The sequence below is a fragment of the Arsukibacterium sp. genome, assembly GCF_018402695.1.
In the GTDB taxonomy this organism is placed as follows: domain Bacteria; phylum Pseudomonadota; class Gammaproteobacteria; order Enterobacterales; family Alteromonadaceae; genus Alishewanella.
The window spans coordinates 173,015-229,360 of sequence record NZ_JAGYIM010000008.1; the positions used below are offsets into that span (position 1 = coordinate 173,015).

At 48.7% G+C, this 56,346-nt stretch carries 57 protein-coding genes; 28 read left to right on the top strand and 29 right to left on the bottom strand.

What is annotated here, in order from left to right; translation table 11 throughout:
- Positions 1-142 precede the first annotated feature (142 nt).
- From KG631_RS01735 to KG631_RS01755, 5 genes are all read left to right on the top strand, one after another.
- Positions 143-808, top strand: a complete 666-nt coding sequence (locus KG631_RS01735; protein ID WP_213994948.1) for a hypothetical protein — start codon at positions 143-145, stop codon at positions 806-808.
- A 41-nt stretch (positions 809-849) separates the two neighbouring features.
- The gene (locus KG631_RS01740; protein WP_213994949.1) at positions 850-1,836 is read left to right on the top strand and encodes a serine hydrolase domain-containing protein; all 987 of its coding nucleotides are present in this window, start codon (positions 850-852) and stop codon (positions 1,834-1,836) included.
- The gene (locus tag KG631_RS01745) at positions 1,833-2,900 is read left to right on the top strand and encodes a histidine kinase (RefSeq protein ID WP_213994950.1); all 1,068 of its coding nucleotides are present in this window, start codon (positions 1,833-1,835) and stop codon (positions 2,898-2,900) included. Before KG631_RS01740 ends, KG631_RS01745 begins: the two co-directional genes overlap by 4 nt.
- 1 nt (position 2,901) lies before the next feature.
- A complete protein-coding gene (locus tag KG631_RS01750; RefSeq protein ID WP_213994951.1) occupies positions 2,902-3,600 on the top strand; it encodes a LytTR family DNA-binding domain-containing protein in 699 nt (232 codons plus the stop codon).
- Positions 3,601-3,703: 103 nt separating this feature from the next.
- Positions 3,704-4,222, top strand: a complete 519-nt coding sequence (locus tag KG631_RS01755) for a YaeQ family protein (RefSeq protein WP_213994952.1) — start codon at positions 3,704-3,706, stop codon at positions 4,220-4,222.
- Positions 4,223-4,287: 65 nt separating this feature from the next.
- Here KG631_RS01755 and KG631_RS01760 read toward each other — a convergent pair whose 3' ends face one another.
- From KG631_RS01760 to KG631_RS01775, 4 genes are all read right to left on the bottom strand, one after another.
- The gene (locus tag KG631_RS01760; protein WP_213994953.1) at positions 4,288-4,965 is read right to left on the bottom strand and encodes a hypothetical protein; all 678 of its coding nucleotides are present in this window, start codon (positions 4,963-4,965) and stop codon (positions 4,288-4,290) included.
- A 113-nt stretch (positions 4,966-5,078) separates the two neighbouring features.
- Entirely contained in the window at positions 5,079-5,603 is a 525-nt protein-coding gene (locus tag KG631_RS01765; protein ID WP_213994954.1) for a hypothetical protein, read from the bottom strand.
- A 162-nt stretch (positions 5,604-5,765) separates the two neighbouring features.
- Complete coding sequence (locus tag KG631_RS01770; RefSeq protein WP_213994955.1) at positions 5,766-6,548, bottom strand: Crp/Fnr family transcriptional regulator; 783 nt, start codon at positions 6,546-6,548, stop codon at positions 5,766-5,768.
- 351 nt (positions 6,549-6,899) lie between these two features.
- The gene (locus tag KG631_RS01775; RefSeq protein ID WP_213994956.1) at positions 6,900-7,199 is read right to left on the bottom strand and encodes a hypothetical protein; all 300 of its coding nucleotides are present in this window, start codon (positions 7,197-7,199) and stop codon (positions 6,900-6,902) included.
- A 248-nt stretch (positions 7,200-7,447) separates the two neighbouring features.
- Between KG631_RS01775 and KG631_RS01780 the strand changes: the two genes are divergently transcribed.
- Complete coding sequence (locus tag KG631_RS01780; protein WP_213994957.1) at positions 7,448-7,867, top strand: hypothetical protein; 420 nt, start codon at positions 7,448-7,450, stop codon at positions 7,865-7,867.
- A gap of 26 nt (positions 7,868-7,893) precedes the next feature.
- On the opposite strand, the gene KG631_RS01785 is transcribed toward KG631_RS01780, so the two are convergent.
- Positions 7,894-8,490 (bottom strand): DUF1287 domain-containing protein, encoded by a 597-nt coding sequence (locus KG631_RS01785; protein ID WP_213994958.1) that lies wholly within the window; start codon positions 8,488-8,490, stop codon positions 7,894-7,896.
- Between the two features lie 197 nt (positions 8,491-8,687).
- Here KG631_RS01785 and KG631_RS01790 point away from each other — a divergent pair, with 197 nt between their 5' ends.
- Positions 8,688-9,965: an acetyl-CoA hydrolase/transferase C-terminal domain-containing protein gene (locus tag KG631_RS01790; RefSeq protein ID WP_213994959.1), complete on the top strand. Its 1,278-nt coding sequence runs from the start codon at positions 8,688-8,690 to the stop codon at positions 9,963-9,965.
- Between the two features lie 215 nt (positions 9,966-10,180).
- On the opposite strand, the gene KG631_RS01795 is transcribed toward KG631_RS01790, so the two are convergent.
- The 5 genes from KG631_RS01795 to KG631_RS01815 all read right to left on the bottom strand — a co-directional run bounded on the left by KG631_RS01795 (position 10,181) and on the right by KG631_RS01815 (position 13,207).
- Complete coding sequence (locus tag KG631_RS01795; RefSeq protein ID WP_213994960.1) at positions 10,181-10,738, bottom strand: GNAT family N-acetyltransferase; 558 nt, start codon at positions 10,736-10,738, stop codon at positions 10,181-10,183.
- Between the two features lie 57 nt (positions 10,739-10,795).
- Positions 10,796-11,095, bottom strand: coding sequence for a hypothetical protein (locus KG631_RS01800; protein ID WP_213994961.1), 300 nt, complete (start codon positions 11,093-11,095; stop codon positions 10,796-10,798).
- Between the two features lie 48 nt (positions 11,096-11,143).
- Positions 11,144-11,812 carry a LiaF domain-containing protein gene (locus KG631_RS01805; protein ID WP_213994962.1) on the bottom strand — a complete coding sequence of 223 codons (669 nt, stop codon included), beginning with the start codon at positions 11,810-11,812 and terminating at the stop codon, positions 11,144-11,146.
- Positions 11,813-11,939: 127 nt separating this feature from the next.
- Positions 11,940-12,377: a hypothetical protein gene (locus KG631_RS01810; protein ID WP_301003532.1), complete on the bottom strand. Its 438-nt coding sequence runs from the start codon at positions 12,375-12,377 to the stop codon at positions 11,940-11,942.
- Positions 12,378-12,388: 11 nt separating this feature from the next.
- Entirely contained in the window at positions 12,389-13,207 is an 819-nt protein-coding gene (locus tag KG631_RS01815; protein WP_213994963.1) for an alpha/beta hydrolase, read from the bottom strand.
- A gap of 274 nt (positions 13,208-13,481) precedes the next feature.
- Between KG631_RS01815 and KG631_RS01820 the strand changes: the two genes are divergently transcribed.
- Both KG631_RS01820 and KG631_RS01825 read left to right on the top strand, forming a co-directional pair.
- A complete protein-coding gene (locus KG631_RS01820; protein ID WP_213994964.1) occupies positions 13,482-13,700 on the top strand; it encodes a hypothetical protein in 219 nt (72 codons plus the stop codon).
- Positions 13,691-14,278, top strand: coding sequence for a glycerophosphodiester phosphodiesterase (locus KG631_RS01825; protein ID WP_213994965.1), 588 nt, complete (start codon positions 13,691-13,693; stop codon positions 14,276-14,278). Before KG631_RS01820 ends, KG631_RS01825 begins: the two co-directional genes overlap by 10 nt.
- 60 nt (positions 14,279-14,338) lie before the next feature.
- On the opposite strand, the gene purT is transcribed toward KG631_RS01825, so the two are convergent.
- The 5 genes from purT to malQ form a co-directional block, all read right to left on the bottom strand.
- A complete protein-coding gene (gene purT / locus KG631_RS01830) occupies positions 14,339-15,541 on the bottom strand; it encodes a formate-dependent phosphoribosylglycinamide formyltransferase (protein WP_213994966.1) in 1,203 nt (400 codons plus the stop codon).
- Entirely contained in the window at positions 15,538-17,067 is a 1,530-nt protein-coding gene (gene gndA, locus KG631_RS01835; protein WP_213994967.1) for an NADP-dependent phosphogluconate dehydrogenase, read from the bottom strand. The genes purT and gndA overlap by 4 nt, the downstream gene beginning before the upstream one ends.
- 94 nt (positions 17,068-17,161) lie before the next feature.
- Positions 17,162-19,282: a glycogen debranching protein GlgX gene (gene glgX, locus KG631_RS01840; RefSeq protein ID WP_301003533.1), complete on the bottom strand. Its 2,121-nt coding sequence runs from the start codon at positions 19,280-19,282 to the stop codon at positions 17,162-17,164.
- The gene (gene glgB / locus KG631_RS01845) at positions 19,282-21,474 is read right to left on the bottom strand and encodes a 1,4-alpha-glucan branching protein GlgB (protein ID WP_213994968.1); all 2,193 of its coding nucleotides are present in this window, start codon (positions 21,472-21,474) and stop codon (positions 19,282-19,284) included. Before glgB ends, glgX begins: the two co-directional genes overlap by 1 nt.
- A 43-nt stretch (positions 21,475-21,517) precedes the next feature.
- Complete coding sequence (malQ, locus tag KG631_RS01850) at positions 21,518-23,707, bottom strand: 4-alpha-glucanotransferase (protein ID WP_213994969.1); 2,190 nt, start codon at positions 23,705-23,707, stop codon at positions 21,518-21,520.
- Between the two features lie 211 nt (positions 23,708-23,918).
- Between malQ and gap the strand changes: the two genes are divergently transcribed.
- Positions 23,919-24,923, top strand: coding sequence for a type I glyceraldehyde-3-phosphate dehydrogenase (gap, locus tag KG631_RS01855; protein WP_213994970.1), 1,005 nt, complete (start codon positions 23,919-23,921; stop codon positions 24,921-24,923).
- A gap of 210 nt (positions 24,924-25,133) precedes the next feature.
- The gene (locus KG631_RS01860) at positions 25,134-26,003 is read left to right on the top strand and encodes a D-hexose-6-phosphate mutarotase (protein WP_213994971.1); all 870 of its coding nucleotides are present in this window, start codon (positions 25,134-25,136) and stop codon (positions 26,001-26,003) included.
- A 27-nt stretch (positions 26,004-26,030) separates the two neighbouring features.
- Here the strand turns inward: KG631_RS01860 and KG631_RS01865 are convergent, their stop codons facing one another.
- On the bottom strand, positions 26,031-26,222 hold the full coding sequence (locus KG631_RS01865) for a hypothetical protein (protein WP_213994972.1): 192 nt from the start codon (positions 26,220-26,222) through the stop codon (positions 26,031-26,033).
- 100 nt (positions 26,223-26,322) lie between these two features.
- Entirely contained in the window at positions 26,323-26,730 is a 408-nt protein-coding gene (locus KG631_RS01870) for a hypothetical protein (RefSeq protein WP_213994973.1), read from the bottom strand.
- Between the two features lie 278 nt (positions 26,731-27,008).
- On the opposite strand from KG631_RS01870, the gene ccoN reads away from it, so the two are divergent.
- From ccoN to ttcA, 11 genes are all read left to right on the top strand, one after another.
- Complete coding sequence (gene ccoN / locus KG631_RS01875) at positions 27,009-28,436, top strand: cytochrome-c oxidase, cbb3-type subunit I (RefSeq protein ID WP_213994974.1); 1,428 nt, start codon at positions 27,009-27,011, stop codon at positions 28,434-28,436.
- Between the two features lie 10 nt (positions 28,437-28,446).
- Positions 28,447-29,055, top strand: coding sequence for a cytochrome-c oxidase, cbb3-type subunit II (gene ccoO / locus KG631_RS01880; protein ID WP_213994975.1), 609 nt, complete (start codon positions 28,447-28,449; stop codon positions 29,053-29,055).
- Positions 29,056-29,060: 5 nt separating this feature from the next.
- Entirely contained in the window at positions 29,061-29,243 is a 183-nt protein-coding gene (locus KG631_RS01885) for a cbb3-type cytochrome c oxidase subunit 3 (protein WP_019674433.1), read from the top strand.
- Positions 29,236-30,210 carry a cytochrome-c oxidase, cbb3-type subunit III gene (ccoP, locus tag KG631_RS01890; RefSeq protein WP_213994976.1) on the top strand — a complete coding sequence of 325 codons (975 nt, stop codon included), beginning with the start codon at positions 29,236-29,238 and terminating at the stop codon, positions 30,208-30,210. The genes KG631_RS01885 and ccoP overlap by 8 nt, the downstream gene beginning before the upstream one ends.
- A gap of 89 nt (positions 30,211-30,299) precedes the next feature.
- Entirely contained in the window at positions 30,300-30,785 is a 486-nt protein-coding gene (locus tag KG631_RS01895; RefSeq protein WP_213994977.1) for a FixH family protein, read from the top strand.
- A gap of 22 nt (positions 30,786-30,807) precedes the next feature.
- Positions 30,808-33,216, top strand: coding sequence for a heavy metal translocating P-type ATPase (locus KG631_RS01900; RefSeq protein WP_213994978.1), 2,409 nt, complete (start codon positions 30,808-30,810; stop codon positions 33,214-33,216).
- A 28-nt stretch (positions 33,217-33,244) separates the two neighbouring features.
- Positions 33,245-33,481, top strand: coding sequence for a cbb3-type cytochrome oxidase assembly protein CcoS (gene ccoS / locus KG631_RS18685; protein WP_301003534.1), 237 nt, complete (start codon positions 33,245-33,247; stop codon positions 33,479-33,481).
- The gene (locus KG631_RS01910; protein WP_213994979.1) at positions 33,478-34,152 is read left to right on the top strand and encodes a sulfite exporter TauE/SafE family protein; all 675 of its coding nucleotides are present in this window, start codon (positions 33,478-33,480) and stop codon (positions 34,150-34,152) included. Before ccoS ends, KG631_RS01910 begins: the two co-directional genes overlap by 4 nt.
- Positions 34,153-34,192: 40 nt before the next feature.
- Positions 34,193-34,897, top strand: a complete 705-nt coding sequence (gene fnr / locus KG631_RS01915; protein WP_213994980.1) for a fumarate/nitrate reduction transcriptional regulator Fnr — start codon at positions 34,193-34,195, stop codon at positions 34,895-34,897.
- 115 nt (positions 34,898-35,012) lie between these two features.
- Entirely contained in the window at positions 35,013-35,945 is a 933-nt protein-coding gene (uspE, locus tag KG631_RS01920) for a universal stress protein UspE (protein WP_213994981.1), read from the top strand.
- 69 nt (positions 35,946-36,014) lie between these two features.
- On the top strand, positions 36,015-36,968 hold the full coding sequence (gene ttcA / locus KG631_RS01925) for a tRNA 2-thiocytidine(32) synthetase TtcA (RefSeq protein WP_213994982.1): 954 nt from the start codon (positions 36,015-36,017) through the stop codon (positions 36,966-36,968).
- A 77-nt stretch (positions 36,969-37,045) separates the two neighbouring features.
- Here ttcA and KG631_RS01930 read toward each other — a convergent pair whose 3' ends face one another.
- Positions 37,046-37,906 (bottom strand): glucosaminidase domain-containing protein, encoded by an 861-nt coding sequence (locus tag KG631_RS01930; RefSeq protein ID WP_213994983.1) that lies wholly within the window; start codon positions 37,904-37,906, stop codon positions 37,046-37,048.
- A gap of 258 nt (positions 37,907-38,164) precedes the next feature.
- On the opposite strand from KG631_RS01930, the gene KG631_RS01935 reads away from it, so the two are divergent.
- The gene (locus KG631_RS01935; RefSeq protein ID WP_213994984.1) at positions 38,165-39,379 is read left to right on the top strand and encodes a pyridoxal phosphate-dependent aminotransferase; all 1,215 of its coding nucleotides are present in this window, start codon (positions 38,165-38,167) and stop codon (positions 39,377-39,379) included.
- Positions 39,380-39,561: 182 nt separating this feature from the next.
- Positions 39,562-40,953: an alanine/glycine:cation symporter family protein gene (locus tag KG631_RS01940; protein WP_213994985.1), complete on the top strand. Its 1,392-nt coding sequence runs from the start codon at positions 39,562-39,564 to the stop codon at positions 40,951-40,953.
- 51 nt (positions 40,954-41,004) lie between these two features.
- Here KG631_RS01940 and KG631_RS01945 read toward each other — a convergent pair whose 3' ends face one another.
- Positions 41,005-41,331 (bottom strand): YebG family protein, encoded by a 327-nt coding sequence (locus KG631_RS01945; protein WP_213994986.1) that lies wholly within the window; start codon positions 41,329-41,331, stop codon positions 41,005-41,007.
- A gap of 135 nt (positions 41,332-41,466) precedes the next feature.
- Between KG631_RS01945 and KG631_RS01950 the strand changes: the two genes are divergently transcribed.
- Both KG631_RS01950 and KG631_RS01955 read left to right on the top strand, forming a co-directional pair.
- Entirely contained in the window at positions 41,467-42,717 is a 1,251-nt protein-coding gene (locus KG631_RS01950; protein ID WP_213994987.1) for an anti-phage deoxyguanosine triphosphatase, read from the top strand.
- Positions 42,718-42,764: 47 nt separating this feature from the next.
- Entirely contained in the window at positions 42,765-43,802 is a 1,038-nt protein-coding gene (locus KG631_RS01955) for a patatin-like phospholipase family protein (RefSeq protein ID WP_301003535.1), read from the top strand.
- Positions 43,803-43,828: 26 nt separating this feature from the next.
- Here KG631_RS01955 and KG631_RS01960 read toward each other — a convergent pair whose 3' ends face one another.
- Positions 43,829-45,202, bottom strand: coding sequence for a cyanophycinase (locus KG631_RS01960; RefSeq protein WP_365868039.1), 1,374 nt, complete (start codon positions 45,200-45,202; stop codon positions 43,829-43,831).
- A gap of 191 nt (positions 45,203-45,393) precedes the next feature.
- Between KG631_RS01960 and KG631_RS01965 the strand changes: the two genes are divergently transcribed.
- Entirely contained in the window at positions 45,394-45,792 is a 399-nt protein-coding gene (locus KG631_RS01965; RefSeq protein ID WP_213994988.1) for an MAPEG family protein, read from the top strand.
- A 4-nt stretch (positions 45,793-45,796) separates the two neighbouring features.
- Here KG631_RS01965 and KG631_RS01970 read toward each other — a convergent pair whose 3' ends face one another.
- Complete coding sequence (locus KG631_RS01970) at positions 45,797-46,105, bottom strand: hypothetical protein (RefSeq protein WP_213994989.1); 309 nt, start codon at positions 46,103-46,105, stop codon at positions 45,797-45,799.
- A gap of 384 nt (positions 46,106-46,489) precedes the next feature.
- Here KG631_RS01970 and KG631_RS01975 point away from each other — a divergent pair, with 384 nt between their 5' ends.
- A complete protein-coding gene (locus KG631_RS01975) occupies positions 46,490-47,455 on the top strand; it encodes a transposase (protein ID WP_213994990.1) in 966 nt (321 codons plus the stop codon).
- Positions 47,456-47,936: 481 nt separating this feature from the next.
- On the opposite strand, the gene KG631_RS01980 is transcribed toward KG631_RS01975, so the two are convergent.
- The 8 genes from KG631_RS01980 to tssI all read right to left on the bottom strand — a co-directional run.
- Positions 47,937-48,332, bottom strand: a complete 396-nt coding sequence (locus KG631_RS01980) for a hypothetical protein (protein WP_213994991.1) — start codon at positions 48,330-48,332, stop codon at positions 47,937-47,939.
- On the bottom strand, positions 48,317-49,270 hold the full coding sequence (locus KG631_RS01985) for an RHS repeat-associated core domain-containing protein (protein ID WP_213994992.1): 954 nt from the start codon (positions 49,268-49,270) through the stop codon (positions 48,317-48,319). Before KG631_RS01985 ends, KG631_RS01980 begins: the two co-directional genes overlap by 16 nt.
- Positions 49,248-50,243: a hypothetical protein gene (locus tag KG631_RS01990; RefSeq protein WP_213994993.1), complete on the bottom strand. Its 996-nt coding sequence runs from the start codon at positions 50,241-50,243 to the stop codon at positions 49,248-49,250. The genes KG631_RS01985 and KG631_RS01990 overlap by 23 nt, the downstream gene beginning before the upstream one ends.
- A gap of 37 nt (positions 50,244-50,280) precedes the next feature.
- A complete protein-coding gene (locus tag KG631_RS01995) occupies positions 50,281-52,353 on the bottom strand; it encodes a DUF6531 domain-containing protein (RefSeq protein ID WP_213994994.1) in 2,073 nt (690 codons plus the stop codon).
- A 14-nt stretch (positions 52,354-52,367) separates the two neighbouring features.
- The gene (locus tag KG631_RS02000; RefSeq protein ID WP_213994995.1) at positions 52,368-53,348 is read right to left on the bottom strand and encodes a hypothetical protein; all 981 of its coding nucleotides are present in this window, start codon (positions 53,346-53,348) and stop codon (positions 52,368-52,370) included.
- Positions 53,349-53,363: 15 nt separating this feature from the next.
- Entirely contained in the window at positions 53,364-54,380 is a 1,017-nt protein-coding gene (locus KG631_RS02005; RefSeq protein WP_213994996.1) for a hypothetical protein, read from the bottom strand.
- Positions 54,381-54,383: 3 nt separating this feature from the next.
- Positions 54,384-54,674 carry a PAAR domain-containing protein gene (locus tag KG631_RS02010; protein ID WP_213994997.1) on the bottom strand — a complete coding sequence of 97 codons (291 nt, stop codon included), beginning with the start codon at positions 54,672-54,674 and terminating at the stop codon, positions 54,384-54,386.
- Positions 54,675-54,726: 52 nt separating this feature from the next.
- Positions 54,727-56,346: type VI secretion system tip protein TssI/VgrG (tssI, locus tag KG631_RS02015; RefSeq protein WP_213994998.1), on the bottom strand; the 1,620-nt coding region annotated here is incomplete at its 5' end.

Here is a 56,346-nt window from a genome sequence, read left to right on the forward strand (position 1 = left end):
GCTCGAAATCACTAACAGCTTAGCTTTATTTTGATATTTTACCTTTAATATCTGAAAAGCGCCGTTAGACATAAATCTCACCGTACTAATCTTAACGTCATTACACTTAGCAGGCATCTACAACACTTCAAAGGAGATGAGTATGCAAAAGCCACTTTTATGCTTCATTTTATTACTTATTATCGTGTTGCCCACATCACTGCAAGCCAAACAGTTAACAGGTAAATGGCGCGGAAAGCTGCAAATGACCCCACAAGCTGCCCTGACTATTGGCATTAACATTGACAATACAGCAGAGGGATATCGTTTATCCTTGGACAGCCCCAACCAGGGAATGTTTGATTATAGCCCTAGCCAATTTAAAATCGAAGGTGATAGCGTGCAGTTTCAGGACGATAAGCTAAATGCCAGTTTCCAGGGTACTTTACAGCAAGGGCAGCTTCGCGGCGAATTCCACCAGGGAAAAACCCTGGCTCTGAATCTGCGAAAGCTGGATGATGCTCAGCTTAAATTGCTGGAAAATGAGGGTAGCTGGTATGGAGACCTTATCATTAATAACAGTGCCCGCCTGCCGCTGGTCCTGAATATAGCAGTCGCTGACCAGGGCTATCATGTTACGCTCGACAGCCCCAAACAGCAGAGCTTCGGTATTCCGATAGATAAATTCAGTTTAACGCCAGAAACAATGGAATTTAACTCGGCCATGATTAACGCCAGCTACAGCGCTACCTGGCAGGATGACAGCTGGCAAGGCACCTTTGTCCAGGGCTCAGCCATGCCACTGGTGCTAAAAAAAAAGCCGAACTGAATAAGCAGGTAAAACCGACACTTGCCCGGCTGAACCATTGGTTGCAAACCGAGTTTGGTGATGCCGGGGCAGCCGTAGCGATAGTCAGCAATGGCGAAACCCGCTTCTATCTGCATGGCTTTGCAGACCACCTGAAACAACAGCCGGTCAGCAAGCTGACTTTATTTGAAATCGGCTCAGTAACCAAACCTCTGGTGGGTCTGCTTACTGCGCTCGCTGTGACTAATCAACAGCTCAACCTCGACACAACTGTGGCGTCCTTGCTGCAACATCCGGACTATCAGCAGCACAATTATAACCTTGCCCAGTTGTTAAGCCACTCTAGCGGTCTGCCACGTTTGCCTGCAAATCTGCCATTACATGATCTGAGCGATCCTTATGCAAATTATAGCCGCGCCGATTTAATGATGGCCTTGCAGCAGCTCCAGCCCGGTGAACCGCAGTTTGAATATTCAAATTTAGGTTTTGGTTTACTGGCAGAATTGCTGAGCCAGCAACAAAACCAAAGCTTTTCTGCCCTGATTCAACAACAGTTATTCGTGCCAACAGGGATGTCAGCCAGCACACTGGCATTGACTCATGGTAAGTATAAAAACCGGGCCCAGGGCTATCAGATTGATGGTAGCGAAACAACCAACTGGCACTTTCAGGCGTTGGCGGGCGCAGGAGCAATACTGTCATCAATTGAAGATATGGCATTGTTGGTGCAGTATTATTTACAGGCTACTGCCACAGATACGGCAGTAGCCGCTGAGAATTCGGCTTTAGCAGATGCTATGCGTTTATCTGTGACACCGCCAACCTCAGACCCAACAATCGGTTTTGGCTGGATGCTGCAACCGCAGGGTCTGGTCTGGCATAATGGCCAGACCGGGGGCTTTAATTCTTTTGTTGGTTTTGCGCCCGCGGAGCAGGTTGGCATCGTTATTCTGAGCAATACCACTATTCCGGTCACCCCGGGCGGCATGACACTGTTACAACAACTTCGCCAGCAAGCTTTTGCCACAACGAATGAGTATCCAGAATGATAAAAAGTAATTCGGCCCTGATTACGCCTACCCCAAGTCATGCCTATCTGCTATGCCAGTTAAGCGGTTGGCTGGCGTTATATGCGGTAATTGGTATCGCAGCATGGACTCGAGTGACTTTTACCCCGGTAGAATTACTCTATGCTTTGGTATTGGTGGGGAGTAGCGCCACAGGTTCCCATTTTATCCGGCTTGGCTATAAAAAAGGCCTGCGTAGTAAGGTTATCTGGCAACAGGTACTCTATCTGGTCGTTTGCAGTCTGCTGATTGCTGCTATTGCTGCACTGTTACTGGTCGCGACTGCCCTTACCCTGGCCCATGTCGGCGTAACTAACCCGATACCCGCTGCGCAACGCTGGTTTGTAGCCAGGGTGGTGTTTACCGGTAATTTTTTCAATATGCTGATGGCGTTGCTGTTCTGGTCTGCGCTCTATTTCAGTATCAGCAAAGTCAGACAACTGCGCCAGACAAGTGAATTGTTAAAATCAAGCCAGCTTGATGCATTAAAAAACCAGCTCAACCCCCACTTTTTGTTTAATGCTATCAATAATATCAGAGCATTAATTCTGGAAGATCCTGACCGGGCCCGGGCAATGCTTGCGCGACTGGCGGATATGCTGCGCTATACTCTCAGTAGAAATAATAAAGCCAAAGTTACGCTCAGTGTTGAACTTGCCATAGTTAACGAATATATCGAACTGTGTTCAATTCAGTTTGAAGAGCGGCTGCGTTTTGTGTTAAAGGCTGATAACAGCTGCCAGCAAGCACTGGTGCCAAAGTTGTTACTGCAGCTTTGTGTAGAGAATGCAATTAAGCATGGAATTAGTACCGCAATCAACGGTGGCAATATCGATGTGACGATACGCCAAAACAATAGTATGTTGGATATCAGCATTATTAATGATGGCACCCTTGATAACGTTACTCCTTATCAAGGAGTTGGATTGCAGAACATCCGACAACGACTGGCGTTGCTTTATCCGGACTGTCCTCAGGCCGGTTTAACTCTGTATACTGAAAACAACAGAGTAAAAACTCATATTCGTTTGCCACTGGAGTTCTGAAATGAAGGTAATTGTTGTTGATGACAGCCGGTTGGCCCGGCTGGAACTGGCCGAACAATTAAACCACATTAGCGGCGCAAATCTGGTTGCTGAGGCTGCCAATATTCGCCAGGCAAAACATCAAATTGAAACACTGAAACCTGACGTTGTACTGCTGGATATTAATATGCCCGGTGGCGATGGCTTTAAATTACTCGAACAACTCGACTACCTGCCGCAGGTCATTTTTGTCACTGCCTATGATAACTATGCCGTTAAATCTTTTGAATTTAATGCACTGGATTACTTGCTTAAGCCCGTCAGATTAAACCGCTTGCAGGCCGCATTTGATAAGTTACAACCGGTTAGTCAGAATGAGCAAAAATTAGCATTACACCAACAGTTTTTTATTAAAGATGGTGACAACTGCTATTTTGTAAAACTAGCTGATGTAATTTGCTTTGAGGCTATGGGCAACTACACCCGGGTGCACCTGGCAGATGCTACCCCGGCAACTTACCGTAGTATTAGCGCAATCGCTCAGCGATTACCGGCCGAAAGCTTTTTTCGTGCTAATCGTAGCTGGATCATAAACACTAACTATATTAAGGAGATAACACCCTCTGTCGCCGGTGGATTCGACGTCATGCTACAGCGTAATAAGCAGGTTGAAATATCCCGTCGTCAGGCCAGCGCCTTCCGGCAACACTGGAGCTTGTAATACTGGGTCTTCGCCAGCTAGTGTCATGTACCAGCCCCTCTTGCTGCCGGCACAAAAATTGCTTTAAACTTTCAGGCGACAAACATGGGTGATAATAATGCTGATGAGTACTAAGGTGGTCAGGCTGGATTTGAATTATAACTGCGAAATACATAATTTATTTCGGCAGCAACGCCATTATATTGCCCCTTATAATGCCGAATCGGCGGAGCATTTTGCCAGAAGGCTGTTGGCCTACTTTACGTTATACGAATTAAACCCAACCCTGAATCAACATCCTAATGCAGGGAAATTCCCCGACTTGTTCCTGCAAGACGCCCAGCAACATTTTACCCTCTGGGCCGCAGTTGACCCACTAAGCGATAAAAGTATGCGCCGTGCGTTGCATCAGGCAGACCAGGTTATTATATTTCTGTCAGAGCAGCAGGCTATTAAAAACAATGATCTGCAAGGATACACAAACACTGACTGTTATCACTTTACCGATTCAGATCTCAAACAGCTGATCTTAATGCTCAAACCCCATATGCAACTCAGTGTCTGGCGCGAGCAGGATAAACTCAGCCTGACCGATGGCAAGATGTCACTGGATATTCAGTTGCAGCACTGTAGACGGCACTAAACCGCATTACCCGCTTCACCGGGAAACGTCAGCACAATCAACTTCATTAATAATGAAACATTGCCCTAAAAACTGAGTAAATCACGTCGAATAGCCTGCATCAGCAAATTGGATTGTGTTTGCAATTCCCTGCCCACCTGTTGCAGTTCCTCACCGATAAATTTAACCGCTTCGTAATCTTTGCTCAGAGTAATGGCAACGAGTTTATTCATCTGCTCGCTGGAGACCACCAACAGCTTATTATAAAGCGTCTGAATGTCATCAAGTATCTCAACAACGTCGTCAGCAGCACTGAGCTTCAGTTGCGCAGTTTGCTTATCGAGTGTGCGCATTTCAGTTAAATTAGCATTGCTGACTTTTTGAATTTCACCAGAAAACCATAACGTCGCCATAGATGCAGCAGCAGTATCCTCTGCAGCCTCTGCTGCTTGATAGCGGTTATTAAATTCGGTAAATAATGGTAGAAATATTGTTTGATAGTCGTTCTGGTGCCGAAGGTAAAACGCATCCAGTTCGTTGCAGTAATCTTCATACTGGCACACTTTCAGTTCATAAACTTTGCGGCGCCGCTCAAGGTCGAGGTTCAGTGAATGTTTAAGCTTTTGATAACGATTGCCGGCGGCATGTTTACTAAAACAAAATAACGCAAACCAAAGCAAGTTTATGACGATAAACAACCAGATGTAATACTCTGATACGGCCTGTGCCGGAAGTTGAGCGAACAAAGCAGTGATGGTATCCATTCCTCTCCCATTCCAGCCTGGACCTGTGTCAGCGGCTGCAACACGTTATCAAAACCAGATTGTCACCCTACCGCTGGCCGGATGAACTAACACTGAATTTCCAAACGCCAGAGTTAATTTTGAAAAAGCTGTTCTATATTCCGCCGATACCGCGTTGACTGGTTATCAGTTTTCTGTAGATCTGCTATCAGTTGCTTAATTTGGCCTTCATTATCCGCCAGCAAGTAACTGTAACCACCGCTGGCAGAGGTTAAAATACCCATATTAAGCTGCACAGCGCCATCATCAGAGCGAATAAACACCAGGTTATTGCGTATTCTAAACCGCTCTGCACTGTACTGGAAAAATTGTAGTGAATACTCCAACTGCTGAAATGATGTGGGGTAACCATTACGTCTGGCGGGATAATCGCTAACCGAATTGCTCAGTGAGGTTTGATCAGCATAAATGGTTTCAGGTTTGTCACCGACAAACTGAAAATACAGCCGGCAAAATCCGGGCTTTCTTTGTTCAATAATCTGCCAGCATGACGCATTACGGTCTGCAATGAATTGCACAGTGACAGAAGCAGCAGCTTTAAACGACAGCAACATCACGCCAACAACTAACCACACGTATGGCTTTTTAACTACATTCACACCGCGTCCTCCATTACACCACATTACTGCACGTACAGGTAATACTCTGTACGCACCTTAAGTTATAGATGGATTAGTCGAGGTATGCAATTGATAAATCTTCTTTATCTAAATTAGACCGCATGTACAACTGTCAAAATCTTGCGGCTATTTAGTTGAAACTTATTGACGGCTGCATTGAGAAGGTAACTCAACTACTGGTATTGCTGCCACATTAGTGATCACCTGGCGTTGCCGCAGATAAGGCAGTAATATATCTGTCTCTTTTTTCACGACACTGTAACATTCACAACTAAGCTGTTCGAGTTTAGTGCGATCCAGCACCTTTATTAAGCCACGTGAATACGAAATAGCGCCCAGTTGTTGCAATTTGGCCGCAGCCAGATTAACCCCTTCACGACGTACCCCAAGCATGGTGCCAATAAACTCCTGCGTCATCGTCAGCCGATTATCAGACAACCGATCCATCGACAGCAACAACCAGCGACACAACTGCTGATCAATAGAATGATGACGGTTACATACGGCGGTTTGTGCAACCTGGGTTATTAATGACTGGGTGTAGCGCAGCATAAGCATCAATAACTGTCCATGGCGATTAAATTCTTCTTTTACCCGTGGCCTTGGTAACCGGTATGCGTGGCCGGCACTTTGGACCAGTGAGCGGTTTGGCGAACTCTCGCCTCCCATAAACAGGGTTATTCCTAACAAACCTTCATTACCGACGACCAAAATTGCTGTTGATTCGCCGTTTTCCATCAAATATTGCAATGACACTATCGAGTCAGTAGGAAAATATACATGATCCATCGGCCGGCCAGATTCATACATCAGTGCCCGCAGCGGCAATGGCACCAATTCCAAATGGGGAAACAAACGCGCCTGAACCTCTGGCGACAAAGCGGCCAGCAGATGATTCTGCTGCGGGTGGGGTTTTGCAGACATATAAGCCCTCGATGAAATCGACTATTGATAATGACCCGACTAATATCTCTGGAGAGTACCCAATATCAGGTGTTAATTCTGTGCGGTAGCACGCGCTGACATAGCGGCTTAAGGGGCTTAGCTTTGGAGGATGCTGCAGAACAGTCGTTAACATAGCACATTAACTGCATCTGCATTTATTTATTATCAGTTAGTCCGTTAAATCAGCAACAGACACCGGTTTATTACTCAGTAATCGCCAGGGCGGCAACCAGGCAGCAGATTGCTGCCCCAATAAGATATCGGTTTTTGCGCAAAACACGTTCCGTCTGTTAGTTAACGACGTCCTGGTTCTAACTAACTCTCGAAAAATTAAAATGAAAAGGCCAACACAATTATTATCAGAACAATCAACCAGGGTATCGGCGATGCCCACCAGGCTAAAGGCTTATTACTGGCTTCGATCACTCTTGCACGCATTTGCTGTTGCTGCTGCCGGGAGCGCTTAGTGCGGCTATGTAACTGCGGACCGGGAAATATAAAAAAGGTTATGGCAAAAATAATCAGATACCAGCCTGAGCGGCTGTAATTGGCAAAATTGACAACAATGAGCGCCCCTACTACTGCCAAAATAGCCGCAATGATCACTTGGGTTTTACTGGGTAACTTCATAAACGTTTCTTTTTGTTTAATGGTTAATCAACCGCCCTCGGTTAGGTTGGTTTTTTGGCAAGTCCAATGCTAATAGATATTTGCAAATCATGGTACAACTTATTTACAAGCTTTGAGGGTTAATCCACTGAGTAAACAGTTACAACAGCGCTATCAGTCATTATTTTGTAGTTGATTTAGAGAAAAATGTTGTATAGGTTAACAAATATACATTTCGTTTGATGACGAAACGATTCAGGGATCTTTAAATGAAGTTAATCAGGGCAACACTTATAACACTATTTCTGGCCGTCACTGCGGGGACTTATGCAGAAGAGTCGGCCAGCCTCACTGACGGCGGCATTAGTGTCAGTGATAAAAACTTCCCCTGGCAACTGGTCGTCGACCGGGGCAAGATTTTAGGCTGTGTTTATGATAATAAATTTTACTCGCTGGGCGCCATTTTAATTCTGGAGTCGTTGCCACGAAAATGTGAGCTGGCATCGGATCGAAATGGGGTGTGGGAGCAATTGACAGAAGCTGAGTTACTGCTATGGCAGGAAAGTATTGAAGAGCAACAAGCCACCAAACCAGAAGCGACCTATATTGGCAACGATCCGATAAACGACGAAGAAGCAAGATTGATCCGCTATTTACGCAGTGCCAGAAAGCGGGCTGAAACACAGTGATTTAACATCCGGCCAGCCAACATCTGCTAATAAAAGTGGTAATGCCCGGTTATCGGGTAGGAAAATAATCTATCTTCCAGTTTAGGACCGGCACCAATATTATGCACTACCATTGGCCGGCCAGAGCCCGGCGCCAGCTGATTGGTAACAATACCAATATGCGGTAAATTTCCTGGCAACATCCAGCTGACAATCGCTCCGGGCCGATAATCCTCAGCATTATGCGTTACCGGCAACGCTGTGCCATGGCGGCGAAAAAACGCTTGCAGGTTAGGCACACGGCGGTGATCTATGTTGCTATCCGGCCGACTTAGCCCCCAAATTCGTTTTGACGGATAACTGCTGAAATTATCACGCATATCTTCATGTACCAGCTGCTGCAAATCAATGCCCAGAGCACGATAACTGCGGATGACAACATCAGTACACACTCCAGTATCGGCAGGTACATCACCACCTGGGTAACTAATTCTGCGATAAGCACCGTCATACCTTACGCTGTGGCGGGTGCGTTCAAGCGCAGCGTCAACCAATTCAAGCTGAGATGGGGTTGGCTCTGCCAGCGTAACGCCGCATATTACGCTTAACGGTAGTAACAGCAGCAAAAATATTCTGGTTCGCATATATTCTCCTTGTTAATGCTCACAGTAAAACCAAACCTGCCAATATGCAACATTTTGCTAACTTAAGCTGGGCATTTTCTCTGCGCTCAAATTTCAGGCTATAGTTGGCAACTATTGATCGCCGTCATAGTTTTTACGCCCAGTGCTGCTAGGCTAAGCACACTTTAGGCCTGAGCGTCTTTACCCGGAGTAGCAATATGCAAGTCAGTAGCCCAGAACAGGCGCTTAGTATCATTAACAATAACGACATCATTTGGTGTCACTCGATGGCAGCAACCCCTTATTACCTGCTGCAAGCCTTAGCAAAAGTTGCCCTTGAGCGTCAAAACCTGACGCTGTTGCAGCTACATACCGAGCATAGCGAGATATTATGCGACCCGGCGCTGCAAGGCCATTTGCGCCAGCGCTGTTTTTTTGTTGGCAGCAGTACGCGCGCAGCAGTGAACTGCGGTAGTGCCGACTATGTGCCCATATTTTTATCAGAAATTCCCAAACTATTCCGAAGTGGCGAACAACTACTTGATGTTGCATTAATTCAGGTATCCAAACCGGATAATCATGGCTTTTGCAGCTTAGGCGTGTCGGTAGAAGCCACTCGCGCAGCTCTGCAAATGGCTAAAAAAGTGATTGCCTGGGTAAACCCACTGTTACCACGCACCCACGGTGACTCCTTTATTCACTTAAGCCAGATAGACCGTTATGTCGAGCATGCCGCACCGCTTCCCCTGCACAAAGCCGCGGTGCAGGATGCGGTTTCAATGCAAATTGGCCGCAATGTGGCCAGCCTGATCCGCGACGGCGACTGTCTGCAAATGGGCATCGGCGCGATACCTGATGCAACCCTTGGCTATCTTGGCGATAGAAAACATCTGGGAATTCATACCGAGATGTTCTCTGATGGCGTGCTGCCATTAATTGAACAAGGGGTGATTACCAACCAGAATAAACGCAAACATCGCGGTAAAATTGTCACGACCTTTGCCATGGGCAGCCAGAAACTATATGACTTTATCGATGACAACCCGCAAGTAGTATTTCTGGATGTTGAATACACCAACGACACCGCAGTTATCCGCCAGAATCCACAGGTAGTATCAATTAACAGTGCGCTGCAGGTCGATTTAAGCGGCCAGGTTTGTGCTGACTCGCTCGGCACTAAAATTTATTCAGGAGTGGGCGGTCAAATGGATTTTGTCCGTGGAGCTGCACTATCAGAAGGCGGACGCGCTATTATCGCCCTGCCCGCAACTGCAGCAGCAGGCAGCATCTCACGTATTAGCTCACTGTTGAGCCCAGGTGCCGGGGTGGTCACTACCCGCGCCCATGTCCATTACATTGTCACCGAGTATGGCATCGCTAATTTACGGGCTAAAAGCTTACAAGAGCGGGCCCGCGCCTTGATAGAGATAGCCGCTCCACAGTTTCGCGCTAACCTTGTCGAGCAAGCCTGGCAAGATTGGGGGCTTAAAGTGTAAATTTTTTGGTTGTGCTAAGCTCACAGCCAAACCAAACCCGAATAAGGCATGGGAATAATCTGCGCCTGGCGCGACGTTATCACGCGATAAACAAACTCAGACACCACCAAGGCTCAGGTAAGCACCACCGTCCCAACGAACGTGTGCTGTCATACCAAGCAGTTCAGTTTAACTTACAAACTAAGGCGACTTTAATCATTGCTGGATAATTAGGATCAGACCGAAATAAATTCAGATTTCAGCAACCCAAAGCACTTAAGATCATGAAACTTATTCTTCCAGTATCCGCATTCGCGCCTTAGCCCTTCTTCTTTAAAACCAAGCCTGCGTAGCAGTGCTTCTGAGGCGTTATTACCTGGTATTGTATCCGCCTGAATTCTGTGTAATTTCCCACAGGCCAGATTACCTGCAAATGCGATATCGATAATCGCCCGCACGGCTTCTGAGGAGTAACCCTTCCCCCAAAAAGCCGGCAGAAGATCATAGCCAACAACGGCATTCTGCATTTTGCTGTTCCATGAATTAAAACCACAGGTGCCAATTAACCTGCCAGTTGCTTTTAATCGGATAGCCCAACGAATACCCGCTCGCTCAGCGTAGCGTGATTTAAAAAGATTAATTAGATTGCCAGCCTGGCCGGGCTCGGTGAACGCTGCCAAATCATAGTATTCGACTACAGAAGGATTGGAGAACAACGTGAATATCTCTGCTTCATCATCATCTCGTAGTTCTGTGAGCAATAGCCGCTCAGTTTCTAATGTTGGAAAAGTCACTAAAGATCTGCCTTGAAACAAAAACCTGTGCGCTGATGTTTATTCATTATGCGTTCTTTAGCGTGTTTGCCTCTGCTGAGACAAAGGCAGGCGTTTCGTTGAGCTGAATACAAAATTGCGGTTTCCATCTTCTTTAAGGTAAACATCAATCTCAACTGTAATAAAAGCTCTGGGTTCAACTTCCAGCACACCCACCTCAGGAATGCGCGCGGAGAGGCGAACCTCATTCCCCAATGCAAGAAAACCACGATCTTCATCCCTTACATCACCATCAATGTACAACTTCATGCCGAAAAACCAACTGTTGGTGATTCTTACTGTGTGGCCACTAAGATTAAAATTCCATTCCTTTCTCATCGATTACTTCCTGATATCAGTAACAGGCTTTAGAGCCATAGATTAGTATTACGGTTTATTAAAACCAAACATTGCCCGGCATTGATCGGCAAAGGCAGTGAATTTTTCTTTCATCGTTTTTTTAAGTTTTACATCCAATGAACCAAGAATAGAGTAACCTTCCACCACAATTTGCGGCGCCTGCCGATCGCCCATACAGGGCGCTCTGTTATCTGTGCTGCCAATGATATTAAACATGTTCGACACCACATTCACCTGCTCCGGTACCAGAATGGTTAAACTACCAATCCAGTTATTAACCCGAATTACAATGTTCTGATGCTGAAAAATAGCTTCCGAAAAATCCAGCTCTACTGAGCCTAGTACACTAACGATGCGTATTTCCGCAGGCACCAACCACTGGCCGCTATGCTGATTTGATGACAGGACACAAATAATATTCTCATTGCGGGTGTCATTCCCAGCCTGATAGCGCGGCGAAAAACTACGTTCGCGCTGCTGTTGATACTGGTTATCTGGCTGCAATGACAAGTCAGCGACCACATCAATCAATTGCTGAACACTTGTGGCATCAGAGGCAACATCGAGGCGCCGCTCAAAGGCTTCAGCCGATATAATACCGTGGCTGTAATTCATAATTAACTGATCAATTGCTTCCTGGCGCACCTGATCAAAGGGCCGGTCTTCTATTTTTACGCCAGTGGTATCAATTGCCATTAGTGAACTCCTGTTCAGCAAATTTTCTTGCTAAAACGTTAGCATAGTTTGCGTTGAACCATTTTAGTTTTTGGTATCAAAATGTAAATAGAACATGATATTTACCCGCCCTGTTTCTGTTTCCGCATCATTGACCAGACCGCAGTTGGCGCCAGCTTTGAGCGATACCAATAGCATAGAGCACGCCAATAGTCAGACAAATAGCGGAGCTGAGCAGCCAAAACGTCAGGCTGTTACCCGGAAACAGCGGCATAATGATGACAAACCCAAGACCACGTAACAGAAAAATGACGGAGACTACACACAGCGCGGTACGCAGCAGCGGTAAGCGGCGGATAACCCCGGCGCCAGATAAGGTAAATAGTGCCCAGATCAGCAGCACAGTGACAATACCGGAAGTAACAATAGCCGGACGGGGATCGCCCTGCTCTGCCAGCACCGCCATTTGCTCGCCGGCACCAAAAAAACGATACCAGTCACCGCCAAACACAATACAGCCCAAATGCGCCACCGCAGCGGCGATACAGCATAGTGCTGCAGCAATAAGATAACGATTTTTTGGCAAGATACTATCCTTCAAATCTTTTGTGGCTGGTCTAACTGCCCGACCAATCGTGTTAGCTCCTGCAGAACCAGTTGCGGCTCATCAAACTGCACAAAGTGGCCACTATTTTCAGTTAACACAGCCCGCCCTTGCGGAAACGCTGTGGCCCAGCTTTGCCAATGCTCACCCCAAAGCTTGCGGCCTTGCTCGGTAAAAAACAAATTACTTGGGTTTTCTACTTTTTTAACTGAAACAATCACCGTAACCGGCATCGCATTAATCTGCGGATAGTCTGGCAAAGGCCGTTTGCTCCAAAAATCTAGATACTGATTCGACATGCCTTCTTTCATATCGTCCAATTTAATCTGAGCTATCTCATGGTTGCCCTGCTCAAGATCAATTGCGCGTATTATATCAACGTCATGTTCAGAAGACGGATCCAGCAAGAGTAAGGCTTTAACTTTAGCTGGGTAAGCAGCGGCGAAATCCCGTGCCACACTGCCACCATAAGAATGCGCGACCAGAATAACCGGCTCTGATATTTTTAGTTTTTCCAGCAACTCACTGGCGTAGTCTGCATAATCACGCGAGGTAAAATGGCGTTTAATCTGGGTTGAATTGCCATTGCCGACACGGGAATAGCGGATAACTGTTGCTTGCTCTGCAATCTGTGAGAATACTGGATCCCAGTCCGTCATCGCCGAGCTGCCGCCGGCTTCAAGCAAAACGATGTGCTTACCACTACCGGCAATCTGATACTCCAGCGCAAATTCATTCACTTTAATATATTGACTTTGGGCAGCGCAAAGGCTGAAAGATAGTGTCATCCAGACGAGTGCTAACAATTTCAAAATAGTTCCTTAAGTTAACTAACCAGAAGTTGCTTTAAGCGCCGTTGGTACTGAGTTTTTAACCATCTGGAATACTTCACTAGGTCAACCTTTTTTATATTTTCTATTTTTCAGTCTGAATTATGGGCAGTTTATATTGGTCACCCAATCGGGAAACGAATCACTGCCTAAACCGCGCTTGATGCTAGTGGATTTTATTCGTAAAGTGAACAATTTGTTTCGCCGTAGCAATGCAAACGCAGCTACTTTGCATTTAAATAACAGGATAAATGCAGTGCCCGACTGGACACACCATCTGAATAATCTGGCAAACCAGTTATGGCGGTTAAGCCCAGCCTGCCGAAAACAGGCCAATCCGGCCAGTTTAAAGCTGGTGGCGCACCGCGGTGCCTACATTGTGGGCAACAACAGCCCGGCGCCCGAGAATACTCTGGCGGCATTTGATCGCTGTCTTCAGCACAATATCTGGGGATTGAACTGGATGTGCGGCTGACAAGTGACGGCGAGCCGGTGGTGCATCATGATCCGGCCTGTGGCCGGCTGTTTCAGCGACCCGACCTGGACATTGCCAACACGTCTTTTGCTAAATTACGGCAGGAACTGCCGCAAATACCGCACTTACAGGAAGTCATCGCGCGTTATGGCAGGCAGCTGCATCTGATGATTGAACTGAAAGAGTCGTGGCGGCAGCGCCGGCCTCTGCAACCGCAGCTGCAAGGTCTGCTCAGTTCCCTGGAGCCAGCCACGGATTATCATCTGCTAAGCCTTGAGCCGGATCATCTGGAGGGGTTTCGGCAGTTGCCACCCGCAACGCTTATTGATGTAGCGTTAACCAATACCAAAGAGATAATCCGCCAGAATCATACACTGGGGCATGGCGCTGTGGCAGGGTCTTTTGCGCTGCTCAGCCAGACATGGATAAACCAGTTAAAAGCAAGCGGTAAAAACATTGGCACTGGTCAGGTTAACCATCCGGACATTGTGAATCGCGAGGCGGCTCGCGGTATTGATTGGGTGTTTACTGATCAGCCATTGCGCCTGCAACAGAGCATTGTTGCTACCCGTGGATAATGTTAATGAAAAAACCACCCGCAGGTGGTTTTTTTGAAGTAAGACTTGCAACGCTTCGCGTTATTTAAGCGTTACATTTAACTGACTAATTACCTTAAGTGCTTTTTCAGTTGCCGCTTCTACCGTATCGCTCAGCGCTAAGGCTACGCCCATCCGTCGCTCGCCCTGTACTTCGGGTTTGCCGAAAATACGCAGTTCGGTATCAAGCTCACTCAGCGCAGCGGCCAGGCCTTGATACTGAATATCAGCGCTGTTGCCAGGCACTAACAGCACCGCCGAAGCGGCCGGGCCGTATTGTTTAATATAAGGAATTGGCAGGCCTAATATAGCCCTGGCATGTAGCGCGAACTCACTTAACTGCTGTGATATTAGCGTAACCATACCAGTGTCGTGCGGCCGGGGTGAGACTTCTGAGAAATACACCTTATCGCCTTTGATAAACAGCTCCACCCCGAATAAGCCCCGGCCACCTAAGGCCTCAACCACGGCTTTGGCATAACGTTTGGCTTCTGCCAGTGCGCTGTCGCTCATCACTTGTGGCTGCCAGCTTTCGCGGTAATCACCTTTTTCCTGACGATGGCCAATTGGTGCACAGTATTGGATCCCGCTCAGCGAATTAATGGTTAGTAAGGTTATTTCATAGTCAAAGTCGACAAAACCTTCCACTATTACCCTGCCTTTACCGGCCCGGCCACCTTCCTGGGCATACAACCAGGCGGCATCGATATCCGCCTCGCTGCGCAGCACGCTTTGGCCTTTGCCGCTGGAGGACATTATCGGTTTCACCACACAAGGGTAACCAATGGCATTAACCGCGGCGATAAAGCTGGCTTTATCGCTGGCAAACTGAAACGGTGAGGTAGCTAATTTCAGCTCCTCTGCCGCTAAGCGGCGTATACCTTCGCGGTTCATCGTCAGGTTAACGGCTTTAGCGCTTGGTACCACATTAAAGCCGCAGTCTTCCAGCTCAATCAATACTGATGTAGCAATGGCTTCGAGCTCAGGCACGATTAACGCGGGCTTTTCGCTGATCACCAGCTGGCGCAGCGCAGCGTTATCCAGCATCGACATCACGACGGCTTTGTCGGCAACCTGCATCGCCGGGGCATTGGGGTAACGGTCTACCGCGATAACTTCGCAGCCGTAGCGTTTTAGTTCAATGCACAGCTCTTTGCCCAGCTCACCGGCCCCCAATAACAACACCTTAGTGCTGCTCTCCGCCCCCGGGGTACCAATTTGCTCAATTCTGTCTGACTTTATCATTTTACTTTCACCATAGGCCGGGCCGGATTGCTCCAGTCAACATGGAACATTTTGCCTTTAGCCTTATCAGTGCGTTCAAAGGTATGGGCGCCAAAGTAATCACGCTGGCCCTGCAATAAATTAGCTGGCAGTACGGCGGTGCGATACGAGTCGTAGTAGCTGAGCGCTGAGCTTAATGCCGCTACCGGAATACCGGCCAATGTGGCATTCGCCACGGCTTTGCGCCAGTTTTGCTGATAAACCGAAATTTGTTTGGCGAAAAACGGGTCTAGCAGCAGGTTTTCCAGCTCGTCATTGCGCTCATAAGCATCAGTAATCGATTGCAAAAATACCGCCCGGATAATGCAGCCCGCCCGCCAAATTTTTGCAATTTCGGCAAAATTAAGTTGCCAGCCATGTTCATCTGCGGCCGTTTTCATCAGGTGAAAGCCCTGCGCGTACACACATATTTTGGCACAGTACAATGCATCGTGCAGCGCCTGAATAATCTCGTCTTTTTGCTCTGCTGAAATTAAATTCTGAGCCGGGCCGGCTAACACTGTAGCGGCTTTAACCCGCTCGTGCTTCAACGCCGACAGTGACCTGGCATACACCGCTTCTGCGATAGTTGGCGACGGGCTGCCCAACTGCAGACTGCTCACCGCTGTCCAAAGGCCGGTGCCTTTCTGGCCGGCTTTATCCATAATCACATCTACCAGCGGCAGGCCGGTTTCAGAGTCTTTGGTGGCAAGCACTTCGGCACTGATACCAATTAAATAACTGTTTAGCGGGCCTTCATTCCACTGCTTAAATATGTCGGCGATACTGGCAGAGGTCATGCCAAGAATATCCCGCATGACCTGATACACTTCACAAATCAGTTGCATATCAGCGTATTCAATGCCGTTGTGAACCATTTTCACATAATGGCCAGAACCGCTTGGGCCAATATAGGTAGCGCAGGGCTCGCCTTCGGTCACTGGGTTGCCGGGTTCAAAGCGTTCTATGGGTTTACCGGTCGCCGGGTCAACTTTGGCCGCAATCGCTTGCCATAGTGGTTTAATCCGGGTCCAGGCGTAAGGGTCGCCACTTGGCATTAATGACGGCCCGAACCGGGCGCCTACTTCACCGCCGGAAACGGCAGTAGAGAAGAAAATAAACTTACCTTCATACTGTTTTTCACGGGCCACGGTGTCAGTCCACAGACTGTTACCGGTGTCGACAATAATATCGTCGGCCTGAATGCCAGCATCGATTAACTTATGGCAAATATCGTCAACCGGTTTACCGGCGGGCACTGATAACACCACTAAATGCGGCGCAGATAAGCGCGACAACAGCTCAGTGTAAGAGCTGCAGCCAATTACCCGCGCTGGCTTATCACCCCGCTCGGCTTTATCCTGTGCTAATACCGCTTCCAGTTTCTGATGGTCTAAATCGAAGGCCGCTACCCGGTAGCCATTGTCGGCAAGGTTTAAAATGAGGTTTTTACCCATTACCCCGGCTCCGACAAAACCAATGTCACAAAGTGGCGCTGTATCAGTCATCTGACGATCCTTTACGTAGTGTTGCTAAGCCGACAACAGGCTCGGAAAATGGCGGGCATTCTACTGTAAAAGCACGAAAAAAGCGATGCTTAGCCTACTGCCACACAGAAATGCTATGCGCTGCCTGTAAATAGTCAGTTTGTAAACTACTGCCATCAGCGTGTTTCATATCAACCAGTAAACCATCATTATGGGCAGTATCAAATAAACGGCGCCAGCCCGTGCCCTGCCGTTCGCTCTCTCGCTGCTGGGGCAAGGTTAACGCTACTGACTGCTCTGCACCATTAAATACAAACAACAACGCCTGGCCACTTTGACGGTTGGTTATCCGGAAAATACAAATAGCGCGCTCGGGGTCATGCCAGTCATGTTGCTGCTTTTCGGTGCCATCAGCCAGAAACCAGCATACCTGATGTTTGTCACCATGCAGCTGGTAATGATCATCCTGCAGCGATATTTGCTGCAAACAGCTGAATTGCCTGCGTAGCCTGACTAACTGCTTGACAAACAACAGAAATTTTTGCTGCTGGCCATCCAGCTGCCAATTCAACCAGCTTACCGGATTATCCTGGCAGTAAGCATTATTGTTACCGCCCTGGCTGTGGCTCAGTTCATCACCGCCCAACCAGTGGATCATGCCCTGGCTTAATAGCAAGGTTGCCACCAGATTACGTTTATGCTGATAGCGCCGGGCCAGAATAACCGGGTCACTGCTTGGCCCCTCTACCCCATGGTTGCAGCTTAAATTATGGCTATGACCATCCCGGTTTTGCTCACCGTTCTGCCAGTTGTGCTTGTCACTGTAACTGACAACATCTTCCAGGGTAAAACCGTCGTGATAGGTCAGGTAATTCACGCTGCAACTGGCTGGTTTATGATGCTTTTGAAAAATATCGCGGGACCCCAGCAAACGGGTGGCAAAGTCCGCTAAAACTCCTTTATCACCACGCCAGAATGCCCGGAACGTATCCCGGCATTTATCATTTAGTTCAGACCAGTTGGCGGGAAACTGGCCAAGATGGTAGCCAAACGGGCCAACATCCCAGGGCTCTGCTATCAACTTCGCCTGCGATAGCACCGGATCCTGAGCAATTATCTGAAAAAAACTGGCATAAGGGTTAAACCGCTTATGCTCACGCCCCAGCGTCACAGCTAAATCAAAGCGAAAACCATCTACCTGCATCTCTGTTACCCAGTACCGCAAGGCATCCATTACCAACTTTTGGGTTGCCGGATTGGCAATATTCAGCGTGTTACCACAACCGGTAAAATTGCAGTAATTCTGATAGTCGACCATATCGGCATGGCTGTGAAATAAATAATAATGCCGGTCGGCCAGGCCACGAAAGCTGAGGACCGGGCCATCTTCGCCGGCCTCAGCACTGTGGTTAAATACCACATCCAGGATCACTTCAATGCCATGCTGGTGCAGCGTACGGACCATTTGCTTAAATTCGGCAACAGCATCGTCCAGCTGATAGCGTGGGTCCGGTGCAAAGAAATTAACCGGGTTGTAGCCCCAGTAATTGGTCAGACCAAGGCCGGTTAACCTCGGTTCAGCCATAAAAGCAGCCACCGGCAGCAACTGCACTGTAGTAATGCCAAGTTGCTTTAAATGATTGATAATACTGGCATGACATAGGCCTAAATAGGTACCGCGTAACGCTTGCGGTACATCTGGATGCAGCATGGTCAGGCCCTTAACATGGGCCTCGTATATGACCGTTTTTTCGCGGGCAATTTTTGGCTTTGTGCTTTTTTGCCAGTCAAACGCTGCTGACGGCCAGTTAAATGCAGCGGCATCGAGTACCCCCTTAGCCAAGGCCAGATGGCTCTTCTGCTGATACTGCTCACTTTGCCATACCTGAGCCCGATTAAGTCTGCGGGCATAGGGGTCAATTAATACCCGCTGTTTGTCAAAGCGTAAACCGGCACTGCCATTACCCGGGCCATCAGCTTTTAGCGCATACAGCGTGCCATCACTGATATCACTAACCTGCAGGTGCCAGATACTGCCGGTGCGGGCGGTAAATGCTAACTCGGCCAGCTCTTCTTCGGTGTCAGGCTGATATAAACACAATGTCAGGCCAGTGGCGTCTGGCGCAAACACCGCAAAATTCCAACAGTTATCCGCCACTTTGCTTGGCCCCAACGGCTGGCTGTCACCATGGACTGTCGTGAGTAACGGGGCGTTATTAGCCATGCTGTCGCGCATTACGCTTTGTCCTTTTTCCGTATATATAAACACGCCAGGGGCGGCAGGTTTAAACGAATTGCCTGGGCCTTACCATGGCAGCCCGGCTGTTCTGCCGGTAAATAACTGCCAACAGCATAATTGCCTCCCCAGTAATATTCACTGTCGGTATTAACAATAACCTCGTATTCGCCTGCCTGCTCTACCCCCAGCATAAAATTATCGCGTGGTACCGGGGTAAAATTGGCCAGCACATAAATCGCATTATTGCTACTGTCACGGCGAATAAAACTAAGTGTACTGTGCTCTGAATCGTTATGATCCAGCCAGCTGAAACCTTGTTGCTGGTAGTCCAGTTCATGTAACGGCTTGCAACGTTGATAGCTGTGATTTAAGTCACGGTAAAGCTGCTGAATGCCCTGATGCTTCGGAAAGGCCAGTAAATGCCAGTCCAGGCTCTGGGTATGGCTCCATTCCCGGCTCTGGCCAAGCTCATTACCCATAAAATTGAGCTTTTTACCCGGATGAGCAAACATAAAGGCAATATAGGCACGTAAATTGGCCGCTTGCTGCCACTCGTCACCGGGCATTTTATTAATTAAGCTGCCTTTTCCATGCACAACTTCATCATGCGACAACGGCAATATAAAGTTCTCGTTATAGGCATACACCATCGAGAAGGTTAAATCGCTATGATGATACTTACGATAAGACGGGTCTTTACTAATATAGCGCAGGCTGTCGTTCATCCAGCCCATATTCCACTTAAAGCCAAAACCCAGGCCGCCACTGTCAACCGGCCGCGATACCTGCGGAAACGACGTCGACTCTTCGGCAATGGTCATGGCCTGGGGAAACTTGCTGTACACTTCGCTATTGAGCCATTTGAACAAGCTAATGGCTTCGTAGTTATGGTTGCCGCCATCGATATTGGGGACCCATTCGCCCTCGTTGCGCGAATAATCCCAGTACAACATTGAGGCCACCGCGTCGACCCGGATGCCATCGATATGAAAATGCTCCAGCCAGTACAGGGCGCTGGCCACTAAAAATTGCCGGACATAGTCTTTGCCGTAATCATAAATACAGGAGTTCCAGTCAGGGTGCCAGCCGCGGCGTGGATCAGCATATTCGTATAAATGGCTGCCATCAAAGCGGGCTAAGCCATGACCATCCTCCGGGAAATGGGCTGGTACCCAATCCAGAATAACGCCAATACCAGTCTGATGGCAGGCATCAACAAAAGCTTTAAACTGGTCAGGGGTGCCAAAACGTGAGGTTGTTGCAAATAAGCCCAGTGGCTGATAGCCCCAGGAGCCATCGAACGGGTGCTCCATTACCGGCAACAGCTCAATATGGCTGTAGCCCATGTCCTGCATATAAGGAATTAACTGCTCTGCCAGCTCTGCATAATTAAGTGGCTGGTTGTCGTCTTTACGCCGCCAGCTACCAATATGCAACTCGTAAATACTGATAGCACTCTGATAAGGGTTTACCGCCGGCCGCTCGCGCCAGGCCTTATCCTGCCACTGATAGCTGTTATGGTCATACACCAGCGAGGCATGCGATGGATATTGCTCGGCATAAAATGCCATCGGGTCAGCCTTATGCGGTAGTAAGTGACCGGCGCTGTCTTTAATTTCAAATTTGTAACGCATCCCGCTGCCCACCTCAGGCAGCACCAATACCCAATGGCCACAATCTGTGCGCTCCATCGGGTGGCAACGACCATCCCAGCCGTTCATATCTCCGACCAAACTGACACTGCTGGCACTGGGTGCATACACCGCAAAACGGGTGGCAGTTAATGGCTTGCCATCGGGCTCCAGACTGATAACCTGAGCACCCAGCTGGCGATACAGGTTTTCTGGCTGGCTATGCACATGATGCACGGCATAAAAGGCCTGCTCGCGAAACTGATAAGGGTCAATACAACGGTAGTTACTGTGCGCATCGGTAACCTGTAAATAATAAGCACTGGCTTTGCGTTTACGGCTCAGTACCAGCTCAAATACGCCACTGAAATCAGGATTTGGTGTCAACTTACCGAGGCTTTTGTCACTTTTCAATTCAAAGGCTTCAACGGTTAGCGCATGCGGCAAATAGGTTCGCAGCAGCATCCCCGTGCCTTTGGCACTGTAGCTGTTCGCCTGCCAGCCAAGAACAGCAAAAGGATGGGCACACCTTGCCTGATTTAACTGCGCTAATGTCATAATATCTATCCTTTTATCATTAATTTTATCGTCGCACAGCGGCTTAGCTGGCCCGCGCTTTTGTTAAGTCTGCCAGCAGCTGCTGAATATGAGGCTCGTTGGTCCACTGCTCCAGCTCACGGCTTAATTTGCGCCGCCAGTTTGGATATTCGTCACTGGTACCGGGCACATTAACCGGCTGGGTCATCTCCAGCCAGTCTTCCAGTTGCAGACATAATAGCTGACTACTACCTGCCGCCAGATGACGCTGCATGGCATAATTAAGGGTCCTGTCCATCGCCAGATTGTCGACACTACGCGGGTAATCAGCCGGCAACATGCCATGGCCGTGCAGCGAATCCAGAATTCGTTGCTTATTAGCATGGCGCTGCTGATACAAGCCCTGTAATTGTTGCTCGTCTTTATATAATCCCAGTTGCTGTCCCAGTTTTAAATCTTCACAGTGCCAGAAGCCAATTAAGGTCGGTAAGTCGTGGGTGCTTAAGGTTGCCATAGCCTGCACCGGATAATGTGCCGGTGAAATATAGCCACCATCAGCTGCCGTTTCAAAAAAGAATACCCGGTAAGAATAAATCCCGTAATCCGTCAACAACTCACGAATACCGTCTGGCACTGTGCCCAAGTCTTCACCAATGATCACCGCCTGCTGGCGCTGACTTTCCAGCGCCAGAATACCGAGCAAATCCATAATCGGGTAATATACATAAGCACCGCCACCGGCATTAGCTGCGGTTTTCGGTACCCACCATAATCGTAATAACGCCATCACATGATCAATTCGCAGCGCGCCGGCGTCCTGCATATTACTGCGAAACAAGTCGACCATCGGCTGATAAGCCTGGCTAAACAACTGATAAGGCTGCATTGGTGGTAAGCCCCAATTCTGGCCGGCCGGGCCCAGCGGATCCGGCGGTGCGCCAACACTGGCTTCCCGGCAATATAAATCGCCATTGCCCCATATCTCAGTAGAGGCTTCACTAACCCCCACCGCTAAATCACGATACAGGCCTAACAACATACCTGCCGTTTTCGCTTGTTGCTGCACCGCTTTAAGTTGCTGCTGGGCGATAAACTGCAGGTAGCAATAAAAATCCAGTTGTTGCTGATGCTCCCTCGCAAACTGCTGCACCACCTCGCTTTCTGGGTCACGGTATTGCTCTGGCCAGTTAGGCCAGCCCCAATGATCACTATCCTGTTTAATTAAAAAGGCATGCAGTGCGTCGTACAATGCCAATTGCTGCAAGCTCTCGCCGCCCTGCTGTTTAAATTCGGCAAATTCAGCAGCTAAATGTGCTTCTTTACCGCAGTGCTGCACAAACCACTGATACAAACTGTACATAACCGGCAGTTTTAATTGCAGTACCCCACTGTAATCAACCCAGTCACGGCTACGTTGTTCGGCAATCGCACGCGTAAACGCCGGTGCATCAACCAGGCCCTGAGTTTTGCTGCACTCAACGTAGCCCGGCATGGCACCGACATCGATATAAATAATATTTAGCCAGCGGCGCGAAGAAGGGCTATAAGGGCTGGCACTTTCGGGCATCGCCGGATATAAGGCATGGATCGGGTTTAAGCCAACAAAATCAGCGCCCTGGGCTGATAGATAGGCAACCAGAGTACTTAAATCACTAAAATCACCAATACCCCAGTTGCGGGCAGAGCGCAGGCCGTACAACTGCACTGATACGCCCCATTGTTTTTTCTGCTCAAACTCTGCTGGTTGATAACACTTACCGGGGCTGATTATTAAGCGCTGCTCAAAACTAAAGCCAGTATCACTGCAGCTTAACGTCAGAGTGTGATAGCCAATTTCAAGCGGATAATCCAGGCTGTGTTGATACTGCTGGTACTCTTCATCGCCAATAAGCGCAACCTGCACCAGCTCTCCTGCCACCGGCTCAGTACTAAACTGATAGCTGGATCCCTGCTCGGTTTGCAACGTGAAATCAAAACGATTGTTCGCCAGCGCCAGCGGCACCTGCAATTCAAAATTCAGCGGCTCTCCGAGCAGCTGTACCGACACTGGCGAGAGAATTTGCTGCCAGAAATCGAGCTGCCGTTCCGTTAGTTCGGCTCTGGCGGCGGTATCATCTGCTATATTAAAACCCTGAGCTGCCAGTAAGGCTAACTGATCAGCACTAGACACCTGAGTTGGGTTGCCCCAGGCATCATTAAATTCGGTTTCAATCCCGGAAAAAGCAACCAGTTCGGCCTGAAGGGCGGCATCCATTATTTATTCCTTAATACAAACAGTATTTTGGCAGAATTTTACCGCTAAACGCGACAATAACGCCAAACCAATTTACGTTATTAAATTACAAAAAACCAATTTAATGCAGTTAATAACTTGAAAAATGCCAGCATTAATGTAATTTTACTACATATTATTGACTGAATACGTTTTCAGCCTTAACTCTTTCAACTTTAATTCTGGAGTCGCTATGTCTATTCGGGTTGCAATTAATGGCTTTGGTCGCATTGGCCGCAATGTGTTACGTGCTTTATATGAAAGCAGCAAAAATTACGATATTAAAATTGTTGCCATTAACGATTTAGGTGACGCCGCTATTAATGCCCACCTGCTGAAGTATGACACAGCACATGGTATTTTTGCTGCCACTGTCTCGCATGACGATGAAGCTATTTATGTTAATGACGACCAGATTAAAACACTTAGCATTCGCAACCCGGCTGACCTGCCATGGCAGGAATTAAAGGTCGATGTTGTATTAGAGTGTACCGGCTTGTTTACCGATCGCAAAACCGCGGGCGCGCATTTAACGGCCGGCGCCAAGAAAGTGATTATTTCTGCCCCGGGTAAAGATGTCGATGCGACTGTCGTATACGGTGTCAACCATCAGGTAATTACCCCACAGATGACGATTATCTCTAATGCGTCATGCACCACTAACTGCCTGGCGCCTATTGCCAAGCCCCTGTCTGATGCGCTGGGTATTGAGTCAGGCTTAATGACCACTATTCATGCTTATACGAATGATCAGCGCTTAAGCGATGTCTACCATACCGATGTGCGCCGCGCCCGCGCTGCTGCCATGTCGATGATCCCAACCAAAACTGGCGCAGCCGCCGCGGTGGGTTTAGTGGTACCCGAATTAAAAGGTAAGTTTGATGGTTTAGCGGTGCGGGTACCAACCCTGAATGTCTCGCTGGTAGATTTAACCTTTATTGCCGGCCGTGACACGACTATTGAAGAAGTAAACGATATTATCCGCACTGCAGCGGCGCAAAGCCCAATGAACCAGGTACTGGCGGTTAATGATTTGCCATTGGTATCGGTTGATTTTAACCATAACCCAATGTCATCTATTTTTGATGCTACAGAAACCCGAGTGAATGGCCGGCTGGTAAAAGTAATGTCGTGGTACGACAATGAGTGGGGCTTTAGCAACCGGATGCTGGATAACGTCGTTGAATTGATGAAGTAAAGCCATAATGTTGCTTTTTTACAGCCAGCGTTAAGCTGGCTGTTTTATTAGTGCTCTGCTAAAGATAGCAAAGTAGGAGGTCTTTCTGCACCGCCTTCAACAGTACTCCCCTGTGCTGTTTCAGCCTGCGCGGCATCCCTGCCGCTGTTTCGAAAGAACACCTGCTCGGCTATCCTATCGTCTAGTTCAACCGCACTTGAGGGGCGTTTTATGTCACAAGGAAATATCAGCACGTTTACGGGTTTTGGCCAGCTTAGCGACTTGCCCTGCCTTAAACTGCAGTTTGCTCAAACCAGTGCAGTGGTATCGTTATATGGTGGCCAGGTATTGTCTTATCAGCCAATACCCGGTCAGGAGTTACTGTGGTTGTCAGATAAAGCGCAGTGGCAAAATGACGCAGCTATTCGCGGTGGCGTACCGGTCTGCTGGCCCTGGTTTGGCCCAGCCTCCGGCAACATTAACCCACAGCAACAGCCTATGCCCAACCATGGTCTGGTTCGAAACCGGCTGTGGCAGATTCAGCACAGCGCAAGCAGTGCAGCAGCAACAAGCGTAAACCTGTCGATTGCTGTTAATGATTTACCTGAGTCATTATGGCCGGCTTACGCAGCGACACATCCGGTTAATCTTACCCTCACCCTGATATTAAGTGCCAACCAGCTAAGCATGCAGTTAAGCTGCGATACACCGCTGTACCAACAAGCAGCACTGCATAGCTATTTTCGGATTAATAACCTGAAAAAAACGACGGTAACGGGCTTAAGCCAGCACTACTATGACAAAGTCAGCAATGCTGAATACTTTAATGCCGACAGCATAGTAGGCTTTAACGCAGAAACTGATCGCATTTATTATAAAACCGGCAGCCAGTTGCAGCTAGCTACTGACACACAACACCTGACTATTGATCAGCGAGGACACGATGCCAGTGTTATCTGGAACCCGTGGCAACAAAAAAGCCGTGAGTTGCCCGATATGGCAGATCACGGCTTTACCGAATTTGTCTGTGTCGAAAGCGCCAGACTTGAGTTAACCCAGCCGCAGAAGCTGTGTCTGGTTCAAACCTTACTGCCGGGTTAAAACCTACCCTACACGAGACTGGCCAGTTTAACACTGGCCGTGTAAGAACTGCTTCAGATCCTGCTGCGGGTATCCTAGCTGGTCAAGCAATTCCGGCAGTTCATCCTGCGGCATAAATACACTTTCAAAATGCTCCAGAATTCCATATAAATCAGCACCTTGATCCCGAAGCTGCTGCGCGGTCGCCAAATGTATATTGCGGACAAAATCACTGGTCATTACTGTTAACCTCTAAGTGGTATTAGCGTTAGCCTCTGTCTGTTTCGCCCGCTTATACTGAACAAATTTTAGCCAGCTGACAAGCTTTAAAATCACCTTTTTACCAGCTTGAATTAAACTGCTCATTAATCAAAAGTTTTCTGCCATCAGCCAACTGTACCGTCAAGTTCAGTTGCCATAACATCGCCGGATCACTACAAGCACCCAGCAGAAATTCAGCTTGCCATTGCTCTGCCCCACCACGGGTTGGCGTACTAAGCTTATGAAAACGTAAAGGGATTAGGCCCATATACATGCTAACGCCGCTCAGCTCTGCACTGATGCTGACTATCGGCTGCTGACTAACCAGCTTAACGAGTAACGGTGTCTCTACGGGCGCATCTGCCGGGCTTAAACTCAGCAGCAGGCCTGCTTGCTGATGCAGCACACGGACACTGTCATCTGACTGTTTTGGCTGACATGCCAGCAATAGCAGCAAGCATAAACACAACGAGGTAATGTTCTGCATGGGTAACTTTGTACTATTTTAAAACCAGCAGTTTACCGGCTTTTCGGCAAAAGGGCGAAATAGTGACTACAATTGGTTACTTATTGCACAGGGACTTTGTTCTACGTCATAAAATGGGTGAGTTTACCTATCTTTTAAAAGTCAAAACTCGTATCATTTCGCCCAAAATTCAGTGGCCGCAACCGCAACGTTAACATGTTGTTAGTTGCCCACTTTATAACAATAGGGCCACCTTAAGGTGGATTTTAGTAACCAGCATAACTGCAGCGGAACTCAACATGAGCCAGACCAAACCGTTAAATGTTGAATACAACTATAGCGTTGTCCGCCTCTTTGCCATTACTACCGTTTTATGGGGTATTGTTGGCATGGTGGTGGGCGTATTACTCGCAGCCCAGCTTTACTGGCCGGCATTAAACTTTGATATTCCGTGGCTGACCTACAGTCGCTTACGGCCACTGCACACCAACGCGGTGATTTTTGCGTTCGGTACCAGTGCCTTGTTTGCTACCTGTTATTATGTGGTACAGCGAACCTGTCAAACCCGGCTATTTGCTGAAAAACTGGCGATGTTTACCTTCTGGGGTTGGCAAACGGTTATTGTTGCCGCAGCCATTACTCTGCCACTGGGCATGAGCCAGAGCAAAGAATACGCTGAGCTGGAATGGCCGATAGATGTGTTAATTACCATTGTCTGGGTCTCTTTTGCCATTGTATTTTTCGGCACCCTGGTTAAACGTAAAACCAGCCATATTTATGTAGCAAACTGGTTTTATGGTGGTTTTATTATCACGGTAGCCGCACTGCACATCGTTAACAGTATGGTGGTTCCGCTCAACTTATTTAAATCTTACTCCATTTATGCCGGGGCAGTAGATGCCATGGTGCAGTGGTGGTATGGCCACAACGCTGTTGGTTTCCTGTTAACTGCTGGCTTTCTTGGCATGATGTACTATTTTGTGCCGAAGCAGGCGGGCCGGCCGGTCTATTCGTACCGTTTGTCGATCGTTCACTTCTGGGCCCTGATAGCCCTCTATATCTGGGCAGGTCCGCATCATTTACATTACACAGCCCTGCCTGACTGGACCCAGTCTTTGGGCATGGTCATGTCTATCGTGCTGTTCGTACCCAGCTGGGGTGGCATGATTAACGGCATTATGACGCTGTCAGGTGCCTGGCATAAGCTGAAAACCGACCCTATTCTGCGCTTCTTAATTGTGTCGTTATCTTTCTATGGTATGTCGACCTTTGAAGGGCCGATGATGGCAATCAAGTCGGTCAACGCCCTGTCGCACTACACTGACTGGACTATTGGTCATGTTCACTCCGGCGCACTTGGCTGGGTAGCGATGATTTCAATCGGTGCCATGTATCATCTTATTCCGGTCGTTTACAACAAGGTTGGAATGTATAGCACCAAGCTGATCAATACTCACTTCTGGTTGCACACCATAGGCGTGGTGCTGTACATCGTAGCTATGTGGATATCAGGTATTATGCAGGGCATGATGTGGCGCGCGGTAAACACTGACGGCACCCTGACTTACAGTTTTGTGCAAAGTCTGGAAGCTTCTATGCCATTTTATCTGATGCGCTTTATTGGTGGAGTTTTTGTGGTCGCGGGTATGTTGATTATGGCATACAACGTTTACAAAACTGTCCGTAGTAAAGATGAAGTGGTACAAGCTGTGCCAGTAACGGCATAAGGGGCAGGTCATGTCGAAGAATCATCACGAAAAAATAGAAAAAAGTGTTAGTTTACTGGGTATTTTTACCGTTATCGCTATCAGCTTCGGTACGCTGGTCCAGATTACGCCGCTGATGTTTATGGAAGAAACCAAACAACCGATCGACGGTTTAAAACCCTACACCGCTTTGCAAATGGAAGGCCGGGATATTTTTATCCGCGAAGGTTGTACAAATTGCCATAGCCAGATGATCCGTCCTTTTAGGGCCGAGGTTGAGCGCTATGGTCACTATTCCGTTGCTGGCGAAAGCGTCTGGGAGCACCCGTTCCTGTGGGGCTCTAAGCGCACCGGCCCTGACCTGGCACGGGTTGGCGACCGTTACAGCGATGACTGGCATTATGCTCACTTGATGGACCCACGCTCTGTGGTACCACAGTCTAATATGCCGGGTTACCCGTGGTTAGACAGTAATGTTCTTGATGGCAAATATACTGCTCGCAAGCTTGAAATCTTCCGTGGTTTTGGCGTGCCTTACACCGATGAAGACATTGCCGGCGCTGCTGATGCTGTTGAAGGTAAAACTGAAATGGAAGCCCTGATTGCCTACCTGCAATCACTTGGCACAGCGTTGAAGTAACCATTATGGAATTTGCAACAGTTCATAGCGTGTTAACCGTAATTCTGTTCGTTGGCTTTGTTGCTTTCGTTATCTGGGCTTACAGCAAAAAGCGTAAGAAAGACTTTGACGAAGCAGCCAATTTAGTATTTGACGACGAACCAGAATCTAAAGAACAAAAAATCAAACGGGAGTCAGATCATGAGTAGCTTCTGGAGTGCTTGGATCATTGTTTTAACTTTACCTGTGCTAATCGGCTGCTTTATTTTACTGCGCTGGAATTTAACCAACTATGTCGGCGTACCGGAAGATGAAACCACCGGCCATGAAGTAGACGGCCTGGAGGAAGTCAATAACCCGCTGCCAAAGTGGTGGACCTATATGTTCTATGGCACCCTGATTTGGTCAGTATTTTATCTGGCCGCCTATCCGGGTTTAGGTAACTGGCCAGGCTTTCTCAACTGGACCAGCTCTAACCAGGGTATTAAAAACCTGGAAGAGTCGCGTGCCGCCGTGGAACAAGCCAAAGCCGATGGACGCTATGTGCAGTTGGACGCTGAAAATGAAGTGGCGGCAGAAACCTATGGCCCGGTATTTCAGCAGTTTGCCAAACGTGATGTGCTGGACCTTGCCTACGACGCCGATGCACTGAAAATTGGCCAGCGCTTGTTTTTACAAAACTGCGCCTTGTGTCATGGTTCTGATGCCCGGGGGCAGTATGGCTATCCTAACCTGACTGACAAAGACTGGTTATATGGTGGCAGCCCGGACAAGATCAAAGAAACCCTGTTATATGGCCGCAGAGCTGCCATGCCAGGGTGGCAGGAAGCACTGGGTGATCAGGGTATTAAAGAAATGACAGCTTACGTACTGAGCTTATCTGGCCGGGCAGTAAATGAGCGTGAAGCTACCGCAGGCAAAGCGAAGTTTGCGTTGTGTGCGGCGTGTCACGGCGCAGATGGCAGAGGCAGTGTAGCCCACAACCTGCCCTTCGGTGCACCAAACCTGACCGATAATATCTGGTTATACGGTGGCTCAGCCGGTGCCATTGAAGAGACGTTGGTAAAAGGTCGTTATGGCGTGATGCCAGCCTTTAAAGATACGCTGGGTGAAGACAAGGTGCATATTTTAACGGCTTATGTTTACCGGTTATCCAACCCGGAAGACCAGCGTTAAGGCTTACAAGAGTACCCTAACGCCAAAAATCAGGCTAACACCTACTGGGCCCCGTAAAGGGGCTTAGTATTATTAAATAAGAGGTAACAATGCAGCAGGATACGAAACCCTGGTATAAGCAAGTCTGGCCTTGGATCCTGATTGCCATCCCGGTGCTCACCGCAATACGGGCGATATATGCCGTAGTGTTAATGAACCAGCAACAGCCTGATCTGGTAATCGATGATTACTACAAAGCCGGAAAGAGCATTAATTTGCAACTAGCCAAATACCGCGAGTCGGCATTACGTAATCTTAATGCGACGGTACTGATAGCGGGCAATCGCGCTGTGGTACGTTTTGCAGAGAATGCCGTGCTGGACGATAGTATTCATCTCGATTTTTATCACCCGACTCTGGCAGCACAAGATTTTGCGATAGATGCACAGCGCAGCGGCGAATTATTGTATGTCGCGACCCTGCCCCTGACCCCGAGTGGCAAATGGCGGCTGAACGTCAGTGATAACAGTAATGAATGGAAACTAAGAGCGACCTTCGAGCTGCCGGCGGAACAGGAAATTAAGCTCGGTTACTAAGTAAACATAAGCAGAGGCCTGGTTGACAACAATAAGCTGTTTTCATTGTCTTGAACCGGTAATTACCGGCGAGCGTTTTCAGTTAACTATTAATGGCACACCCGCCTTGTTTTGCTGTGCCGGCTGTCAGGCTGTGGCACAGACTATTATCGACAGCGGCCTGGATGATTACTATAAATTCCGCACGGAAGCGGCGGCTAAAGCCGAGTTAATCCCGGCTGAATTACGTACCAGTTTGCAACAGTACGACAGTGCCGATGTGCTGGCCGACATCAGTCAGCAACAGCAGAATGGCTCGGAACTCGAACTGGCGATTAGCGGCATGAGTTGCGCCGCCTGCGCCTGGCTGATTGAAAAGCACCTGAACAAACAGCCTGCTATCAACAAAATAAGTATTAACTCCTCCACTCAACGGGCTTTACTTAATTGGCATCCTGAGCAATTAGCGCTTAGTGAAATTTTGCTATTAATTAACCAGTTAGGTTATCAGGCCAGCCCTTTTATTGCAGACGAGCAGGAAAGCCAGTTTAAAACTGAACTTAACCGGTTCTTAAAACGGCTGGCGGTATCCGGCATAATGACAATGCAGGTCATGATGCTGGCATTTGCGCTGTATTTTGGTGAATACAGCGGTATTGACGAGTCACATCACGGCTATCTGCGCTGGATCAGCATGTTACTGACACTGCCCGTGGTACTTTACGCGGCATTGCCTTTTGTCAGCAGTGCCTGGCGCAGTATTAAAGCCCGCCAGTTAAATATGGATGTGCCGGTTAGCCTGGCCATCTATTACACGTTTTTTGCCTCAGCTTATGCCACTGTTATGCAAACGGGCGAAGTCTATTTTGAATCGGTCTGTATGTTTACATTCTTGCTGCAGTTGGGTAAGTTTTTTGAATACCGGGCGCGGGCCCAGGCACGGGATGCAACAAGTAACTTACTGAAAATAATGCCGGTATCGGCAACGCTGCTACAAGACGAACAACAACAGGCAGTCTCTGCCCGCCGCCTGAAAGCCGGCGACACTATTCTGGTGAAACCAGGTGAAACCATTCCCGCTGATGGCATGATAGTGTCCGGTAGCAGTACCGTTGACGAGTCGATGCTAACCGGCGAATATTCTGCCATCAGCCGCCAGCAGGCTGACCCGGTACTGGCCGGCAGTATTAACCATGACGGGTTGTTAACGGTGAGGGTCAGTAGTGCTCTGGCCCACTCCCGGCTCGGTCAGATAATTCAGTTGCAGCAGCAAACGCTGCACACTAAACCACGGCTGGTAGAAAAAACGGATCAGCTGGCCCGCTATTTTGTTGAACGGCTGCTATTGATTGCCGCTGCCACCTTTGCCCTTTGGTATTTCTGGCTGGATGCCGACCGGGCATTCTGGGTTACCCTGTCAGTGTTGGTTGCAACCTGCCCCTGCGCACTAAGCCTGGCCACGCCGACAGCAATTACCTGTGCACTATCACGCTTGAACCGGCTGGGTATTCTGGTTAAAAACTCACAGGCTCTGGAAATCCTGCCCGAACTGACTCACATTATTTTTGATAAAACCGGCACCCTGACGGAGGGGCGATTCAGCATTGTTAATATGCAACGACCGCAGTCATCAACAACTGATAACCTGAATGACAATGAACTACTCAATCTGCTGGCTAATCTGGAGCAACATTCTGAGCATCCGATTGCCCGCGCCTTTAAGCCTTTCCTGAATCAACATATTTCGCTGGAACACGTCACCATCAGTGTTGGGCAGGGTATCAGCGCAGACTGGCAAGGCCAGCAGCTTAAAGCAGGTAGTGCTGCCTATTGTCAGATTGACAGCGCAAAGCACGGCACAGCAGCCAAGGCTAACGTTTATATTACCCTGAACCAGCAGCTGCAGGCCGCCATTACCCTGGCCGATAATCTGCGCCCGGGTGCGGGCGAACTGGTCAATCAGTTACAGCAGCAGGGCTATCAGGTTGGTATGTTAAGTGGTGACAGTTCAGGCCTGGCCGGACAACTGGCTACTGAGCTTAAGCTTGATTTTATGCAGCAAGGTTGCAGCCCGTCAGATAAAGTGAATGCGATTAATGCCCTGGTTGCCGCTGGCAAAAAAGTATTAATGGTGGGTGATGGTATTAACGACAGTCCGGGCTTTAACGCTGCTCATATTTCTGTGGCGGTCGATTCAGGCACAGACTTGTCCAAAAATCAGGCCGATGTGGTACTGTTACAACCTGAGATCAGTCTGCTGGCAACATTATTGAGTGCCGGCAAGCAGGCTGCTAGCGTTATCCGGCAAAATTTGCTTTGGGCAGTGGGTTATAATTTATTGATTATTCCACTGGCAGTAGCGGGTCTGGTGTCACCTTACATCGCCGTTCTGGGTATGTCTTTCAGTTCGCTGCTGGTGGTATCAAACTCACTCAGATTACTGAAAAAGTGAGTTTTATATACTATGAGTTTCTAAAGATATGAGCATCATTTACGTACTAATTCCTATTGCTATTTTATTTGTCATGCTGGGCCTGGCCATTTTTTTCTGGGCGGTTCGCAGCAAACAGTTTGAAGATTTAGATAAAGAAGGTTTTAGCATTTTATTCGATGAGCAACAGGTACAGTCTAAAGCCGCCGCCCAACCTGAAAAGCGAAGCCCGACGTCGGCTGAGAATGTTGACAAACCCCGCCAGCAAGATGAAGCCGGACAATGACAGCTGACTTACTGGCCGCACTGTTAATAGGTTTTCTGGGCAGTAGCCATTGCATCGTTATGTGCGGCGGCATTGTCGCAGCACTGCAACTGGCGCTGCCGCAGCGCAGCTTTGGCTGGAAGTTGGCAATGCAATTGTTACTTAGCCTCGGTCGCTTAACCACCTACGCATTATTAGGCGGCCTGGTAGGCTATTTTGGTATGCAAGCAATGGCCTTGGCCGGTGTGTCGTTGCTATGGTTACGATTAATAGCAGGATTACTGCTAGTGCTGATGGCGCTGTATATTGCCAGACTATGGTTCGGGCTTACCATGCTGGAGCGTGGTGGCCAGCATTTATGGGCGTTTATTAAACCGCTTAGTCAGAAAGTGATGCCGCTCGATAGTCTACCCAAAGCCTATTTATATGGACTGTGCTGGGGCTGGTTGCCTTGCGGTCTGGTATACTCCACGCTGGGCTGGAGTCTGGCCAGTGGCAGTGCCGGCCAGGGAGCGTTAATTATGCTGTTTTTTGGTTTGGGCACCCTGCCCGCCCTGCTAACATTCGGCAGCCTGGCCAGCAACCTGAGCAAATTTAAAAATCAGCTGTTGGTACGTTATAGCGCAGCCAGCATATTAGCTATTTATGGTATTTATACAATTTACCTTGCTTTAAAAAGACTAGTTTTTTAAGCTGTAGCAGTTAATTCAGGGACAATCAGGAAACCAGTTTATGCAACGTTCAGCGATTAATTGTCAGGATTGCGGTTTCAGCCAGTTATGTTTGCCGTTCTCCCTGAGTGAACAGGAACTTACTCGTTTAGACGATATTATTCAGCGTAAAAGGCCGTTGCATAAAGGCGACATGCTGTTTGAAAGTAACAAACCCCTAAAAGCGCTGTTTGCTATTCGCTCCGGCTCGTTCAAAACCTTTACCTTAACCGAACAAGGTGAACAACAAATCACCGGGTTTCATTTGCCGGGTGATGTTATTGGCTTTGATGCCATCAATACGGAGCTGCATAATAGCTATGCCGAAGCACTGGAAACCGGCATGGTATGTGAAATCCCCTACCCCAATCTCGAGTCATTGCTCGACCAGTTGCCCAAATTACGACAGCAATTAATGCGCCTGATGAGTCAGGACATTCAGGCTGATCAGCAAATGCTGTTGTTGTTAAACCGGAAAACCGCTGAACAAAAACTGGCAACATTTTTAAACCATCTGGCCCAGCGCTTTGGTAGCAGAGGGTTTTCTGCCAAAGCGTTCCGTCTGTCGATGACTCGCAGCGATATTGGCAATTATCTGGGCTTAACGGTTGAAACAATCAGCCGTTTGTTAAGTAAACTACACAAAGAAGAGTTAATCAGCGTTGATGGCAAACTTATTACCATCAATAACCCTGCTGCAATGCAGCAATTAGCGGGGAATTGTTAGTTTTTTTGATTTAGCACAAACTGAACTTGCCCCCTTTACGGTTTTATTGACTACACTTTTCAGTAGCCAGAGATAGTAGCTACTGCTGCCCCATAATTTTTGCATGGAGAGTGTAATGACCGTTTTCAGCAATGTGTTAGTTGTGCTTGACCCAACCGATAGCCAGCATAAAGCCCTAAACCGGGGGCTGGAGTTAGCCCGCAAGCAGCCTTGTAAACTTACCGCTTTTTTATCGGTATATGACTTTTCCTATGAAATGACCACTATGTTGTCAGGTGACGAACGGGAATCGATGCGCCAGGCTGTTATTCACGACCGCGAACTATGGGTCGGCGAGCTAATTAATGATGCCAGAAATCAGGGCATTGATATCAACTTAAAAGTGGTGTGGCATAACCGCCCCTTTGAAGCAATAGTGCATGAAGTGCTGGAGCAGAACTTTGACCTGGTCATTAAAGGTACCCATAATCACGATATTTTAAAATCGATGATCTTTACCCCCACTGACTGGCATATTTTACGCAAATGTCCATGCGCCGTGTTACTGGTTAAAGAACACGAGTGGCCGGATAACGGTAATATAATTGCCGCAGTAAATGCTGGGAGTGAACAGGATCATCATCAGTCACTGAACCAGCGGGTAATCAGTAACGCCAAAGCCATGGCTCAGGTGCTGCAAGGCAAGGTACATCTGGTAAATGCGTTTCCGGGCACGCCGGTCAATATTGCGATAGAAATCCCGGAGTTTAATCCGCAGCAATATAATACGGCGATGCGCCGCCATCATGAAAACGCGGTAGCGGAACTAGCCAACCAATTCGACATGGCAGAGCAGGACACCCATGTGCTGGAAGGTATGCCGGAAGATATTATTCCGGCACTGGCGACTAAGTTGGACGCTGAAATGGTGGTTATAGGTACTATTGGCCGAACCGGGTTTTCTGCGGCCATTATTGGTAACACCGCAGAACATTTAATTGACCAGCTTGATTGTGATGTTTTAGCGTTAAAACCAGCAAACTTTGTCAGCCCGCTGGCAAAACACTGAAATCGGCCCTATGGTAATGGCGCACACTTGGTTATAATGTGCGCCATTTTTCTGTAGGGTTACCTCGTTATGTCACACGCAGCGCAAGCAAAAGCACAATACAATTTAAATAAACTGCATAAGCGGCTGCGCCGCGGCGTTGGTCAGGCTATCAGTGACTTTGGCATGATTAGCGACGGCGATAAAATTATGGTGTGTTTATCCGGTGGCAAAGATTCGTACACCATGCTGGACATTCTGCTGAACCTGCAGCAATCAGCCCCTATCAACTTCAGTATTGTTGCGGTTAATCTCGACCAGAAACAACCGGGCTTTCCGGCCGAAGTTTTACCCAGCTATCTTGAAGGTATAGGTGTCGATTATCAGATTGTTACTGAAGATACTTATGCCATTGTTAAAGAGAAAATTCCGGAGGGTAAAACCACCTGCTCGCTTTGCTCGCGGCTGCGCCGCGGTATTTTATACCGCACAGCTAAAGAGCTTGGTGCGACCAAAATTGCCCTGGGGCATCACCGCGATGACATGCTGGAAACATTATTTTTAAACATGTTCTATGGTGGCAAGATGAAATCAATGCCACCTAAGCTTATTAGCGATAATGGTGAACATATTGTGATCCGGCCATTGGCTTACTGCAAAGAAAAAGACATCGAGAAATACGCCCAGGCCCGGCAGTTCCCGATTATTCCGTGCAATTTGTGTGGCTCGCAAGATGGCCTGCAACGCCAGGTCATTAAAGAGATGCTGCAAGACTGGGATAAACGCTTTCCGGGCCGGATTGAAACCATGTTTCAGGCGATGCAAAATGTCGTGCCGTCTCATCTGGCAGACAACAGCTTATTTGATTTTGCTGCCATATCAAAAGAAAGTAATACCGCTGTCGAAGGTGATACCGCCTTTGATCATATTGCGGTACCGGCTATTCCCGTTGGCCTGACCACCGACGACGAACCCGATGAAATTGCGCTTAAATCAGACCAGGTTAGTCGTCACAGCGAACTTAAAATCGTGCAGCTTAATTAGCTGCACGGTTAGCATCCACAACCATCAACACTACATAATAGCCGCGGTTGTAGCCCTCACATCTGGGACGCCGCAGGCTAATCTTCCAGAAAACGCCGGTTAAAACGAATCATATTGCTAATTTCGGCAATATACTCGTCGCCACGTTCGGAGTAGCGACCCAAACCAGCCGCCAGCGCTTCGCCACGGATAGGTTTACGCTCTGCCCTTAACTGCGCCCGGATTTCTCTTAGCGGCTCGTAGGTATGAAAAGTATTCAGGTTATAGAAATAGCTGCGGATACTTTTGGCAGGTGTGTCAAACTTTGCCACCTCATGGCTCTGATCTTCGCCCCGGCTCAGTGGTATCAGGCCGCAACCTTCCCGAAAACACCACTGACCAAAAAAGTTATAACCTTCAACCGCAAAGCGACTGGTGCCCCAGGCAGACTCATTTGCCGCCTGCATCAATACCAGACTGGCGGGTAAAATATCGACCCTTTTTAGTAACTCCTGCAGCATTTGTGGGTCCGACTCGGCAACATCCATCCGGAATTCATCATATAAACTGTATAAAAACGCGTATTCATTAATGTTCAAGCGTTGGTTTTTTTGCTTCTTTTCTGCCAGTTCCAGTAATTGCCGGCGTAAATTGCGTAGCCGGTTGTTTTCACGCTGGACATGCGGCAGCAGATAATTAAAAAATGCTCTTTTTCTGGCATTGGTATCGCCGATAGCATTGAAATCAGGCAGTGGTGTATAGGCAACGGCCGGCTCGGTATAGGCCAGCCGCGCCAGCACCTTTTTCTGGTCGGCCTGACTCAGCGCAGCAATTCTGCCAGGCTGTTGCCACTCATCAAGTGAATCTTGCTGCGGTACCGGCTGTAAGCCAACAAATGGGCTAAGGGCTGCAAAGCCGACAACACACCAGCCAACAACTATTATGCTTTTTTTAATCAAAAAATCACCACTATATTCGGCCGTGTCTAAACCAGCTTATGCCAGCTAAATCAATTACTGCCGCATTAAAACAATGGCTATTTTAGCCTTTGCTTGCCTCAGAATGAACTAAAAAATAATTTACCCTGTTTTTTTACTATTTTTTGTCAACATTTATGGCCGCTGCATTGCAAATCGGCCGCGGTTATGTGAAAACTACACTCTGAAGTTTTAGCTATCTGGATGGATATTATTTTAGGGGGCAAACCGGTTCTGGCTATGAAACCAATTGAACGTTCAACCAAGCTCGATGGAGTATGTTATGACATTCGCGGCCCTGTGGCTCAGGAAGCCAGGCGTATGGAAGAAGAAGGCCACCGTATTCTGAAGCTGAATATTGGTAATCCGGCCCCTTTTGGCTTTGAGGCTCCGGATGAAATTCTTAAGCACGTTATTCATAACCTGCCTACGGCCCAGGGTTATTCTGACTCACAGGGTATTTATCCGGCAAGAGTCGCGGTAGCGCAGTATTATCAGCAGCGCGGGATCAGAGGCGCCGATGCCGATGATGTTTATATTGGCAATGGCGTTTCAGAGCTTATTCTGATGTCATTGCAGGCATTACTGAATAATGACGATGAAGTACTGATCCCCTCGCCCGACTATCCGTTGTGGACGGCAGCGGTTAATCTGGCCGGCGGTAAAGCGGTGCACTATCGCTGTGATGAGCAACAGGACTGGTACCCCGATCTCGCCGATATTAAACAGAAGATCAGTAAAAAAACCAAAGCGATAGTGCTGATTAATCCAAATAACCCGACCGGGGCAGTTTACGATCAGACTTTTTTACTGGAGCTGCTGAAAATAGCCCGTGAGCACCGGCTGGTAGTGTTAAGCGATGAAATTTACGACAAAGTATTGTACGACGGTACTGAGCACATCAGTACGGCGTCGCTGGCTGATGATCTTATAATGCTGACCTTTGGCGGCTTATCAAAAAATTACCGGATAGCGGGCTTTCGGGTTGGCTGGCTATTTATTTCTGGCGCTAAAAACCTGGCCCGCCATTACATTGAAGGGCTGAATGTACTGGCCTCGATGCGACTGTGTGCCAATGTGCCCTGCCAGCATGCCGTGCAAACGGCCCTGGGCGGTTATCAGAGTATTAATGAGCTGGTAGTGCCGGGAGGCCGCTTATATGAGCAAATGAATTTAGCCCATAAGCTGGTAACTGAAATAGATGGTTTAAGCTGCATGCGGCCAAAAGGCGCGATGTATTTATTTCCGAAAATTGATCGCAAGAAAATCCGGATCAAAGACGACGAGCTATTCGTGCTGGATTTTCTGCGTCAGCATAAAGTGTTGCTGGTGCACGGACGGGCGTTTAATTGGCCTGAGCCTGACCATTTCCGGATTGTGTTTTTACCGCACAAAGAACAACTATCAGCGGCGCTTGATAAGCTGGCCCAGTTTTTACCAGGCTACAATCAATAACCCGCTAGCCACCAGAAAAGGTTTCAGGCTGACGTACCAGTGCTGCCACCCTGTAATCTGACCACCAGACGCCTCGTTCTGGTGGTTAGTCACCGCAACCTGGCGTTTAATTTCTTGTTTCTGCGCTAATTTAGCAGTAGGCTTGCGTTATCAAATAGCCGTCCATACCGCTGAATATAATAATGATGACCGACTTTTCGTTTCAACAGGTGTTTGAAAGCCTGACTTCAAAACTGGCCGCCGTAGTGTTTTACGCCTTTGAAATTAATGGTGTTGCTATACCCATGGTATTAATCTGGCTGATTAGTGGGGCATTGGTTTTTACCTGCTATCTCGGTTTTATTAACGTTCGCGGCTTTGGCCATGCCGTTGGCCTGCTCAAAAATAATAAAAGCAGCGGGGCCAGCGGTGAAATCAGCCCGTTTCAGGCCCTGAGTACCGCCCTGTCGGGTACTGTTGGCACCGGCAATATTGCCGGCGTCGCGATTGCCATTAGTCTGGGCGGCCCGGGTGCAACCTTCTGGATGATAGTGGCGGGCTTACTCGGTATGTCGACTAAGTTTGTGGAATGTACCCTGGCAGTAAAGTACCGGCAAATTAACGCCGATGGCAGCGTGTCCGGCGGGCCGATGTACTACATTAAAGCCGCGCTGGATAAATTTAACCTGCCCCTGACCGGCACGGTGCTGGCAATGGCATTTTCAGTGTTTGTTATTTTTGGTTCGGCCGGTTTTGTCCATGTTAATCAGGGTTTTGTCCAGGTGCAATCAGTCACCGGTTTTGATAATGCCTGGCTGTTTGGCGCGGTATATGCGCTACTGGTTGGTGCCGTTATTATTGGTGGTTTAAAAAGTATCGCCCGGGTAACCAGTAAACTGGTACCGCTAATGTGCGGCATTTATCTGGCGGCATCTTTACTGGTGATGTTTACACATTTCAGCGCAATACCCTCTGCTCTTTGGTTAATTGTCCAGGGCGCCTTTACCCCTGAAGCCGGTTACGGTGGTTTTATTGGTGTGCTTATTCAGGGGTTTCGGCGGGCTGCCTATTCAAATGAAGCAGGTATTGGTTCCTCGCCTATAGCCCATGCTGCTGCCCAGACTAAGGATCCGGTTAGTCAGGGTTTTGTCGGGTTACTGGAGCCTTTCATTGATACCGTCGTCATTTGTACCATTACTGCACTGGTAATTATTTTGACCGGCGCTTATCAGACACCGGGGCTGGACGGCGTCCAAATCACCTCGGGCGCTTTTGCCTCAGTCGTCAGCTGGTTTCCATGGGTTTTAATGGTAGCCCTGTTACTGTTTGGGTTTTCCACGGTGATCAGCTGGTCGTACTATGGTTTAACCGGCTGGCGCTATCTGGTCGGCCATGACCAGCGACTGACTCAGCTTTATAAAGTGCTGTTTTGTCTTATTGTCTCAATAGGTGCGGTGCCAAACGTGATGGCGGTATTCGATTTTATTGATTCAATGATATTTTTAATGGCGGTACCTAATATTCTGGCATTGTATCTGTTGTTGCCAGAAGTAAAAGCAGACTTAAAAGCTTACTGGCAAAAATTACCCCGCTAGCGCCATCCAAAATGGGCTAACGGGTGCTATATCTTTAGCAGGACAGCGGTCTCAGGCAGCCTGCTCATCGGCCGGTTTTTTCTCGGCTTTCAATGATGTTTTAGCCATTTCGCCTGGTGCGGAAGTTGGTTTTACTGCCGCTTTCGCTGGCTTTTTCGCGCCCAGCGCCACCAGTAATGCCTCTTTATGCTGGGCCAGATACAAGGCCAGACTTTCGGTTTGCGCGTCGTCGGTTAACAAGCTGCTGGTGTTTAAAAAACTGGCTAATTCATCAGCGGTATCCAGCATTTTGTCATAGGCATCAGCCTCCGCTTTTGAGGTAAACGTCATTTTCTCTACTCCATTGCGCTCTACAATATATTTAACTACCACTGCCATTTTGCTGCCCCTGATTAATTTTAACTGTTGTTTTATACAGTATAATTTAGCCGGTGTCGAGTGCTCGAATTAAAATCAATTGTCGCGTACTATAGCGGGTCTTGCTAAGCTGTTTTACCATGATTAAGGAAGGTTATGTTAGCAATTTGGTCAGCGCGACATTCTGAAGACAGCCATGACCGGCCAAACGATCAGCGTTCGCCCTGGCAACGCGACCGGGCCCGCATTTTACATTCTGCTGCTTTTCGGCGCTTACAATCTAAAACGCAGATTTTAGGTATTGGCCAGAATGATTTTTATCGCACCCGGCTGACCCACTCATTGGAAGCCGCCCAAATTGGCACAGGTTTAGTCAGCCAGCTGGCGAAAAAATCTGCAGAGGATATTCAGACTATCCTGCCGGATCCTAGCCTGATGGAAGCGCTGTGTCTGGCCCATGATATTGGCCATCCGCCGTTTGGTCATGGTGGCGAAACCGCATTGAACTATAAAATGCTGGCAGATGGCGGCTTTGAAGGCAATGGCCAGACCTTACGGATAGTCGCTAAACTTGAGCCCTACACCCAGCAGCATGGCATGGATTTAGCCAGGCGCACCTTGCTGGGCTTATTAAAATACCCGGTATTACAACCCCCATTGCCGGACGTAAGCACCGCAGCTAACCCGCTAAACCTGAACCACTGGAAACCCGCTAAAGCTATCTTTCAGGCCGACGCCGATATTCTGGACTGGATACTGCAACCATTAAGCACCGCTGACCGCGATATTTTTCAGCAGGTAGATACCCTGGCACAGTCACCTTTTATAAAGTCGCGCTACAAATCGCTTGATGCGTCTATTATGGAGCTGGCAGATGATATCGCTTACGGCGTGCATGACTTAGAGGATGCCATTGTGCTGGGTAATGTCAGCTACAGTCAGTGGCAGCACTACACCGGGGATGACATGCAGCAACTGGGCGCCAAATTATTCAGTAGTGAGCATCATATCCGAAAAGATGCCATAGGCGCCCTGGTTAACCGGCTTATTACTTCGGTAGAGGTGTATCAGGCGCTGCCGCAAGCCACAGAGCCGCTAATCCGTTATAACGCCCGCTTACCGGGCGCCGAAACTGCCCTGCTGCACAGCCTGAAACAACTGGTATTTAACTGTGTTATTCGCCAGCCATTAATTCAGCAGTCACGGTTTCGTTGCCAGAATATGTTATTGCAGCTGTTTGATGCTTTTGCCTCCGATCCAAGCCGCTTGTTGCCACTTAACACCCAACAGCGTTGGCACAGCGCCAGTGAGCATGGCCAGGGTATGCGGGTAATTTGTGATTACATTTCCGGCATGACTGACGATTACGCTGAGCGGATGCATAAAACCCTGTTCGGGCCTTTCTGAACAAAGGTCGCTTAACTGTTTACCTGTAACTGGAGAACTCCGCAGTTTTGAATACACTTCGTGTGCTGGCCGGCCCCGGTGCCATGGCCCATATTAACCAACATGGCCTGCAGGCCGATGATATCAGCGTAATGGTCGGTGCCAGTGGTGGCCCCAAATGGTTCAGCCTGTATGGTCTGGATCAGTACCTGCTGGCGGAGTTTTTTAAAGGACGCACTAAGCCACTGCATTTACTCGGCAGTTCGGCCGGCGCCTGGCGCTTTGCCTGCTATGCCCAGGCCGATCCGGTTGCTGCCTCACAGCGCTTTGCCAAAGCTTACTCGACCATCTGCTACCCTGCCGGCGCAGATATTAACGAAGTCACCCGCATTTCAGCAGCAATCATTGACGAGGTATTCCAAAGCGAACAGCAGTTAACCGAGGTGCTGGACAATCCAGTAATGAAGCTGAACCTGATCGTTGCTAAAGCCAAAGGGATCAACCGTAGCCAGCGCAAGTTATGGCAGGCAGCCGGGTTAACCCTTGCTGCCGGCGCCAATTTGCTGAACCGGCGCAACCTGCAGCACTTTTATCAGCGGGTACAGTTTTACCCAGAGCATAGCCCGGCGCCCTTTCATCGTTATACCGGCCTGCCGACCCAGCATGTGCCATTAAGTCAGGCAAACTTGCGCCAGGCAGTAATGGCCAGCGGCTCTATTCCGTTGGTATTGTCACCGGTAAAAGACATCGCCGGAGCCGGCCCGGGCCTGTATTATGATGGTGGCATTACCGACTATCATTTCGACCTGCCGTTCAGTAGTCACGGCCTGGTACTATATCCGCACTTTTACCCTCACCTTACTCCGGGCTGGTTCGATAAAGCGTTAAAATGGCGCAAAGCAAAAGCCGCGCATTTACATAATGTCGTGCTGCTTTGCCCCAGTGCCAGCTGGGTAGCCAGCTTACCCAATGGTAAAATACCCGACAGAAACGACTTTAAGCTCAGTGACGCGCAGCGGTTAACTAACTGGCAAATTGTGCTGGAACGCTCTCATGAACTGGCCACGGCATTTGCCCGCGGCCAGTATCAATTGGAAGCCTTATAACGGCATAGGCTAAATAATTGCTGGGGTTAGTTATTCGCCGATGTTTCTTTATCTGCCTCAGCTGTTGTCGCAGTTAATGGCGTAATGCTGAACTTAGTAGGCACAATATCCAGCTTTACCCCGAACGCACTGCCGCTATCGAGCAAGCCATCAAGGTATTGCCAGTAACCGGTCGTGTAGTCATCCTGACTAAAGCGCAGGGTAAAGCCCACTCCGTCACCCTGATGCAGATAGCTGACAACTTCCTTTGTGCCTTTATTATCAACCAGGTCAAAGGTCAGCATGTCTTTTAATCTGCTATTGCGGCTAAACACGCCTGATACCACCGGTTTTGCCAGGTTAAGATACTCGTGACCAACAGTGGCTGATTTCAGCGGGTTCGCCACAAACTGCTCGGTATCAAAATGATAATGATCCCCGCCCTGCATGACGCTAACCCGCACATTTTCAATATGATAACCATGGGGGTTGTCAACCCGTCTGGCGTTAGAAACATCTATTGCCGTAACAGCGCCAGCACCAATCGCCTGAGCACTGTTGTTATGCGCGGTGTAAACCAGCGCAGTATTTTCATCAATACCAAAGCCCATCGGGTAGGTGGTTTTATTGAGTTCTGCTGCTACAATCAGGCGGCCAAAACGGGCCTTGCGATCAAAATGCTGATCAATAATTGCATGCGGGAAAAACCCCAACCCCCGCGCCAGCATTAACGGCCCGTTTTCCTGATCCTGCATCCCATTGTAGCTTTCAGTAGTGCCCTCAGTAAGTGCGCCCCAGGAATCCCCGGCAGCAATCATCACATCGCTCATCATGGCAGCGCCGGCGCTGGTGCCCCCTACTACGCCACCTCGCTGATAAAGGGCCCAAATCGCTTCCAGCAACACCGACTGCTGACCGTCAGGCGCCAGTGTCGCGGTAATATTCAGCTGATCACCCCCTAAAAACCAGACGGCGGTGTACTGGCTAAGCTGTTCAGCCAGCTTAATATCGGTTGCGCCACGACGCCACTGACTCTCATCGACATCTTTGCTGCTTTTGTCATCACTAACGGCCACCGGGAACAAGGTCATCTGATCTTCATCCAGGCCATAACGCTGCATATCATCCTGAAATTGCTTAAAATACTTTACCGGTTGGCCACTGGCGGCCGGAATAACCGCTATCCGCGCCTGCAGCTCACCGCCGGCCAATTCAATAAACCGCTGGTATACTTCGGCGTTTGACCCTGCCAGCGCGCCCCCCACCAACACCAGGGACCCTTTATCTACCGCTGGTTTTGGCTCAGGTATGTCGGCTTCAGTGCAACCGAATAACAGGCCTAAACTTAAAGCTGAAACCGGAATTGAAATAAATGTGTGCCTTATTTTGTGTTTATATGTGTACTTCGCTGAGTGCTTCACCAGATTTGCTCCATCTTTATGCTTTTAGTATTTTTGCTTTTTAGTCTGTTAGCGGGCAGTTATTTTTATTGTGGCCCACCGCACAGAGTACCAGATTTAAACTGGTAAGGTCACTCACTTAGCAGTAAGCTGGGGCTATACTACATTTTTAACTCAGCAATAAGATCAACGCTGTACCGGAGGTTTTTGCCATGCTTAGTTCGCTGTTACTCACCCTGTTTATCGCCATGCTACTGCCCTTTTTAGCCAAAGCCCCACTGGCCTTTGCCATGCAAAAAGCCGGCGGCTATGACAACAACAACCCCAGAGAGCAGCAAGCTGCGCTAAAAGGCTTCGGCCAGCGCGCCAACGCCGCCCACTACAACAGTTTTGAAGCCCTGATTATTTATGGCTGTGCAGTATTAACTGCCATCGCAGCTGGCGCAGGCACCGTAGATAACACCACGGTAATACTAGGCTGGGTATTTATCGCCAGCCGCATCCTGTATTTACTGTGCTATTGGCTCGATTACGCCACTCCCCGCTCCACCATCTGGCTGGTAGGCATGATAGCGGCGTTTAGCATGGCTGGCCGAGCGATGTTGGGATGATTCTTTAAACGGTATCAATTATTTTCTTGATGCCGTTGCTTATGTATTTAAGTAGAAGTTCTTTCTGAGCCACACTTGCATTCATAGATGGTAGCAACCCCGATAAATCAATATCCTTAACCAAGAAGTAGCAGTTTATATGCTCTGAGATGATTTTTAACTTGTTAACATCGTATAAATTTAACAGTTTGCGCTGATGGTTATCAGACCAGTTGAAGTCTTCATTAACACTCTCGAACTGAAAAGGATAAAGTACTAGCGCCAATGCACTGGAATTTGTTGCAGACTTGGCTTTCGTCAATTCAACTGTCATAAATTTTCGCAACTATTTTTTGCAATGATCTTTTGTAATGCTTGCTCTAACATCCTGATGAATTTCTCTGCCCGTTCTGGATTGCTGTAATCTTGCAGAGCAATGGCATAATCAACAGAATCAAAATGTGAGATGGAATTAATGACGTTCAGCAAATTGGACACCTCATTTTTGAACCGGACTAAATGACTTGGACAGGCACTAAATAACAACCCCGACATCCCGACAAATGACTTGGACAGGCACTAAATAACAACCTCAACATCCAAAATCTGACAAATGACTTGGACAGGCACTAAATAACAACCTCAACATCCAAAATCTTGACAGCCTGCCAAACGGCAACTAGCTTTACTGTATATTTAAACAGTCATCAGGTGTGGTATGCCCAGACCCCGCAAAGCCCTCATCGCTGTCGAGGAAACACCTTACTACCATGTCATCTCCCGCTGTGTGCGCAGGTCTTTTTTGTGCGGCATGGACAGTGAGACGGGTGAAAATTACGAACACCGCCGGACCTGGATTGAGCAGCGCATTCGCTTGCTGGCTTCACTGTTTGCTATCGACATTTGTGCCTACGCGATTATGTCTAACCATTTGCACATCGTGGTTAAACTCCAGCCAGAGCAGGCAAAGGACTGGAATACTCAAGACGTGCTGTTGCGCTGGACCAGTCTTTTTAAGGGAACGCTGCTGGTGCAACGTTATCTGGCCGGCAGTGCTCTCAGTGCCGCCGAGCTGGACACCGTAAACAGTTGTGTCGAGGTCTATCGCCAGCGCCTGACCAGCCTCAGTTGGTTTATGAAATGCCTTAACGAGCCCATTGCCCGTCAAGCCAATCAGGAAGATGGTTGCACCGGCCACTTCTGGGAGGCCAGATTTAAATCCCAGGCATTACTGACCGAAGAGGCTCTGCTATCCTGCATGGCCTATGTTGACCTGAACCCGGTTCGCGCTAACATTGCAGAAACACCGGAAGGCTCAGACTACACCAGCATCAAAGAGCGGCTAACACCAACATTTAATTTGGCACACGCCATTGCCGAACAAACCCGGCAAGGTAACATTCAACACTTCAGCCACGCACTCAAGCCCTTACTGCCTTTTGAAGGGGCGCAGGTTGAACAGCTGCAACAGGGTATTTTGTTCAGTCTGAAAGATTATCTTCAGCTGCTGGACTACACCAGCCGTGCTATCCGGCCAAGCCAACCCGGTAGCACTGTCAACCCGTTGCCGCCTATCCTGCAGCGGATCAATCTCGGCCAACAAGACTGGCTGGCACGCGCCACCCAATTCGAAGCGCGCTACAATACACACTTTAGCCGACGCGCCCACCGAGACACCGCCTGACATATTTCGCAAGTCCTCAATAACAATATTTTCCTGCCGCGAACGTGCGTTCCTGAGCTGTCATACCTGAAAGTGCCACAAAATCACATCAGGCACGATCATTTGCCCTGTTAAAGCCCTCTGCCACTATTCATCTTGTGTTGAATTAGCTCTGCATACACAGCAACATCAGTATTTGATGGCGTGATTGCCTATCCCCTCTCAGTTGTGCCTGTCTTAGATCTCTTACCGAGACACCGCCTGAGATATTTCTCCGGTCCTCAATAACAATATTTACCTGCCGTGAACGTGCGTTCCTGAGCTGTCATACCTGAAAGTGCCACAAAATCATATCAGGCACGATCATTTGCCCTACTGGAGCCGTCTGCCACTGTTCTTCTTCCGTCACATTAGTTTTGTATATAAACAACATCTGTATGTGATGGCGAGATTGCCTAAAACTTCTCAATTGTGCCTGTCTTCTATCTGCTATTGGAATTTATTAACTAAATTGTTTAATTACACCATCGATAATATTAGGGTCTGGTTTGTAGTCATACTTTAGAACGTTATATATCAAAGAGGTCTTAAAGTAGTAGACAGTGGCATCTGTTTTAAGAATTACTTCTGCCTCAGCAAGAGATATGTGTTCATCGTTCCATTCAAATATACATTTATCTGGGTATCCAGATACTTTTGAAACAGCAATATGCCTCCTAAGATTGACCAGCAAGCCCTGACGATAACACTTTACTAATGCACTAATTAACATTGCCTTAAGTTCAGTTTCTTCAGTAGTAAAAATTTGGTCTGGTAAATAATCGGGAATATAGATTTCATTGCTATCATGAATGTAAATTCCACCCGGTGAACTACCAAATATCAAGCTTTTATCCATTGGCCATCAACCTCTACAAAAAACTCACCGTTTACTTTCTTATAAACGCCGTCAGTATGGAAAATTAAATCAGCATTTTCGTGATCTTCATCAAACGTGCAAGCTGCCCATCGGCAATTGCCCATATCTGGCTTCAACAACTGGTCAATCGTCGTAGGTTTGTTAACCTGAGTTGAAGTTGGCTGAATGTTTAATGCTCCACAGGTAGGATACAGGCAATACATTGGTATTGTCTCACCTGATTTAAATGTTCGACTGTATGCGTCCTCTAGGGGCTCCCAATTTTCTATTGCAACTCCGAGATCATCTGTTATCACAGCACCATCTTTACTAAAAAATGTAATTGAGGTTCCTTCCGGTACAACTGTTTTTTTAGTGGTATTAACGGAACCATGGCCTGCAAATACTGCCCCTCTTTTTACATCCCCCTCCTTACAACTCAACCCCAACGGATCCACCCAGTTCACATGATTAGGCGCGTACTGGTAGTGGTTAATGCCGCCTAGCAGGCCTATTGGGTCCTGGCTGATAAAGCGGCCGGTTTCCGGGTCGTAGTAACGGAAATGGTTATAGTGTAACCCGGTTTCGCTGTCAAAGTACTGGCCCTGCAAGCGGATTGGGTTGTCAATTTCATTACGCGTTACTTTCGCTTTACCGAAAACTGAGTAGCTGGCTTGCCAGACAATATTGTTGTCGCTGTCGGTTAGGGATAGCGGCGTGCCCAGTTGGTCGAGCTGGTAATAATATACCTCACCATTTTTTAGCAGCAGCAGCGGTTTGTTGGTTCCGGGCTCGTAGATATACCAGATATTCTGACCAGAACTGCATTCACCAATAAGCTTGTCAGCGTCCCAGTAGTATTCGGTGCGCTCGCCGCCGCTGATTTTGGCACTACGCCGGCCCAAGGCATCGTACTCATAACGACTGATAGACACCATTACAACTAACACTGGTTAACTGGTTAAAGCCATTAAATTCACGCTGCTGCGTAGTTGCAGCGGCTTTTGAGTGCTTATCCACGTTAGTACCGGCATTGGCACTAGTGCCGACCGTGGCGGTGAGTTGGTTGCCACTGTCGTCATACTGAAATTGTTTGTCATGATAACGCAGCAGCCGGTCCTGCTTAACTTCAATACCATCGCCTACGGGGTTACCAAAACTGTCCCACTGATGCGTTTCATTCTGGTCTGAATCATCGCTGTGCTGCTTACTGATAAGCTGATCCAGCTTATTGTACTGGTACTCGGTAGTACCCAGTTGGTTATCCGTTACTTTTTTCAGCTGATGCAACGCCGTGTAACTGTACTGGCGTTGCTGATTTTGGCTACCACGGCGCCACTGCTGAGTGGTTAGGCGGTTAAAGGCATCAAATTGCTGCTCGAGCAATAAGCCGCTGTGATACTCGCGGACGGTTTCGCGGCCGGCAGCATCGAAGGTACGCCACAATAGCGGCTGCTGATTCACCGCCAGCTGCGCCAACTGGCCTTCTTCGTTGTAACGGTAATCCAGCGTATTGCCGTCAGGTAATATGGTACTGCTGCACTTGCCTTGCTGGTTATACTGATACGCAATACAGCTGTCGTCCTGCCAAATCTCGGTTGGCTGGCCGTTTAAATGGTAATTAAAGCGCAGTTTGCGCTGGCCATTACTGGCCCGCAGCACCCGGCCAATTTTATCGTAATGAAAATGGTTGCTGGCCAGGCTCTGGCCATGCAGCGCGGTTTGTTCGGTAACGCGGCCACGTTTATCACGCTTTACTTTCAGCTGGCGTTTACTGCCATCGCGAACACTGGCCACCAAGCCATTTAAATCATATTGTAATTGCTGCTGGCGACCATCAAATCCTTGTAACCGAACCGGCCGCTCCTGTGCATCATACTCCAGCTGATAGCGGGCACCGTCGCTGCGCATAATAGCGGTTAAGTTGCGCTCGTTATCGTACTGGTAATTAAAAGCACTGCCATCGGCCTGCAGTAAACTTGGTTGACTGGCTTAAACCGCCATACTGACGCTCGATAACGTCGCCATGGGCATTGGTGGTCGTCAGTAACCGGCCGCTGCTGTCATAGCTAAAATGCTGCTCGAGCGGCTCTGCCGTGTTATCTGCAGGATACTGGACTTGCTTTAACAGCTTGCCTGCCTGGTTATAATGGTATTCAGTAACCAGACCACTTGCATCAACCACGCCATTTAAACGGCCCAGGCTATCATAGCTGTAACGGGTCAGCGCATCGTTGTGTTTCACCGCCAGCAACTGGCTTTCATCACTCCATAATAAACGCTGAAGGCCACCGCCTGGCAGATATACCCGTTCCAGCTGATTATTACTGCCATACTGATAACGCGTTACCAAATTGTCGGGGCCGGTTTCCGCTAGCAACAAGCCGGCAGCGCTGTATTCCCGGCGCCACTGGCGGCCTTCAGCGTCTATAATTACGCTGCGCTGACCCAGCTCGTTATATTGAAAATGAGTAATGGCGCCGTCGGCCTGCTCAAGGGTAACCAGTTGGCCGTTGTCGTTGTAGTAAAAGCGGGTTTTGCTGCCATCAGGCAAGGTCTCGGTGGTTTTTTTACCCTGCTTATTCCAGCTGTATTGCCAGGTTGCACCGTCGGGCGCTACTTTTTTCAGCAGCAGGTTACATTCGTTATGAAAATACTGCCAGCGATGGCCATTACCATCAATGCTGGTGGCGCTGCGATTTGTGTCATCGTAGCTGAAACGATAGTCATAAATACCGTCGTCGCCCCAGTTACGCACACAACGGGCGGCCGGGCCGCTGCCTTGCCAGCTGAAGTAATGACAAAAGCCACTGGCTCGTTGGCGCACAGTAAGTAAATGCTGGCTGTACTGATACTTTTCAGTTTCAGTCCCACTGTTTACCGCACTAATCAGCTCATCTTTATCATTGTAGTAATATTGCGCCAGCACGATACCGGTTGCTTGCGACCCTTTATCACTCTTATCATTTTTGCTGAGGCTTACCGCTTCAATCCGGCTAAGCAAACCAGCACTGTTGTAATGCAGTTCAATACCTTTTTTGCCGGTGTAATCTATCCGGCTTAACCGGCTTTGCTGGTTATAGTACAGCTGCAGACAGCGTCCGACACTGTCCATCACCTGATGCAATACCCAACGCTTATTGTGCTCGTTTCGCGCCGTTTTTACTGCGGGCACAAACACCCAATGGGTATTGTCGGGTTTCAGCAGTACCAGGCTGCCATCGACCTCTGCACGCAATGCCAACTCTTCAGCCAGCTGATAACTGGTTTGACCGGGTGCAGGCCTTACGAAATGCAGCTGGCGGCCTTCTTCATTAACTAACTGCAGCGACACCGTACCGGCTTCGTCGGTCACGCTATCAATATACAAATTGAAATTACTGCGCCAGCCATAACCAAAACCGATGTTCTGGTGGCTCTGACTGGAGCGATAGGTCCGTCGCCACGCGATAGGCAGGGGCCCGGCCAGTTCAAAATCAGTTAATTCAAGAATTTCCTCACCGGTACACATGGATACCGGGTCGCCACAGGTCTCAACTTTAGCAGTCTCAGGGGTCTGTTTACTTGCAGCGTTCGCGCCGACCTGCTCAGACACAATGCTGTCAGTAGCCCCAGCCGGCGCTTCTGTAGCTTTACCTCCGCGCTCCAGCGTTTTACTGCTGGCAGGCGGTGGCGTAACTGATTCAGGCGCAGTCAGTACAACTTTACGCTCTGGTAGCTGCAGAATAAGCAGCTTTCCCTCTTGCAGCGCGCTCGCAAGCGTGCGGCAAAGTTCGGCATCGCGCACTGCGCTCCAGGGGGCGGCTAAATCTGCCGCAACTAACTGACTGCAAAACCACTGATACACATGGCGGATACTGTCGCTTTGACTGGCATTACGGTCAAACGACTGGCGGATCCAGTTAGTCGCCGCATCACGACTGGCAAACTGCAGCGGTGTGCCACTTTGTCCCTGGCTCTCAGTGCAAAATAAATACATTTTGCCCGAGCGGGATTTAAGGGTTAAAGAATGCGCAGCCATGCCAATAATTGTCCTTAAAATTCAGAGATACTGCCGGCTTGCTGCCAGCTGAAAACGGCGACAGCGCGGTATATTCGCTCCGAAATCTCGCACTGCAGGGTTAAGCCTTTATGGTTTGCATTGCTATAAGCCAGATATAAATGCAAAAACCGGTAAAGCCCACCGGCGGCACCAAGCTCACCTGTGCTGTAGGCCGGCAAACTCAACTGGGTACTTTTCTCAACACACGATGCCAAACGCGGGTAGTGTGCCTGCCAGCACGCAGTCAGCTCACTGCTGCCATTGTCCGGCAGATAAAGCCGCGCCAGGGCGCTGTCGGTATTAGCCGCAACCGCATCAAATAACTGCGCTATTGCTAACTCTTCTGTTGCACTACTTACCGTGGCATCTGCAGCCAGATAGTGACAGCGCAGGCCGGTTGTACTCTGTTCTAACGCAAGCGCCACTGCGCCTTCTGACCATATAACGTTGTCGCTGATCTGATATTCAGTAAGCTCCGCCATCGACGGCTCATTTACTGGCATTGCCGACACCGGGCTATCCAGGCCAATAATCCAGACCACCGACTCACCAGCCGTCAACAGTTGCCTGGCCGCGTTTATTGCCATCAGGGCCGCACTGCGTCCATAGGGAAATAGCTGGCAGGCACTATGGCCTAGCAGCTCTGGAAATACCTGGCGCAAGGTCTGTACCACGGCTGCTAATGCCTGCTCCCCGGCCAGTTGCTCCGGTAGCACTAGTAGCACCGGCGCCGCATCAGGCTGCAAGCTTAATTGTGACAGCAACTTGTGCAACATGGCCACTAAGCACCCGGTAAACGACATGCCGGGATCAACAATATCAGCGTTCTTCAGGCGGTTAACCTGTCTTAGCTCGCCAGCCTGACTTACCAGAACCGGCTCTACCGGCATCACATCCAGCTGCAATGCCCACTCAGTATCAGCGGTTTTGCCAAGTACTGCGGCATAATCTGCTACTCTCAGGCAAGTGGCCATACACCACCCTGCCAGTTATTCGGCTCCGCCAGCGCTAATCCCGGTTGCTTTAATACCAAGAAGTGCGGCAGCCGCAAAACGCTGGTACTGATTTCCGTTAGTCCATGTCTCAGCTAAGTTAAGATCTGTTACTGCTCTCCCGGCAACAAGGTGCTGTTCACTGACGGGTATCGGCATACCTGCTGCCTGCGGCTCTCGCTGCACGATATCGGCAGTCAGACTGCCCAGCATTGTTATCAGAGCACTATGCGCCGCGGCCTGATGGGCGGGCTGTCTAGCGAGATCCAGTAACAGTGGCAGAAACTTGCTCTGGCCACTAAAGCCCATAGCATTAATGGCCAGACTTATATCAGTCTGGCCCAGGGCATTAACTATTTGTACTTTTCGCTTAGCCGGGGCAGCCAACAACAACAATTGCAGCTGCCGTGGCGTCAGGCATTCTGCATGTTGCAGCTGTTGAACTAAATACACCTCATCAGACTTTTGCCCCAGCAAATATAAGCTGTACTGTAATTCAGCCTGTATGGCCGCACTCTGTTGCTGCGCATCAGCCAACCGCTGCAGTACTGCGCGCTGCTCAGTCAGGCCACAATGTCCGGCTAACTGCACTGCACTTCTTAAATCAAGAGCCTGCATGGTCTGATACATGTTGGCAGCAACTGCTTTATTCGCCAGCAAACACAGCAACTGGCTTTGATCAGCCCGATGATACTGCTGCACATAGTGTGCAGTTGGTTGCTGCTGCAAAGCCAGCCAGATTGCAGCCAGCAACGCCTGAGCAGATAACGGCATTGGCAGCGATAGCAACGTATCCAGCTTTGCCGCACTATTATCCAGCAAAACTCTCAGCCAGGGTGGTAACTCGGGATCCCTGCTGTCCAGATATCGCTGACATAAACGGACACTCTGCAGTAGCCGGTAATCGTGCTGCTGTAACTGGCTAAGCGTAATATAATCGCTACTGGCCAGACTTAAGCGCTGTAGCCACAACACATGCGTGCGCTCTGCCAGATCAGTGAACGTTTGCATCATGCCTTAGCCACCAATCAACACTGTTGGCACACCCACTACAATCTTGCCACCGTGGGCAGTATCATCACCCAGCCGGGCAGCGTTTTTACCGTTGATAAATACAGTAGCGGAACCACCACTAATGCTATCTGGCGGTCCGACACAAAGTAACTTGTCGCCCTTTCTCGCCGCCGGCATACCTGAAATGCTGACATTAGGTGAACCCTGCAATACCGGTCCGCCGACATGCGGCACCTGGCCAGTCACTTTAGGACAGACATGCATACAACCAATTATTGCAGCGGGTTTGCTCATATTTCACCTCTGTTGCAGCGGGGTCATCATAAAATCTGGCTCAGCCAGAAGCTTAATTAATGCTAACCTTGGCACCATTAATGGTAATTTTGACACCCTTAATCGCTATCGAACCGTCACTTTTCATGGCAATAGAAGCGGCACCGGTTTTAATGGTAATGGCATCTCCTGCTTCAATAGTCAGCGACTTACCTACTTTATGCGTTTCAGCGCCATCTACTTTAGTGTTGCGATCTTTATTTACCGTGTCGCTGTCATTGCCTTTAATCAGCCGGGTACTGTCATTATCAATATTGATTTGCTGATCATTTTCCACCTGCAGTTCAAAATTCTTTTCCGCATGCAGATAAAGCAACTCGTCGCCCTTTTTATCTTCAAAGCGAATTTCATTAAAGTTGCCAGTGCCACCGCCCTCACTGGAACGGCTTTTCACGCCGCTCTGGGTTTTATCAACTGGTAAATCATAAGGGGGCATGTGGTCAGAATTATAAACCGCACCGATGATCACCGGCTGGTCCGGATCGCCGTTCAAAAACTCGACTAATACTTCCTGATCGCGCCGCGGATAAAAGAACATGCCCCACTTTTTACCTGCCCAGTTCTGACTGACCCGGATTGGGCAGGAGCTTTCATGATCAGTTACATCGCTGCGGTCCCAGTGAAACTTTACGGTAACCCGGCCAAGTTCATCAACAGAGATTTCCTCGCCTCCCTTACAGGTAACCGTTGCCGTTTGCACCCCTTTCACCAGTGGTTTTGCGGTTTGCAATAATGGCCGGTACGCCACGTCCTTGGGCACACACCGAAAACTGTTAGTGATCACTTTTTCCGCACTCTGATTAGCACCAGCCTGGTTAATAATGGCAGCGTCTAAGCGCAGGTCGGTAATCACATATTGCTTACCCACTTCTGCTTTATCTTCGTGCTCACTGATAGTAAAAGTACGACCGGCAGTAAAACTACGGCAGCTGCTGGCCCCCTGCTGCATCGCCATATCGCGCTGCAATGCTTCCAGTCTAATGGTTGCGATGGCTTTGGTGCGGCTGTGGGTTTCGGCTTCTGCGGCATAATTAAATATTTCATAGTCAGCATGTTTGCTGACCAGACTGCCTTTGCCGTAGGTACCAGTGGGCAGTGACTTGGGCTTTTCCAGGTTGTAACCGCGCTGAACAAACTTACCCGGCACCATCCGCAAGGCTTTTTGCCATTGATTAATATGGGCTTCTGCCAGGGTGCCCGTATGAAACTTAACATTCTTTTCCAGACAAGGTTCATACGCCGTGGCTTTATCGGCCATGATCAGCTTATGCTGGCCTTTGCTGTGTTCAAAAAAGTAGAAAATGCCTTCCTGCTCAAGCAACCGACTGATAAAACTGAAATCCGCCTCCTCATACTGCACTTTGTATTCGTAATCAGGATAACTACCACTGATCTTGGAGCTGGCATCCAGTTTAATGCCATGTTCTGAGGCCAGCGTTTCGACGATTTTCAATACATTTTGGGCTTTAAAAATGCGACTATTCACCTTATGCTGCATGTACCAGGCTGCCGGAACGATAGTAAGATGATAGTCGCGAAAATTGTTGCCGCCGGCTTCTTTATTAACCCGTAAACCCAGGGCATTAAGCTCTGCCACCACGCCATGAATGTAGCGTTGAGTGTTATTACCTAA

What these genes read in the sequence shown, in the direction of transcription:
- KG631_RS01895 (WP_213994977.1), top strand. Translation starts at nt 30,300, where the DNA reads ATGCAGCAGGATACGAAACCCTGGTATAAGCAAGTCTGGCCTTGGATC.
- KG631_RS01865 (WP_213994972.1), bottom strand. Translation starts at nt 26,222, where the DNA reads ATGACCAGTGATTTTGTCCGCAATATACATTTGGCGACCGCGCAGCAG.
- KG631_RS02010 (WP_213994997.1), bottom strand. Translation starts at nt 54,674, where the DNA reads ATGAGCAAACCCGCTGCAATAATTGGTTGTATGCATGTCTGTCCTAAA.
- ccoN (WP_213994974.1), top strand. Translation starts at nt 27,009, where the DNA reads ATGAGCCAGACCAAACCGTTAAATGTTGAATACAACTATAGCGTTGTC.
- KG631_RS01750 (WP_213994951.1), top strand. Translation starts at nt 2,902, where the DNA reads ATGAAGGTAATTGTTGTTGATGACAGCCGGTTGGCCCGGCTGGAACTG.
- KG631_RS01745 (WP_213994950.1), top strand. Translation starts at nt 1,833, where the DNA reads ATGATAAAAAGTAATTCGGCCCTGATTACGCCTACCCCAAGTCATGCC.
- ccoS (WP_301003534.1), top strand. Translation starts at nt 33,245, where the DNA reads ATGAGCATCATTTACGTACTAATTCCTATTGCTATTTTATTTGTCATG.
- KG631_RS01910 (WP_213994979.1), top strand. Translation starts at nt 33,478, where the DNA reads ATGACAGCTGACTTACTGGCCGCACTGTTAATAGGTTTTCTGGGCAGT.
- KG631_RS01860 (WP_213994971.1), top strand. Translation starts at nt 25,134, where the DNA reads ATGTCACAAGGAAATATCAGCACGTTTACGGGTTTTGGCCAGCTTAGC.
- KG631_RS01770 (WP_213994955.1), bottom strand. Translation starts at nt 6,548, where the DNA reads ATGTCTGCAAAACCCCACCCGCAGCAGAATCATCTGCTGGCCGCTTTG.
- KG631_RS01785 (WP_213994958.1), bottom strand. Translation starts at nt 8,490, where the DNA reads ATGCGAACCAGAATATTTTTGCTGCTGTTACTACCGTTAAGCGTAATA.
- purT (WP_213994966.1), bottom strand. Translation starts at nt 15,541, where the DNA reads ATGATAAAGTCAGACAGAATTGAGCAAATTGGTACCCCGGGGGCGGAG.
- glgX (WP_301003533.1), bottom strand. Translation starts at nt 19,282, where the DNA reads ATGCGCGACAGCATGGCTAATAACGCCCCGTTACTCACGACAGTCCAT.
- KG631_RS01945 (WP_213994986.1), bottom strand. Translation starts at nt 41,331, where the DNA reads ATGGCAGTGGTAGTTAAATATATTGTAGAGCGCAATGGAGTAGAGAAA.
- KG631_RS01870 (WP_213994973.1), bottom strand. Translation starts at nt 26,730, where the DNA reads ATGCAGAACATTACCTCGTTGTGTTTATGCTTGCTGCTATTGCTGGCA.
- KG631_RS01780 (WP_213994957.1), top strand. Translation starts at nt 7,448, where the DNA reads ATGAAGTTAATCAGGGCAACACTTATAACACTATTTCTGGCCGTCACT.
- KG631_RS01950 (WP_213994987.1), top strand. Translation starts at nt 41,467, where the DNA reads ATGTTAGCAATTTGGTCAGCGCGACATTCTGAAGACAGCCATGACCGG.
- KG631_RS01975 (WP_213994990.1), top strand. Translation starts at nt 46,490, where the DNA reads ATGCCCAGACCCCGCAAAGCCCTCATCGCTGTCGAGGAAACACCTTAC.
- KG631_RS01760 (WP_213994953.1), bottom strand. Translation starts at nt 4,965, where the DNA reads ATGGATACCATCACTGCTTTGTTCGCTCAACTTCCGGCACAGGCCGTA.
- KG631_RS01970 (WP_213994989.1), bottom strand. Translation starts at nt 46,105, where the DNA reads ATGACAGTTGAATTGACGAAAGCCAAGTCTGCAACAAATTCCAGTGCA.
- gap (WP_213994970.1), top strand. Translation starts at nt 23,919, where the DNA reads ATGTCTATTCGGGTTGCAATTAATGGCTTTGGTCGCATTGGCCGCAAT.
- KG631_RS01990 (WP_213994993.1), bottom strand. Translation starts at nt 50,243, where the DNA reads ATGCGCAGCGACGGTGCCCGCTATCAGCTGGAGTATGATGCACAGGAG.
- KG631_RS02000 (WP_213994995.1), bottom strand. Translation starts at nt 53,348, where the DNA reads ATGGCCACTTGCCTGAGAGTAGCAGATTATGCCGCAGTACTTGGCAAA.
- KG631_RS01735 (WP_213994948.1), top strand. Translation starts at nt 143, where the DNA reads ATGCAAAAGCCACTTTTATGCTTCATTTTATTACTTATTATCGTGTTG.
- KG631_RS01790 (WP_213994959.1), top strand. Translation starts at nt 8,688, where the DNA reads ATGCAAGTCAGTAGCCCAGAACAGGCGCTTAGTATCATTAACAATAAC.
- KG631_RS01940 (WP_213994985.1), top strand. Translation starts at nt 39,562, where the DNA reads ATGATGACCGACTTTTCGTTTCAACAGGTGTTTGAAAGCCTGACTTCA.
- KG631_RS01800 (WP_213994961.1), bottom strand. Translation starts at nt 11,095, where the DNA reads ATGAGAAAGGAATGGAATTTTAATCTTAGTGGCCACACAGTAAGAATC.
- KG631_RS01805 (WP_213994962.1), bottom strand. Translation starts at nt 11,812, where the DNA reads ATGGCAATTGATACCACTGGCGTAAAAATAGAAGACCGGCCCTTTGAT.
- KG631_RS01985 (WP_213994992.1), bottom strand. Translation starts at nt 49,270, where the DNA reads ATGGTGTCTATCAGTCGTTATGAGTACGATGCCTTGGGCCGGCGTAGT.
- KG631_RS01980 (WP_213994991.1), bottom strand. Translation starts at nt 48,332, where the DNA reads ATGGATAAAAGCTTGATATTTGGTAGTTCACCGGGTGGAATTTACATT.
- ccoO (WP_213994975.1), top strand. Translation starts at nt 28,447, where the DNA reads ATGTCGAAGAATCATCACGAAAAAATAGAAAAAAGTGTTAGTTTACTG.
- KG631_RS01935 (WP_213994984.1), top strand. Translation starts at nt 38,165, where the DNA reads ATGAAACCAATTGAACGTTCAACCAAGCTCGATGGAGTATGTTATGAC.
- KG631_RS01885 (WP_019674433.1), top strand. Translation starts at nt 29,061, where the DNA reads ATGGAATTTGCAACAGTTCATAGCGTGTTAACCGTAATTCTGTTCGTT.
- ccoP (WP_213994976.1), top strand. Translation starts at nt 29,236, where the DNA reads ATGAGTAGCTTCTGGAGTGCTTGGATCATTGTTTTAACTTTACCTGTG.
- glgB (WP_213994968.1), bottom strand. Translation starts at nt 21,474, where the DNA reads ATGACATTAGCGCAGTTAAATCAGGCAAGGTGTGCCCATCCTTTTGCT.
- KG631_RS01965 (WP_213994988.1), top strand. Translation starts at nt 45,394, where the DNA reads ATGCTTAGTTCGCTGTTACTCACCCTGTTTATCGCCATGCTACTGCCC.
- KG631_RS02005 (WP_213994996.1), bottom strand. Translation starts at nt 54,380, where the DNA reads ATGATGCAAACGTTCACTGATCTGGCAGAGCGCACGCATGTGTTGTGG.
- KG631_RS01775 (WP_213994956.1), bottom strand. Translation starts at nt 7,199, where the DNA reads ATGAAGTTACCCAGTAAAACCCAAGTGATCATTGCGGCTATTTTGGCA.
- KG631_RS01755 (WP_213994952.1), top strand. Translation starts at nt 3,704, where the DNA reads ATGAGTACTAAGGTGGTCAGGCTGGATTTGAATTATAACTGCGAAATA.
- fnr (WP_213994980.1), top strand. Translation starts at nt 34,193, where the DNA reads ATGCAACGTTCAGCGATTAATTGTCAGGATTGCGGTTTCAGCCAGTTA.
- uspE (WP_213994981.1), top strand. Translation starts at nt 35,013, where the DNA reads ATGACCGTTTTCAGCAATGTGTTAGTTGTGCTTGACCCAACCGATAGC.
- malQ (WP_213994969.1), bottom strand. Translation starts at nt 23,707, where the DNA reads ATGGATGCCGCCCTTCAGGCCGAACTGGTTGCTTTTTCCGGGATTGAA.
- KG631_RS01995 (WP_213994994.1), bottom strand. Translation starts at nt 52,353, where the DNA reads ATGGCTGCGCATTCTTTAACCCTTAAATCCCGCTCGGGCAAAATGTAT.
- ttcA (WP_213994982.1), top strand. Translation starts at nt 36,015, where the DNA reads ATGTCACACGCAGCGCAAGCAAAAGCACAATACAATTTAAATAAACTG.
- gndA (WP_213994967.1), bottom strand. Translation starts at nt 17,067, where the DNA reads ATGACTGATACAGCGCCACTTTGTGACATTGGTTTTGTCGGAGCCGGG.